General features: G+C 60.7%; 60 protein-coding genes (1 of these 60 cut by a window edge). 52 read left to right on the top strand and 8 right to left on the bottom strand.

Annotation, left to right across the window (positions count from 1 at the left end; genetic code table 11):
* Positions 1-164: 164 nt before the first annotated feature.
* The 12 genes from OSA81_02670 to OSA81_02615 all read left to right on the top strand — a co-directional run bounded on the left by OSA81_02670 (position 165) and on the right by OSA81_02615 (position 10,052).
* A complete protein-coding gene (locus OSA81_02670; protein ID MDE0897898.1) occupies positions 165-1,019 on the top strand; it encodes a sigma-70 family RNA polymerase sigma factor in 855 nt (284 codons plus the stop codon).
* Positions 1,020-1,205: 186 nt separating this feature from the next.
* Complete coding sequence (gene rplM / locus OSA81_02665; protein ID MDE0897897.1) at positions 1,206-1,634, top strand: 50S ribosomal protein L13; 429 nt, start codon at positions 1,206-1,208, stop codon at positions 1,632-1,634.
* 14 nt (positions 1,635-1,648) lie between these two features.
* Positions 1,649-2,047, top strand: coding sequence for a 30S ribosomal protein S9 (rpsI, locus tag OSA81_02660; protein MDE0897896.1), 399 nt, complete (start codon positions 1,649-1,651; stop codon positions 2,045-2,047).
* Between the two features lie 89 nt (positions 2,048-2,136).
* Positions 2,137-3,123, top strand: coding sequence for a 30S ribosomal protein S2 (gene rpsB, locus OSA81_02655; protein ID MDE0897895.1), 987 nt, complete (start codon positions 2,137-2,139; stop codon positions 3,121-3,123).
* Between the two features lie 158 nt (positions 3,124-3,281).
* Entirely contained in the window at positions 3,282-3,890 is a 609-nt protein-coding gene (tsf, locus tag OSA81_02650) for a translation elongation factor Ts (GenBank protein MDE0897894.1), read from the top strand.
* A 5-nt stretch (positions 3,891-3,895) separates the two neighbouring features.
* Complete coding sequence (gene pyrH / locus OSA81_02645) at positions 3,896-4,612, top strand: UMP kinase (GenBank protein MDE0897893.1); 717 nt, start codon at positions 3,896-3,898, stop codon at positions 4,610-4,612.
* 25 nt (positions 4,613-4,637) lie between these two features.
* Complete coding sequence (frr, locus tag OSA81_02640) at positions 4,638-5,189, top strand: ribosome recycling factor (protein ID MDE0897892.1); 552 nt, start codon at positions 4,638-4,640, stop codon at positions 5,187-5,189.
* 22 nt (positions 5,190-5,211) lie between these two features.
* Positions 5,212-5,955 carry an isoprenyl transferase gene (locus tag OSA81_02635; GenBank protein ID MDE0897891.1) on the top strand — a complete coding sequence of 248 codons (744 nt, stop codon included), beginning with the start codon at positions 5,212-5,214 and terminating at the stop codon, positions 5,953-5,955.
* A 9-nt stretch (positions 5,956-5,964) separates the two neighbouring features.
* On the top strand, positions 5,965-6,846 hold the full coding sequence (locus tag OSA81_02630; protein MDE0897890.1) for a phosphatidate cytidylyltransferase: 882 nt from the start codon (positions 5,965-5,967) through the stop codon (positions 6,844-6,846).
* Positions 6,847-6,883: 37 nt separating this feature from the next.
* On the top strand, positions 6,884-8,056 hold the full coding sequence (dxr, locus tag OSA81_02625; GenBank protein ID MDE0897889.1) for a 1-deoxy-D-xylulose-5-phosphate reductoisomerase: 1,173 nt from the start codon (positions 6,884-6,886) through the stop codon (positions 8,054-8,056).
* Positions 8,053-9,414: an RIP metalloprotease RseP gene (gene rseP, locus OSA81_02620; protein ID MDE0897888.1), complete on the top strand. Its 1,362-nt coding sequence runs from the start codon at positions 8,053-8,055 to the stop codon at positions 9,412-9,414. The genes dxr and rseP overlap by 4 nt, the downstream gene beginning before the upstream one ends.
* 5 nt (positions 9,415-9,419) lie before the next feature.
* Positions 9,420-10,052, top strand: a complete 633-nt coding sequence (locus tag OSA81_02615; GenBank protein ID MDE0897887.1) for a DUF922 domain-containing protein — start codon at positions 9,420-9,422, stop codon at positions 10,050-10,052.
* 35 nt (positions 10,053-10,087) lie between these two features.
* Here the strand turns inward: OSA81_02615 and OSA81_02610 are convergent, their stop codons facing one another.
* From OSA81_02610 to OSA81_02595, 4 genes are read right to left on the bottom strand one after another with little or no spacing between them, the layout of a single operon-like run.
* Complete coding sequence (locus tag OSA81_02610; GenBank protein ID MDE0897886.1) at positions 10,088-10,909, bottom strand: MBL fold metallo-hydrolase; 822 nt, start codon at positions 10,907-10,909, stop codon at positions 10,088-10,090.
* The gene (locus tag OSA81_02605; GenBank protein ID MDE0897885.1) at positions 10,906-12,123 is read right to left on the bottom strand and encodes a putative sugar nucleotidyl transferase; all 1,218 of its coding nucleotides are present in this window, start codon (positions 12,121-12,123) and stop codon (positions 10,906-10,908) included. Before OSA81_02605 ends, OSA81_02610 begins: the two co-directional genes overlap by 4 nt.
* Positions 12,120-13,193, bottom strand: coding sequence for a mannose-1-phosphate guanylyltransferase (locus OSA81_02600; GenBank protein ID MDE0897884.1), 1,074 nt, complete (start codon positions 13,191-13,193; stop codon positions 12,120-12,122). The genes OSA81_02605 and OSA81_02600 overlap by 4 nt, the downstream gene beginning before the upstream one ends.
* On the bottom strand, positions 13,159-13,416 hold the full coding sequence (locus OSA81_02595; GenBank protein ID MDE0897883.1) for a response regulator: 258 nt from the start codon (positions 13,414-13,416) through the stop codon (positions 13,159-13,161). The genes OSA81_02600 and OSA81_02595 overlap by 35 nt, the downstream gene beginning before the upstream one ends.
* A 329-nt stretch (positions 13,417-13,745) precedes the next feature.
* Here OSA81_02595 and OSA81_02590 point away from each other — a divergent pair, with 329 nt between their 5' ends.
* The 7 genes from OSA81_02590 to gatB are packed head-to-tail and all read left to right on the top strand — an operon-like array spanning position 13,746 to position 22,232.
* Positions 13,746-14,321 (top strand): hypothetical protein, encoded by a 576-nt coding sequence (locus OSA81_02590; protein ID MDE0897882.1) that lies wholly within the window; start codon positions 13,746-13,748, stop codon positions 14,319-14,321.
* Positions 14,322-14,339: 18 nt separating this feature from the next.
* Positions 14,340-15,620, top strand: coding sequence for a serine--tRNA ligase (serS, locus tag OSA81_02585; protein ID MDE0897881.1), 1,281 nt, complete (start codon positions 14,340-14,342; stop codon positions 15,618-15,620).
* A 15-nt stretch (positions 15,621-15,635) separates the two neighbouring features.
* On the top strand, positions 15,636-16,820 hold the full coding sequence (locus tag OSA81_02580) for an ATP-binding protein (protein ID MDE0897880.1): 1,185 nt from the start codon (positions 15,636-15,638) through the stop codon (positions 16,818-16,820).
* A complete protein-coding gene (locus tag OSA81_02575) occupies positions 16,813-19,083 on the top strand; it encodes a UvrD-helicase domain-containing protein (GenBank protein ID MDE0897879.1) in 2,271 nt (756 codons plus the stop codon). The genes OSA81_02580 and OSA81_02575 overlap by 8 nt, the downstream gene beginning before the upstream one ends.
* Entirely contained in the window at positions 19,080-19,424 is a 345-nt protein-coding gene (locus OSA81_02570) for an aspartyl/glutamyl-tRNA amidotransferase subunit C (protein MDE0897878.1), read from the top strand. Before OSA81_02575 ends, OSA81_02570 begins: the two co-directional genes overlap by 4 nt.
* Before the next feature lies 1 nt (position 19,425).
* Positions 19,426-20,793 (top strand): Asp-tRNA(Asn)/Glu-tRNA(Gln) amidotransferase subunit GatA, encoded by a 1,368-nt coding sequence (gatA, locus tag OSA81_02565; GenBank protein ID MDE0897877.1) that lies wholly within the window; start codon positions 19,426-19,428, stop codon positions 20,791-20,793.
* Positions 20,790-22,232, top strand: a complete 1,443-nt coding sequence (gene gatB / locus OSA81_02560; protein MDE0897876.1) for an Asp-tRNA(Asn)/Glu-tRNA(Gln) amidotransferase subunit GatB — start codon at positions 20,790-20,792, stop codon at positions 22,230-22,232. Before gatA ends, gatB begins: the two co-directional genes overlap by 4 nt.
* Here gatB and OSA81_02555 read toward each other — a convergent pair.
* Entirely contained in the window at positions 22,216-23,202 is a 987-nt protein-coding gene (locus OSA81_02555) for a zinc dependent phospholipase C family protein (protein MDE0897875.1), read from the bottom strand. The two genes, gatB and OSA81_02555, sit on opposite strands and share 17 nt — an antisense overlap.
* 22 nt (positions 23,203-23,224) lie before the next feature.
* Positions 23,225-23,833 carry a hypothetical protein gene (locus OSA81_02550; protein ID MDE0897874.1) on the bottom strand — a complete coding sequence of 203 codons (609 nt, stop codon included), beginning with the start codon at positions 23,831-23,833 and terminating at the stop codon, positions 23,225-23,227.
* Positions 23,834-24,068: 235 nt separating this feature from the next.
* Here OSA81_02550 and murA point away from each other — a divergent pair, with 235 nt between their 5' ends.
* The 27 genes from murA to guaA all read left to right on the top strand — a co-directional run bounded on the left by murA (position 24,069) and on the right by guaA (position 53,168).
* Positions 24,069-25,367, top strand: coding sequence for a UDP-N-acetylglucosamine 1-carboxyvinyltransferase (gene murA, locus OSA81_02545; GenBank protein MDE0897873.1), 1,299 nt, complete (start codon positions 24,069-24,071; stop codon positions 25,365-25,367).
* A 61-nt stretch (positions 25,368-25,428) separates the two neighbouring features.
* Positions 25,429-25,866 (top strand): hypothetical protein, encoded by a 438-nt coding sequence (locus OSA81_02540; protein MDE0897872.1) that lies wholly within the window; start codon positions 25,429-25,431, stop codon positions 25,864-25,866.
* Positions 25,867-26,069: 203 nt separating this feature from the next.
* Complete coding sequence (locus tag OSA81_02535) at positions 26,070-26,561, top strand: ribosome maturation factor RimP (GenBank protein MDE0897871.1); 492 nt, start codon at positions 26,070-26,072, stop codon at positions 26,559-26,561.
* 11 nt (positions 26,562-26,572) lie between these two features.
* Positions 26,573-27,991, top strand: coding sequence for a transcription termination factor NusA (nusA, locus tag OSA81_02530; protein ID MDE0897870.1), 1,419 nt, complete (start codon positions 26,573-26,575; stop codon positions 27,989-27,991).
* Position 27,992: 1 nt separating this feature from the next.
* On the top strand, positions 27,993-28,319 hold the full coding sequence (locus tag OSA81_02525; protein MDE0897869.1) for a ribosomal L7Ae/L30e/S12e/Gadd45 family protein: 327 nt from the start codon (positions 27,993-27,995) through the stop codon (positions 28,317-28,319).
* Positions 28,320-28,326: 7 nt separating this feature from the next.
* The gene (gene infB / locus OSA81_02520; protein ID MDE0897868.1) at positions 28,327-31,029 is read left to right on the top strand and encodes a translation initiation factor IF-2; all 2,703 of its coding nucleotides are present in this window, start codon (positions 28,327-28,329) and stop codon (positions 31,027-31,029) included.
* A 16-nt stretch (positions 31,030-31,045) separates the two neighbouring features.
* Positions 31,046-31,297, top strand: coding sequence for a DUF503 family protein (locus OSA81_02515; GenBank protein ID MDE0897867.1), 252 nt, complete (start codon positions 31,046-31,048; stop codon positions 31,295-31,297).
* A 1-nt stretch (position 31,298) separates the two neighbouring features.
* Positions 31,299-31,745 (top strand): 30S ribosome-binding factor RbfA, encoded by a 447-nt coding sequence (rbfA, locus tag OSA81_02510; GenBank protein ID MDE0897866.1) that lies wholly within the window; start codon positions 31,299-31,301, stop codon positions 31,743-31,745.
* Positions 31,742-32,629 carry a tRNA pseudouridine(55) synthase TruB gene (truB, locus tag OSA81_02505; protein ID MDE0897865.1) on the top strand — a complete coding sequence of 296 codons (888 nt, stop codon included), beginning with the start codon at positions 31,742-31,744 and terminating at the stop codon, positions 32,627-32,629. The genes rbfA and truB overlap by 4 nt, the downstream gene beginning before the upstream one ends.
* Positions 32,626-33,561, top strand: coding sequence for a bifunctional riboflavin kinase/FAD synthetase (locus OSA81_02500; protein ID MDE0897864.1), 936 nt, complete (start codon positions 32,626-32,628; stop codon positions 33,559-33,561). The genes truB and OSA81_02500 overlap by 4 nt, the downstream gene beginning before the upstream one ends.
* Positions 33,562-33,715: 154 nt before the next feature.
* Positions 33,716-33,976 (top strand): 30S ribosomal protein S15, encoded by a 261-nt coding sequence (rpsO, locus tag OSA81_02495; protein MDE0897863.1) that lies wholly within the window; start codon positions 33,716-33,718, stop codon positions 33,974-33,976.
* Between the two features lie 221 nt (positions 33,977-34,197).
* Complete coding sequence (gene pnp, locus OSA81_02490; protein ID MDE0897862.1) at positions 34,198-36,345, top strand: polyribonucleotide nucleotidyltransferase; 2,148 nt, start codon at positions 34,198-34,200, stop codon at positions 36,343-36,345.
* 34 nt (positions 36,346-36,379) lie between these two features.
* Positions 36,380-37,726 carry a pitrilysin family protein gene (locus OSA81_02485; GenBank protein ID MDE0897861.1) on the top strand — a complete coding sequence of 449 codons (1,347 nt, stop codon included), beginning with the start codon at positions 36,380-36,382 and terminating at the stop codon, positions 37,724-37,726.
* 30 nt (positions 37,727-37,756) lie between these two features.
* Positions 37,757-38,887 carry an alanine dehydrogenase gene (gene ald, locus OSA81_02480; protein ID MDE0897860.1) on the top strand — a complete coding sequence of 377 codons (1,131 nt, stop codon included), beginning with the start codon at positions 37,757-37,759 and terminating at the stop codon, positions 38,885-38,887.
* Positions 38,884-39,330 carry a dUTP diphosphatase gene (gene dut / locus OSA81_02475; GenBank protein ID MDE0897859.1) on the top strand — a complete coding sequence of 149 codons (447 nt, stop codon included), beginning with the start codon at positions 38,884-38,886 and terminating at the stop codon, positions 39,328-39,330. The genes ald and dut overlap by 4 nt, the downstream gene beginning before the upstream one ends.
* A 187-nt stretch (positions 39,331-39,517) precedes the next feature.
* Positions 39,518-40,522, top strand: a complete 1,005-nt coding sequence (locus tag OSA81_02470; GenBank protein ID MDE0897858.1) for a rod shape-determining protein — start codon at positions 39,518-39,520, stop codon at positions 40,520-40,522.
* Positions 40,523-40,531: 9 nt separating this feature from the next.
* Entirely contained in the window at positions 40,532-41,422 is an 891-nt protein-coding gene (locus tag OSA81_02465; protein ID MDE0897857.1) for a rod shape-determining protein MreC, read from the top strand.
* Positions 41,419-41,901 carry a rod shape-determining protein MreD gene (gene mreD, locus OSA81_02460; GenBank protein ID MDE0897856.1) on the top strand — a complete coding sequence of 161 codons (483 nt, stop codon included), beginning with the start codon at positions 41,419-41,421 and terminating at the stop codon, positions 41,899-41,901. Before OSA81_02465 ends, mreD begins: the two co-directional genes overlap by 4 nt.
* On the top strand, positions 41,898-43,823 hold the full coding sequence (mrdA, locus tag OSA81_02455; GenBank protein ID MDE0897855.1) for a penicillin-binding protein 2: 1,926 nt from the start codon (positions 41,898-41,900) through the stop codon (positions 43,821-43,823). The genes mreD and mrdA overlap by 4 nt, the downstream gene beginning before the upstream one ends.
* Positions 43,820-45,064 carry an FtsW/RodA/SpoVE family cell cycle protein gene (locus tag OSA81_02450; GenBank protein MDE0897854.1) on the top strand — a complete coding sequence of 415 codons (1,245 nt, stop codon included), beginning with the start codon at positions 43,820-43,822 and terminating at the stop codon, positions 45,062-45,064. Before mrdA ends, OSA81_02450 begins: the two co-directional genes overlap by 4 nt.
* 77 nt (positions 45,065-45,141) lie before the next feature.
* The gene (gene accD / locus OSA81_02445) at positions 45,142-45,990 is read left to right on the top strand and encodes an acetyl-CoA carboxylase, carboxyltransferase subunit beta (protein ID MDE0897853.1); all 849 of its coding nucleotides are present in this window, start codon (positions 45,142-45,144) and stop codon (positions 45,988-45,990) included.
* The gene (locus OSA81_02440) at positions 45,978-47,315 is read left to right on the top strand and encodes a Mur ligase family protein (protein ID MDE0897852.1); all 1,338 of its coding nucleotides are present in this window, start codon (positions 45,978-45,980) and stop codon (positions 47,313-47,315) included. The genes accD and OSA81_02440 overlap by 13 nt, the downstream gene beginning before the upstream one ends.
* 17 nt (positions 47,316-47,332) lie before the next feature.
* A complete protein-coding gene (gene hisS, locus OSA81_02435; protein MDE0897851.1) occupies positions 47,333-48,616 on the top strand; it encodes a histidine--tRNA ligase in 1,284 nt (427 codons plus the stop codon).
* The gene (locus OSA81_02430; GenBank protein ID MDE0897850.1) at positions 48,613-48,927 is read left to right on the top strand and encodes a hypothetical protein; all 315 of its coding nucleotides are present in this window, start codon (positions 48,613-48,615) and stop codon (positions 48,925-48,927) included. Before hisS ends, OSA81_02430 begins: the two co-directional genes overlap by 4 nt.
* Positions 48,920-50,380, top strand: coding sequence for a proline--tRNA ligase (gene proS / locus OSA81_02425; GenBank protein MDE0897849.1), 1,461 nt, complete (start codon positions 48,920-48,922; stop codon positions 50,378-50,380). Before OSA81_02430 ends, proS begins: the two co-directional genes overlap by 8 nt.
* The gene (lysA, locus tag OSA81_02420; GenBank protein ID MDE0897848.1) at positions 50,362-51,621 is read left to right on the top strand and encodes a diaminopimelate decarboxylase; all 1,260 of its coding nucleotides are present in this window, start codon (positions 50,362-50,364) and stop codon (positions 51,619-51,621) included. The genes proS and lysA overlap by 19 nt, the downstream gene beginning before the upstream one ends.
* Positions 51,618-53,168, top strand: coding sequence for a glutamine-hydrolyzing GMP synthase (gene guaA, locus OSA81_02415; GenBank protein ID MDE0897847.1), 1,551 nt, complete (start codon positions 51,618-51,620; stop codon positions 53,166-53,168). The genes lysA and guaA overlap by 4 nt, the downstream gene beginning before the upstream one ends.
* 7 nt (positions 53,169-53,175) lie before the next feature.
* Here guaA and OSA81_02410 read toward each other — a convergent pair whose 3' ends face one another.
* Together OSA81_02410 and OSA81_02405 are read right to left on the bottom strand one after the other, a co-directional pair.
* Complete coding sequence (locus OSA81_02410; GenBank protein MDE0897846.1) at positions 53,176-53,565, bottom strand: RidA family protein; 390 nt, start codon at positions 53,563-53,565, stop codon at positions 53,176-53,178.
* Between the two features lie 318 nt (positions 53,566-53,883).
* The gene (locus tag OSA81_02405; protein ID MDE0897845.1) at positions 53,884-54,114 is read right to left on the bottom strand and encodes a hypothetical protein; all 231 of its coding nucleotides are present in this window, start codon (positions 54,112-54,114) and stop codon (positions 53,884-53,886) included.
* 248 nt (positions 54,115-54,362) lie between these two features.
* Here OSA81_02405 and OSA81_02400 point away from each other — a divergent pair, with 248 nt between their 5' ends.
* From OSA81_02400 to OSA81_02375, 6 genes are all read left to right on the top strand, one after another.
* On the top strand, positions 54,363-54,686 hold the full coding sequence (locus tag OSA81_02400; protein MDE0897844.1) for a hypothetical protein: 324 nt from the start codon (positions 54,363-54,365) through the stop codon (positions 54,684-54,686).
* A 9-nt stretch (positions 54,687-54,695) separates the two neighbouring features.
* Positions 54,696-55,058, top strand: a complete 363-nt coding sequence (locus tag OSA81_02395; protein MDE0897843.1) for a hypothetical protein — start codon at positions 54,696-54,698, stop codon at positions 55,056-55,058.
* A complete protein-coding gene (gene trxA, locus OSA81_02390; protein ID MDE0897842.1) occupies positions 55,048-55,380 on the top strand; it encodes a thioredoxin in 333 nt (110 codons plus the stop codon). Before OSA81_02395 ends, trxA begins: the two co-directional genes overlap by 11 nt.
* Before the next feature lie 85 nt (positions 55,381-55,465).
* On the top strand, positions 55,466-56,347 hold the full coding sequence (gene rsmI, locus OSA81_02385; protein ID MDE0897841.1) for a 16S rRNA (cytidine(1402)-2'-O)-methyltransferase: 882 nt from the start codon (positions 55,466-55,468) through the stop codon (positions 56,345-56,347).
* A complete protein-coding gene (locus tag OSA81_02380) occupies positions 56,344-57,012 on the top strand; it encodes a DUF4159 domain-containing protein (GenBank protein MDE0897840.1) in 669 nt (222 codons plus the stop codon). The genes rsmI and OSA81_02380 overlap by 4 nt, the downstream gene beginning before the upstream one ends.
* Positions 57,009-57,671 carry the beginning of a hypothetical protein gene (locus OSA81_02375; protein ID MDE0897839.1) on the top strand. 2,688 nt of this gene lie beyond the right edge of the window, so the window shows 663 of its 3,351 coding nt (coding positions 1-663); its start codon is at positions 57,009-57,011; the stop codon falls past the right edge of the window. The genes OSA81_02380 and OSA81_02375 overlap by 4 nt, the downstream gene beginning before the upstream one ends.

Here is a 57,671-nt window from a genome sequence, read left to right as displayed (position 1 = left end):
GGGAACGGTAATCCGTTGATCGCACCTTTCTGCCCCGCGGAATTCAACGCCGCGCGGGGCGCGGAGCCATTGCGCGATTCCCTGATCGTTAAGATTCTACGCAGGGCGTCGGATCCGCAGTGAGCCGACAAGGCCCGTACCGGCACTTCCCACCCGCGCGCTAGATGACCTTCTCATCCCGCAGAGATTCCTCCCGGGAAGGCTCGCTGGACCAATATCTGAAGGAAATCAGTCAGTACCCGCTCATCGACCGGGCAGAGGAAGCGCGCCTCGCGAAGCTCATCCGCCAGGATGATGAAGAAGCGCTCAATAAGCTGGTCCGTTCGAACCTCCGCTTCGTCGTTTCGGTGGCCAAGAAATATCAGAATCAGGGCGTGCCGCTCTCGGATCTGATCAACGAGGGAAACTTCGGACTCATTCGAGCTGCCCATAAGTTCGACGAGACCAAGGGCATCAAGTTCATCAGTTATGCCGTTTGGTGGATCCGACAGGCGGTCCTGCAGGCTCTCGCTGAGCAGAGCCGTATCGTTCGAGTCCCGCTGAATCGTGCCGGTGCCCTGTATCGTATCGGGCGGCGGACCTCGACGCTGCTGCAGGAATTGGGGCGCGAGCCGACGGTAGACGAGATCGCTGAGGACCTAGACGTGTCGAAGGCAGAGATCGAGCGGACGCTGGCGATCTCTCATACGCACCTGTCGCTCGATGCGCCGATGACCCCAGGTGGAGACAATCGCCTGCTCGACTATCTCCCCGATCAATATTCGCCCGGTCCGGAAGAAGAAGCGTTCGAACATGCGCTCAAGGCCACCATCGAGGATTCCCTCTCGTCTCTCAAAGAGCGCGAGGCGAAGATCCTCCGGTTGTATTTCGGCCTCGACGATCAGGACCCGATGACCCTGGAAGAGATTGGTGAAATCTTGGGGGTTACTCGGGAGCGCATTCGGCAGATCAAGGAAAAGGCGCTGGGTCGGCTGCGCCATGCGTCGCGATCGCGCTTCTTGGAGACCTTCCGGGAGTAGCCGGCGACTGAGGTGAAACCGGGCAGGAAAGCCATCACTTGTCCGGTCGCCGTCCTCCTACGCGCACAGCCCGCCAAGGCGCCTCGGAAACCCGCATGACACAAGGAGGTCTGGCCGTTGACGCTTTTTTGCTTCCCGTCTAACTTTGGAAGCTCTTTTCAGAAGCGCCCAATCGTAAGCCTTGGTATGAAAACGTATACACCGAAAGCCGCGGACATCGAGCACCATTGGTGGCTCGTAGACGCGACCGACAAGCCGCTCGGGCGGCTCGCGACAGAAGTCGCTTCCATCATTCGCGGCAAACGGAAGGCGATGTACACCCCGCATCTCGACACTGGGGACAACGTCGTCGTCGTGAACGCCGAGAAGATCCGCCTGACTGGTAAAAAGGCCGATCAAAAAACCTATTTCCGCCATTCCGGATATATGGGCCATGAAAAGCACATCCCATTCCGTCGAATGATCGAGACACACCCTGAGCGCGTTATCGAGCTGGCGGTAAAGGGCATGCTGCCCAAGAACACACTCGGTCGTGCCCTGCAGAAGAAGTTGAAGGTCTACGCAGGGACCGATCATCCCCATCAGGGCCAGCGGCCCGAGCCCCTGGACATCTGAGGAATACGACCGAAATGGCTGATGTGACGAACCAAATTCAGACCGTCGGACGCCGTAAGCGTTCGGTGGCCCGCGTGCTTCTACGTCCCGGAACCGGCAAATGGGTCGTGAACGGGCGCGAGATGCCCGACTACTTCCCGCGCCCCACGCACCAGATCCGTATTGAGGAGCCGTTCAAGGTCGCAGACCTTGAGGGCACCTTCGATGTCACGGTCCGTGTACACGGTGGTGGCCTGACTGGGCAGTCCGACGCTGTTCGCATGGGACTTTCCCGTGCGCTTGTCGCTCATGATGAAGAACTCCGGGGTGCACTTCGCGAGAAGGGCATGCTGACACGCGACGCACGCCAGGTCGAGCGTAAGAAGCCCGGCCGTCCCAAGGCGCGTAAGCGGTTCCAGTTCTCCAAGCGTTAAACATTCGCTAAACCCATTCGGCGCTGGCTTCGGCCGCGTCATATCCTGACCGGGGCGTATATCGGCCCCGAATAAGAGAAACGAACAACATGTCTGACGTACGTCTCGACCAACTTCTCGAGGCCGGAGTTCATTTCGGCCACCAGACCCGCCGTTGGAATCCGAAGATGAAGCCTTTCATCTTCGCGGAGCGCAACGGCATCCACATCATCGACCTCCGCAAGACGCTTGATCGTCTTGTCGTCGCCCAGCAGGCGATTCGCGAGGTGATACTCCGCGGTGACCGAGTCCTCTTCGTCTGCACCAAGAAGCAGCTCAAGGGTGTGGTTGAGCAGGAGGCTAAAGACTGTGGCTCCTTCTGGGTTACAGAGCGCTGGCTAGGTGGTATGCTCACGAATTTCCAGACAATTCGTCAGCAGATCCGGCGGCTGAAAGAGCTCGAGCGCGGAAGTGAGGAGAATTCTTGGGAGTTCTACACCAAGAAAGAGCGCCTCATGCTCGACCGCGAGCGTATCAAGCTCGATAAGTACTTGGTCGGGGTTAAGGACATGGGGCGACTCCCCGGAGCAATGTTCGTCGTGGATGCGCGCCGTGAGGGGATTGCAGTGAAGGAAGCTCAGAAACTGGGCATCCCGGTCATTGCGATTACGGATACGAATGCCGATCCAGACCCGATCAACTATCCGATCCCGGGCAACGATGACGCGATCCGTTCGGTCACACTGATCGCCAAGGCGATTACTGACACGATTACGGCGGCCCGTAAGGAAGTACCCGACGACGAGCGGCGCCGGACGGACGAGCTCGAGGCCACAACGTACTCGACCGAAACGGGTGAGACGACAGAGAAGGAAGCTCCGAAGCGTCGTCGTCCTCGCCGGAAGCGTCGTCCAAGCCCCCAAGTGATCGCGGGTCAGGTGAATTCGGATGGAGAAGAAGGTGAGGCCGGTGCGGAGGTAGCTGAGGGTTCAGAAACTTCAACTGCCGAAGCCCCAGCTGCCGAAGCTTCGGTCGCGGAGGGCGAAGCTGCACCTGAGGTGGCCACCGAGGAGATCAAGGCCAACGCCGACGAGTAACATGGGTCGTTCGCGACCCTGGCTCGCCGGCTCGCTGGCGAGGTGAGAGCCTTGGAAGGTCTGGGCTCGACAGAGGCGGCGCGGGTGCCAGAACCACGGCCCTGCCGCCTCTTTTCACGACCCGGAGAATGCCGGGCGTTGACAACGAAATGATGCCGATGAGTGATGCTACGATGATCAGCGCGAAAGACGTAAAAAAGCTCCGCGATATGACTGGCGCGGGCATGATGGACTGCAAGAAGGCTTTGACGGAAACCGAGGGCGACATTGAGAAGGCCGTCGATCTTCTCCGGGCCAAGGGTGCAGCCAAGGCAGCGAAGCGAGCCGAGAAGTCTGCGAAGGAGGGTGTGATCGGGAGTTACATCCACTTCGACAACAAGACTGCGGTGATCGTGGAGTTGAACTGCGAGACCGACTTCGTTGCAAACACCGATGATTTCCGTGCACTGGCTCGCGATATTGCGATGCACATCGCGTCGACCGCTCCGCTATCGGTCTCGCCGGACGAGATTGACGCCGAGGTGATCGAACGTGAGAAGGCCGTGTACCTCGAGCAGGCTCGCGAAGAGGGCAAGCCCGATGAGATTGCGGCGAAAATGGTTGCGGGGCGTCTGCAAAAGTTCTTCAAGGAGAGCACTCTGCTTGCGCAGCCGTTCGTAAAGGATCCGGACAAGACGGTTGAGCAACTCATCACCGAGGTGTCTTCCACCGTGGGTGAGAAGATCCAGATTTCCCGGTTTGCGCGCATGAAGGTTGGTGAGCGGTAACCCTGATGAGCGGCGACCTGCGATACAAACGAGTGCTCCTGAAGCTTTCCGGCGAGGCCCTCGCCGGAAAGCGGGGCTTCGGTATCGAACCCTCTGTCGTTGATCAACTGACGGATGAGATCCAGGCCCTCGTGGAGATGGGTGTTTCCCTGGGCATTGTCATTGGCGGCGGCAACATCGTGCGCGGAGCGATCGCGTCCAAAGAAGGCATGGATCGAGTTCAGGCCGACTACATGGGCATGTTGAGTACGGTGATCAACGCTCTGGCGGTCCAGGATCTTCTTGAGACAAAGGGTGTCGAAACTCGCGTCATGACTGCGATTCGCATGGAAGAGATCGCGGAGCCGTACATTCGCCGCCGGGCCATGCGCCACATGGAGAAGGGTCGAGTTGTACTTTTCGCCGGCGGCACAGGGAACCCGTACTTCTCGACCGACACTGCTGCGGTCTTGCGTGCCATCGAGATGGAGTCTGACGTCGTTATCAAGGCGACGAAGGTAGACGGGGTCTTTACTGCGGACCCAGTCACCGACCCGACGGCAGTGTTCATTCCCGAGATTTCGTTTCAGGAGGTGGTGACACGTGAATTGGCGGTCATGGACACCACCGCGGTGACGCTCTGCAAAGAGAACAATCTGCCGATCATCGTGCTCAATCCCAGCAATAGCGGCGCGGTCGCTGACGCAATTCGTGGAGAGCACGTAGGCACTTTAGTATCTTAGCCAACTAACTCATTCAGAGGTCTTCATGCCGACGGTCGAAAACGCCAAAGAACGGATGAATGCGGCGGTAGACGCCATGCGGCGTGAGTTCGCCACTGTACGAACGGGAAAGGCCACACCGGCTCTCCTTGATACGGTCCGCGTCGACGCCTACGGGTCGAAGATGCCCCTCAATCAGGTCGCCACGGTCAGTACGCCTGAGCCGAGCCTCCTCATGGTCCAGCCCTTCGACAAATCGATTCTGCCGGATGTGGAGCGGGCCATAATGACGGCAGACCTAGGCCTGAACCCGTCCAACGATGGGAACGTGATCCGGATTCCGATTCCTCCGCTTAACGAGGAGCGCCGGAAGGAATTTGTGAAGGTGCTCCACAAGATGGCTGAGGACGGACGGATCTCTGTCCGCCACGCCCGACGAATCGTGCGGGACGAGATCCACGGGTTGGTGAAGGAGCATGATCTCGGGGAGGATGAGGGCCGCCGACGTGAAGATGCTCTTGAGAAGGTTACTCACGAATTCGCTACCAAGATCGACGACATGCTGAAACACAAGGAAGCTGAGGTGATGGCGATCTAGTCCCGCCTCACGAATTGATCTAATGCCCAGTGACCGCCTCGATCGAATTCGCCTAGCCAATGATGTGCCCTCGCACGTAGCCGTGATAATGGACGGAAACGGCCGGTGGGCTTGCGATCGCGGACTCCCTCGGCACCTAGGCCATCGTGAGGGGATGAAATCCGTGAGAGAGGCGATCGAGGGAGCCGTCGACTCGGGCGTCAATATTCTCACTCTGTTCGCGTTCTCCACAGAAAACTGGAGCCGCCCCGCGCAGGAAGTTTCTGCGCTGATGGTTCTCCTGCAGCTGTACGCAAAAAAAGAAGGGACTGAGTTACGGCGCCAAGGCGTGGAGGTTCACGTCCTGGGGGACCTTGAGCGGATTGATGCCCCGACACGTTCGGCGGTCGACGCGATTGTCAGCAAGACCCGGGGCGGCACCGCCCTTCGACTGAACCTGATGATCTCCTACGGCGGAAGAGAGGAAATCCTGAGAGCGGCGCGTATCCTCGCGGATCGAGTCGCTCAGGGCTCACTTTCAGTGGAGGATATCGATGAAGATGAGCTGGCTGGAGCGCTTTTTACTCCGGGAGTCCCCGACCCTGATCTCCTGATCAGGACCTCGGGAGAATACCGCATTAGCAATTTCATGCTGTGGCAGCTTGCGTACACTGAGCTGTATATCACTGATGTGCTGTGGCCGGACTTCGATCGTGAACACCTTTTTGACGCGATCCTCAACTTTCAGCGGCGCGAGCGACGGTTTGGACGAGTCGCGTCGGAGTGAGCACAAACCGTGGGTGAACTGGGGAAACGCTTCGCAGTGGCAGGGGCCGGAATTCCGATGTTTCTGGGGCTGTCCTACCTTGGGGGTTGGTTTCTGGCACTCCCTCTTTCGGCTTTCGCGGGGTGGGCGACGCACGAGATTTATCGCCTGGCGCATCGGCAAAATATCGAACCGATCGAATGGGTAGGTGTGCCTGCGGCCGCAGTCCTGGTCCTTCTCGGCGGCTGGCTGCCGTCCTTCACCGCCTACGCGCCTTGGGCACTCGCGGTCATTGGCGCGACGACCCTGATTGCACTCGTTGCGTCCATGCTGACCAGGGGACCAGGTGGAAACCCGCTGGCCGCCAGCGGAATCACCGTGGTCGCAACGGTCTACGTGGGTCTGGCTCTCGCATGCGCCCCGCTCTTGCACGCGCTCCCTGCTGCAGCGGGATGGGTAGCTCCCGAGGGCGCAGCACTGGGTGGACTGGCCGCTGTGGCGCTGCCACTCTTTGCCACATGGATTGGCGATGCCGCTGCCTTGTTCGCTGGGACGGCGTGGGGGAAGCGCAAGCTCGCCCCGACCATCAGCCCGAATAAGAGCTGGGTTGGATTCTGGGGAGATGTGATTGGCGCGGCCTTCGGCGGGGTGCTCTGGTTCGTTGTCCTTGGTCCCAAGCTCCCGAACGCTCCACTCGGGGGCATGTGGGTCTTGGCCGCGCTCGGTGCTTTGCTGGGTGCGACCGCCGTACTGGGCGATCTGATCGAGTCTCTGCTGAAGCGGGAAGCAGGGGTCAAGGACTCCGGAACGTTCTTCCCGGGCCACGGTGGGGTCATGGACCGAGTCGACTCGCTTCTTTTTACGTTTCCCGCCGCGTACTGCCTGCTGCTGATCTTGGGGTGGCTGTCGTGATCACGCGCCCCATCGCACCGGCGGGGTCGCGCTCACCGTGATTCGGATCGCACTACTTGGATCGACCGGTTCGATCGGACGGAGTGCGCTCCAGGTAGTGTCCCGCCATCCGGACCGCTTGAAGGTCGTCGCACTTACGGCTAATCGGCGAAGTGCGGAGCTCGAAGCCCAGGTCAGCATCTTTGAGCCTGACACCGCGGTCTTGAGTGACCCGACCGTAGCGCTGCCCCAGTCCACGAGTCAGACACGTTGGCGATCGGGGCGTGAGGCTCTGATCGAGGTCGCAGCCCGGGACGACGTCGACGTGGTACTCAACGCCTGTGTAGGCGCGGCGGGCCTTGGGCCGACCCTCGCCGCCTTGAGGTCGGGTCACCGCGTCGCATTAGCCAATAAAGAGTCTCTGGTCGTGGGAGGGCCGCTAGTTCTCAATGCCGCGCATGCTGGTGGCGGTGAGATTATTCCCATCGACTCGGAACACAGCGCGATTCTCCAATGCCTCGAAGGCAGTCAAATCGAGGATGTCCAGCGGATCATCCTTACGGCCTCCGGCGGCCCATTCCGTGGCCGCACGGCTCAGGATCTTTGTGACGTCTCAGCGGCGCAGGCCCTGAAGCATCCTACCTGGGATATGGGCGCCAAGATCACCATCGATTCTGCGACGCTGGCGAACAAGGCTCTCGAAGTGATTGAGGCTCACTACCTCTACGGGCTCGAATACGACCAGATCGGAGCGGTGATTCACCCGCAGTCGATCATCCATTCGTTCGTGGAGTTGGTGGACGGGTCTGTCCTTGCACAGCTGGGCTTCCCGACGATGGAGATCCCGATTCTCTATGCGCTGGTGTACCCCGAGCGAGTGGCCGATAGCGCTCTGCGCTCATACGACCCTGTACAGTCACCGCCTTTGACGTTCGAAGACATCGACCATTTGGCGTTCCCGATGTTCGCCCTTGGTGTCGACGCCGGTCGACGGAGCGGATGCACCCCGTTGGTGTACAACGCCGCAAATGAAGTCGCCGTACAGGCCTTTCTGGAAGATCGGATCAGTTTCCCCGAGATTGCCGACGTGGTCGCGGAAGCGATGGATCGCACCGGGACTTCAGACCTTCGTGACATGGATGACGTGATCGCCGTTGATACGGCGGCCCGGGAAGTGGCGGTGGATGTCACCGTACGGCTCGGCGAAGCGAGAATGGGAACCAACTCATGACAATATTGGCGACCGTAGTCGTACTTGGTGTACTGATTTTTGTGCACGAACTCGGCCATTTTTGGGCTGCAAAGGCCGTGGGCATCGAAGTCCAGCGCTTTTCGATCGGGCTCGGACCACGAATCTTCGGCTTCACGCGAGGGGAGACGGAGTACGTCATCAGCGCGATACCTCTCGGCGGCTATGTCAAAATGGGCGGCATGGACGACGAGGTCATGGAGAAGCTCGAGGGTGGCGAAGTCCCTGTTGAGGGACGCGTGCCGAGTGACAGGGATTTCGATGCGAAGCCGATTTGGGCGCGGACGCTCGTAATCTCCGCCGGCGTGATCATGAACATGCTGTTCGCCTTTGGCACATACACCTTCCTGGCTGCACGGTATGGCATCCAGGAACTCGACACCACGAGGATCGGATTCGTCGAATTGGGGGCGCTGCCTCCTGGCACTGAGGCGCTGGGAACTGTCGAGCCTGGGAGTCGCATCATCCGCATGGGCGACGTCACCACCGAGGATTGGGGCGACGTCCAGGATGGGTTATTCCGTAGTGCGCCGGGCCCTCTCCGTATCGACATGGTTGAGCCTACGCGAACGGTAGAAATCCGTATCCCAGTCACAGAGGGTGAGCGACGGAGGCTGACCCTCGCCGTAGAAGTGTGGAGAGAAGCTGGAGTCGGATTTGCGACGCCGGGTTCGCCGGCCTCGGATGCAGGGATGGAAGAAGGCGATCGCGTTGTGGAGGTGGACGGGAACGCGACCTTGAATTGGTCGTTCTTCGTCCAGCAAATTGAGGCTCGACCTGGCGAGCGCGTGGCTCTCACGTTGGTCCGTGACGGGAGTGAAATATCACGCAACGTCACGCTGGATGTTGAAAAACTGGAGCGGCCGGACGGATCGATGACGGAAGTCGGGCGTATCGGCATCAGCCCACCGCTGATCGCCACCACGTACACGCGGGTTTCGATCGGGCAAGCCTTCGAGGCGGGTTACCGAGAGACTGCCGCTGTCACAGCGCTCATCCTTGGGTTCCTGCGTGATCTGGTCACGTTGAACATCTCTCCACGTTCCGTCGGCAGCATCGTGACCATCGGGGAGGCGTCCGGACAGGCAGCAGCGGCGGGCATCGATGTGTTTCTGCGTTTCATGGCACTGTTCAGCATCAACCTCGCTGTTCTGAACATGCTCCCCATTCCGGTCCTCGACGGTGGTCACTTGGTGTTCCTGGGGATCGAGGCCATCCGTGGGGGTCGGGCTCTCAGCCTGGAGCAGCGGCTGAAGTGGAGCAATGTCGGCTTCTTCATGATCGTCGGGATTATGATCTGGGCGCTCGGAAATGATTTCCTAAGGTTGCTTGGGCTCTAGTGCCGATGGCGTGGTATCGCGTTCTGGCCGTTGCGCTCTTGGTCCTGGCCGGTCCGTTGGTGGTCTCGGCGCAACTGTTGCCACCGGAAGAGCGTGGGAGAGCACTTTCTTCGGCGGAAGCGGGCCCGCCCTCGATACCGGGTGTACATGTCCGGTCCGTGGAGGAGTTCTACGAACTCGACGAACCCACACTCACGCAGGTCGTGGAGCGCCTGAACCACACACACCTCGAAGGGCCCGAAGCCCCTCGATCTCAGGGGCTGACCCGCTTCGACATTCGCCCTGAATGGAACGCCGTCGCGAGAGGCGGTCGGTGCCGGGTACGAGAGGTCGAGGTCTTCGTCCAGATTACGGTCACTCTGCCGAGGTGGTCACCAATCGCCGGCCAACTGGCGGCGGAGCAGGGTGGATGGAGCAACATCGAACAGGCGATCCAGCAGCATGAGTATCGGCACCGGGATCTTGTGATCCTAGCTGCAGCGGACTTGCTAGAGTCGATTGGAGACCTTGAGGCCCAGGGGTGCACGACGCTGCGTCAGGTCGTTGCCAGTACGCTGTCTGTCGCGGACAGCCGTCTTACCGCGGCGCACGCCGAACTGGATCGTACCGCGCCATACCGACTAGCCGTCGAGGACTGAGACGGACGGTTTGGTCCGAGCGGGGCTCGAGCGAGTTAGAGCAGTGTGAGTTGGTTCGAGTCTGAGCGATACCGGAGGCTTTCCACGTCCAGTAGGTCGGTCGGCTGGTTCTGAGAGGCCACCTCCAGATGCCCGACCCATCCCGCCTTTTTGAGAGCGTTTCCGACCACTTCGAGCGCGAGTGACTCCGTGTTAGCCTGCTTCGACAGATGGGCGAGGATGACGGCCGCCAGTCGGGGATGCATCAGCTCTGTTGCGAGCCGAGCGGAAGCCTCGTTGGACAAGTGGCCGTGGCTCGAGGAGATGCGTCGTTTCACTGAGGCTGGATAGCTGCTCATGTGAAGCATCACCTCATCGTGGTTGGCCTCGAGGACCAGCACGTCGCAGCCTTCCAGGGCGTGTCGAATCTGGGTCGTCGGCCGACCTAGGTCGGTCGCAACCCCCAGCTTGAGGCCTGTGCATTGATCGACGATGGCCACGCCGACCGGATCCGCCGCGTCGTGGACGGTCAGGAATGGCTCAATCAGTGCGTCTCCAACAGTGAAGGCTCGGCTTGGTGAGTAGTCGATGACTCGCTCCGTGCCGCAGAACAGCTTGGCGCACGCATCTCGGGTGCGGTCGGTCATGTAGATTCGGGTGCCGTACCTTCTGGCGAAGATGCCGACACCACTGGTGTGGTCGGAGTGCTCATGGGTGACCACGATTGCGTTGATCGACTCGGGCTCGATGTCCAGCACGGCTAACCGCTCCACCACCGATTTTCCACTGAACCCGGCATCAACCAGAATCCGGGTATTCCCGGCCTGAACGAAGACGGAATTGCCTCCACTCCCGCTTCCGAGTACAGAGAGTTTCACTCCGCTCGCCTGCCCGCGGTTGCCCTCCACGCTGTGCACAACACGGCGAGGACTCCAGGCGTCAAGAGTTGATCTCGGCGAGCCATCGCACGCTCGGCGGTCTCAAGGAACTTGTCCAGCCTGTGATCCCGTCGGTCGGCGCCTGCCCCCCAACTGAACGGGGCCACCACTGTCGGCGGCATTGTGCCTCCGAACACATTCGTTCCGGCTCCCAAAATCGAACCTGTATTGAGGACAGTGCCGATGCCGGTCTTTACGTGGTCGCCAAGAAAGCATCCGACCTTCATCAACCCGGTGTCGAGCTCACCGTCCGGCGTCCACACACGAACGTCGCGGTAGTTGTTCTTGAGGTCGGAGTTGGTGGTGAACGCACCGAGATTTACCCACCGGCCCAGAATCGCGTGTCCGATGTGTCCATCGTGCGCCTTGTTCACGAATCCGAGAAAGACGGAATGGGCGACCTCTCCGCGTACCAGGCAGACCGGACCGATCGAAGACGTTCCGACGGATCCGCCAAAGATTGTGGACCCCGGGCCTACGAAGAGCGGCCCCGTGAGTCGTGCGGGTCCTTCGACGCGAGCATTCTCGGAAAGTCTGATCGGCCCTTGGCGGACGTCAACGTGGACGCCGGGTTCGATTATCGCACCCTCAGCCAGGGAGATTGCATGATCACCGATCCGGATCACTCCCACCGGGTCGGAGTCGGTTGGCCATAGTTCGCTAATATCGCTCGTGATCCGATCGTCGTTCTCCGCGATCAGGTCCCATGGGCGCCCGAGGAGTTCTCCTATGAGGTCGAGACGCCCAGCCGAGTCCGGTGCGGCCGATGGGTCACGAAGCCACAGTTCGTGTGGCGGTGGTGCGCCCTCAGGCAGCACCCATCCGACGGCCTCACCCCGGACGAAGATACGCGCGGGCCCTGTGGGCAGAATGACGTCCTGTGTCTCAAGCACGACTCGGCTCGAAAGCAGGACAGACGGAACGTCCGAGGGCAGATCGTCGAGGGCGATCGCCGGAGCTGCTCCCGGTTCGTCAAAGCCGATCAGAGCTGTACGGCTGAGGTGTGCCGCGCAGGTTAGTCCGATGGCTCGTTCCGATCGCTCGCGAATCGTGAAACAACCAAAGAGCATCTCTCCGACGGGGCGGGTAAGAGAAAACGGGGCCCAACGGCGCGCTAGGCGGTCGTCGAAGAGGTAGAGGCGAGGTTCGCTCAAGGCTTCTGGCCCTCCATTCGCGCGAGGAGATCCTTCATTTCGCCGGCCCGTGATCGCGGCAGCACCATCGTCGTGCCTCCACTCTGTACGACGATCAGATCATCGACTCCGAGAACGACCACCGACGCGTTCCCATCTGCGTAGATCACATTGCCTGTCGCATCCACCGCGTGGCCAGGCCCAAGGATGATATTCTCACTGCTGTCGGCGGAGCGTGTCCGTGCCAGCGCTTCCCAGCTCCCGACGTCGTCCCACGTAAAACGCGCAGTGACAGTGCCTACCCGTTCACTCCGCTCCATCACCGCCCGATCGATCACGCTGACCGGAACCGCGTCGAAGAAGGCGGTGTCGCTTTCCTCGATCCGCGGGAGATGCTCTGCGACTTCTGGGGCGTATTGTTCAATTTCCGCCAACAGCGTTGAGGCCTTCCAGACGAAGATTCCCGTGTTCCAGAGATAGCCATCGTCGACATATCGTTGAGCGGTTTCGGCGTCCGGCTTTTCATGAAACGCGCGGACTCGATACGCGGCGGCTTCACCCTCGCTCTCGATCACCTCTCCCGGCTCGATATGCCCATACCCGGGTTCCACCCGCTGCGGAGGCACGCCAATGCTGAGCAGGAGGTCGTCACGGGTAGCAATCTCGACGGCACTCGCGACTGTTTCCACGAACCCTGAGATCGGTTCGATCAGGTGGTCCGCGTGAAGGGACACCATGACCGCGTCGGGATCTAGTTTGTGGAGCTTCCAGGCGGCCCATGCCAGAACAGGCGCGGTCCCCCGTGCTCTGGGCTCGATCCAGTAGCTAGAGTCAGGCAGGGAGTCGACTACCCCCTGGAACGGTGCCGCGAGGTGGTCGCCAGCAAGGATTCTGATGCGTTCGTCCGGGACCAGTGCTCTCGCCCGGTCGACGGTGTCGACGATGAGCGGGCGTTCACTGGCCAGAGGAAGAAGCTGCTTGGGGCGCTGCGGCCTGCTGGCGGGCCAGAAACGGGACCCGATCCCGCCCGCGAGGACGGTAACCCAGACTCGGGGACTAATCGCGGCCGAGGATCTCTTCGGTTCGGGCAATGAGTTTCTTGGGGCTGAAGGACTTGGTAAGGAAGTCGTTGGCGCCACTGGCCAGCGCAGCTTCCCGGTCCGCATCCTGTCCCTTCTCAGTCAGAATGATGACCGGAGTATCGGCTCGCCGGGGGTCCTCACGAATTTTGGAGAGAATCTCGAGTCCATTGGTGTCTGGCATCATGAGGTCGCGAATCACCAGATCGACGTCTTCGGTTCCCAGTTCGCCCAAGCCTTGATTCCCACTGGAGGCCACTATGCCCACCCGCGGTTACCGAGCATCGCGCTGAGCACGCGTCGAATGTGAGGCTCGTCGTCAACCACGAGGATGCGGACATTTTCCTGAACAGTCGAAACCTCAGGCACCGCATCACCTCTCACGAAGGAACCTCGACCGACTGTAGGCGACAGGCGGTGCCATCTACCACAGGACGGTCGTTGAACCTACCGGGCAAATGGGGTAAAGTCAAGTAACTACGCGCGTTTTCGGGGTTGACCGTTGTGCCTTGCCCGGACAACTTCCCCACCTCCTTCGGTACCTGTTCGAGGCTCTGTCTTCTGATGTCTGCTCAACCCCGTCATCGATGGCCTAGCGTTGTCGCGCTCTGTGCCGCCCTCCTCATGGGCGTCGTGGCGTGTGGTGATGATCCCTTCGCTTTCGACTGGACCGACGATCCCGATACTGTGCTGCTCTATTCGCTCGCCCGGCCGGAGTTGAATCTCGTTTCTGCGTTCAGCTTTTTCAAAGGAATTCCGGTCCAGGTAGAGGCCGCTGGCGTTACCGGAAGTTGGGATCTCGCGGTTGATACAAGGGTGAACAAACTGGTGCTCTTGCCTCCCGGGGCCCTCAATGTGATCGGTAAGGCGGCGATCAGTACGCTGGAGAACATGACCCTCGCGGATGTGACCGAGGCGCCGGCCGACACGCTCGACTATGTCGATGACCAGCCCGTGCCGGTGACTATGGGTACGGTGTATGTCGTGAAGACCAACCGGGCGACGGGCTCATTTGGGGAAAGCTGTGTCTACTATGCGAAGTTGACTCCGGTGATCATCGACGTGCCTGGTGGGACCCTCACTCTCGAGTACGTGACCAATCCGGTTTGTAACAGCCAGGATCTGGTTCCCCCCAACTGACCCCGGGGTACCCCGACCATGCTGGACATCCGAAGGCTTCGAGCCGAACCCGATGAGGTGAAGGCCGCCCTCGCAAAACGTGACCCGAGCTTGATCGCCGCGATCGACCGGATATTGTCTCTAGACGAGGAGCGGCGCGAAGGGCTTGGCGTCGCCAACGACCTGAAGGCTGAGAGAAATGCAGCCTCGAAAAAGGTCGGAGAGCTGAAGCGGACTGGAGGGGACGCCGCCGAACTCATCGCGCGCACGAGAGAGCTCGGCGATAGGATCGCCGAGCTCGATGAAAGCGTGCGTACGGTGGATGCAGAGATTCGCGAGTCGCTCCTCGCGACCCCCAACACGCCGCTTGAACGGGTCCCGGCGGGTGGAGAGGAAAACAATCAAATCCTGTCTACCTGGGGCGAGCCAGCCTCGTTCACTTTCGAGCCTAAGGCCCACTGGGACCTGGGTGAGGACCTCGGCATTCTCGACATGCCGCGTGGGGCGAAGATCACGGGTTCAGCGTTCCCGGTATTGAAAGGCCCGGGTGCGAAGTTGCAGCGAGGACTCATCAACTATTTTCTCGATGTGCACACCACCGAACATGGATACGACGAGGTGCGTGTTCCGTACTTGGTAAACCGGGACTCGATGATAGGCACAGGTCAATTGCCCAAGTTCCATGATGAGGCATACCACACCGAACGGGACGAATTGTACCTGATCCCTACGGCCGAGGTGCCTGTCACGAATCTACACCGCGACGAGCTGCTCTCGATCGAGGAAATGCCGATCCTCTACACGGCCTATTCCCCGTGTTTCCGCCGAGAGGCCGGCGCTGCGGGGAAGGACACCCGGGGCCTGCTCCGTGTCCATCAGTTCGATAAGGTCGAACTGGTTCGCTACGAAGTACCTGAGCGAAGCCTCGAAGCATTGGAAGAGCTGACTCGTCAAGCCGAGGTGCTCCTCGAGAGACTGGGCCTCCACTATCGCCGCCTGCTGCTCGCGGCGGGCGATGTTGGTCAAAGTGGGGGAATGACCTACGACCTGGAGGTGTGGGCTCCGGGTGTTGGCTCGTGGCTCGAGGTTTCCAGCTGCACGACATTTACCGATTATCAGGCGCGCCGCGCGAATCTTCGCTTCCGGCGGTCGCAGAGCGAGAAGCCGGAATTCTTACACACGCTGAATGGGTCGGCACTCGCGCTGCCGAGGGTCGTCGCGGCGCTCCTCGAGACGTATCAGGAAGCCGACGGCTCCGTCTCGCTTCCCGAGGTGTTGCACCCATACGTTGGGAGCGCTCGGCTTACTGCGACGCGCTGAGGACCGGAACAACCGATGATACGCATCAAGTGGCCCGTCGCACTCGCGACGCTGTTCGTGATGCTTCTGGGTTGGTATCTGGTTTATACCGAGCAGATTTTCCGCACGGTTCAGGAAAATTCAGAACTCCTGTCGCTGATCTACACCGAGGTGCTCGAGGGACTCGGCTCACAGGACCCACTCCGAGAGACTCAGGCTCTTTTCGAACTGCAGCGGATCGTGACGCAGTCCGGAGTGCCGATGGTCGTTATGGGTCCAGGCGATACCGTGCTCAGCCACGTGAATCTTCCGTTTACGGTGAACGACGCGACCCCGGAGGGGCAGGATCGGATACGTGCGTACGTGCGTATGCTCGACGAGGTCCACGATCCGGTCGGAGACCCTACCAGTCCCCAGCACATCCATTTCGGAGATTCAGAGGAAGTTGGGAGTCTCCGCCGGGTGCCATTTCTACAGGCCGCGGGCCTTCTGCTCACCACGGTCATCGGATTTCTCGTCTTCCGATATCAACGCCGTGCTGAGAGCGAGAAGGCCTGGACAGCGATAGCACGGGAGCTGGCGCACCAGTTGGGGACACCCCTGTCATCGCTTGCCGGTTGGCTGGAGGTTCTCCGATTGAGCCCGGCCGAAAGGCCGGGTGACCTGGACGACTTCGAAATCGCCTCGTCGATCGGCGAGGACCTCGAACGGCTCGAACGCATTAGTCATCGCTTTGAATTGATTGGCACGGAGCCTGAGCTGCTGAGCCTCTCGGTGCGCCAAGTCGTTGAAGACCTCGAGGGGTACCTCGCTGCGCGAATTCCGAGAATCGCGCGCAAGGGAGTAGACCTCGTCGTCGATATCCCTTCCGGGCTGCCGAGAGTGAAGGGCAACGAGGTATTGCTCATCTGGGCGCTCGAGAACGTCGTAAAGAACGCGCTCGATGCACTTGCGGGCCGTGGCGGAAAAATCACCATATACGCGCGCGATATCGGAGGCGACTGGGTGAGCCTTCGTATCCGTGATACCGGACCGGGCGTCGACCCCGAGATCCGGGATAAGATATTTGAGCCTGGCGTTTCCTCGAAATCTGGAGGGTGGGGGGTTGGACTCGCGCTTTCCCGTCGGATTGTCGAAGGCGTTCACAAAGGCAAAATCGAGCTCCTCGAGACGGTCGAGGGCACCACATTCCAGATTCGACTACCGGCGGCTGATGCCTGACACTTCCTTGGCGCCACACCTCACAGGGCTCAATCCTGAGCAACTTGAGGCGGCCGCTCATTTTGAAGGCCCCATTCTCGTACTCGCCGGAGCTGGCTCCGGAAAAACCCGCGTGCTAACTGCCCGTGTGTGCAACCTGATCCACCACCATGGCGTGCCTGCGAATCGTGTCCTTGCAGTCACGTTTACGAACAAGGCAGCCGGCGAAATGCGTTCGCGTATTACCCGACTGCTCGACGTCGAACCGAGCGGCATGTGGGTGGGCACCTTCCACGCGATCGGTGCGCGGCTCCTGCGCAGGCATGCGGACCGTCTGGGTTGGGATCGCACGTTCAGCATCTTCGACGCGGATCAGGCCCTCCGACTCGTGAAGTCTGTTCAGGAGTCGGTCGGTCTTGATCCGAAGCGGTGGAACCCGAAGGGGATCCGCGCCGAGATCAGCAGCGCGAAGAACCAGTTGATTGATGCAGAGACCTTCGCGAGAGACAACGAAGGGTCGTTCGATCTCTTCGTGCGAAACGTCGCCAAGGTGTTTCCAGAGTATCAGAAGGCCTTGAAGCAACAGAATGCCATGGACTTTGACGACCTGCTCATGAAGCCAGTCCAGCTTCTCGAGGCCAATCCCGAACTCCTGGAGAGCTATCAGGAGCGCTTCGCGTTTGTGCTCGTCGACGAGTACCAGGACACGAATCGTGCCCAGTTTCGCTTCGTTGAACTCGTTGCAGGGGAACACGCAAACCTGATGGTCGTGGGGGATGACGACCAGTCGATTTATGGATGGCGCGGCGCGGATATCCGGAACATTCTCGACTTCGAGGATTCGTTTCCAAAAGCGCGCACCGTCCGGTTGGAGCGCAACTATCGCTCTACGCGACGTATCCTCGACGCAGCCAATCATGTGATTGCGGAGAACGTGAATCGGAAAGGAAAGACACTCCGGACGGAGCGTGAAGGTGGGGATGCGATCACGGTGCTCGAGTCGTTTGACGAAAACGACGAGGCTCGCTGGATCGTCGAGGAGATTGAGACGCGCATGCGCGAAACGCCGGGGATGCCCTACTCGTCCTCGGCCGTTTTGTACCGAACGAATGCGCAGGCTCGTGCTCTGGAAGATGGCTTTCGTCGCGAAGGGGTCCCGTATCAGGTGGTTGGTAGCGTTCGGTTCTATGAGCGTCGCGAGATCCAGGACGTCTTGGCCTACCTCCGTCTGATCTCCAATCCGAGGAATGCGATCGCCTTCGCCCGAGTGGTGAACTATCCGCGGCGCGGGGTGGGCCTCACCACCCAGGAGCACCTAAAGAAGTGGGCTGCGGATCAGAGGATTTCTCTGCTTGACGCTGCCCTTCGCGCGCACGAGATCCCCGGAATTCGGGTCGCTGGTGCGAGTGGCTTGGCACGCTTTGCGACCTTGATCCAGCGGTTCAGCGTCCGCGCTACACAGGCTCGGGTTGGCGATCTACTCGAAGAGCTCGTCGAAGAGCTCGACCTCGTCCGGCATCTGATTGAGGAGGGGCCAGAGGGAGAAGACCGGTCCCGAAACGTGACTGAGCTGATCGCCGGGGCGGTCGACTTCGATGCGTCACTCGTGCAAAGTGTTGCCGAAGAGGATGTCGACACATTTACCGAGTTGGACCTCTTCCTTCAGCAGGTCGCTCTGGTCGCGGATGTCGATCGGCTCGATCCCAATGCCGACACCGTGACGCTGATGACGCTCCACAATGCGAAAGGACTCGAGTTCCCGCTGGTCTTTATCGCGGGGGTAGAGGAGGGACTGTTTCCTCTGGGTCGGTCGTACGACGACCCAGCCTCGCTGGAGGAAGAGCGCCGACTCTTCTATGTCGGGATCACCCGCGCCGAGGACAAGCTCTCAATTTCTTGGGCAAGGCAGCGAAGAAGAGCTGGAGATTTCACACAAAACACCCTTTCCTCGTTTGTGGATGCGATACCTGACGAACTGATTGAGGGGCGGAAATCGAAGAGGCTGAGTCTGGTCCATCAGTCCACACCGCATCAAAGACGGCCGAGGGCGTATGAGTCTTCATCGTCGTGGGAGAGCGACGAACCTGATATCGAGGCGGGAATGAATCAGGACACGCCGCGTTTCGTGAAAGGCGAACGGGTGGTTCATCCCACGTTTGGATCAGGTTCCGTTCTTGAAATCTCTGGATTCGGTCGGGACCTCAAGGTCACCGTCGAATTCGATGAGGAAGGAAGAAAGAAGCTTTTGCTCCGCTACGCATCCCTGGAGACGGACTGGCCATGAGCGTCGATCGGTCGGAGGTGGAACGCATCGCGGGCCTCGCGCACCTCAAGCTCAGTCAAGCTGAGGCCGACCAGATGTCTCAGGAAATGACGAGAATCCTCGAGCACGCTGAGGCGCTTCGGGCGCACACTTGGGCCGATGGCACTGGCCCGTCGTCAGATGACGCTGGGCCGCCATCGGCAGTATTCCACTTCACGGAACCGGTGCGCTCGTCTGAATGTGACATTGACCCGAGCCGGACAGATGAGGCAGGAAACACGAGCAGTGCAGCGCTGATGGCGGAGGGGTTCTTCGTCGTGCCACGGCCACCCGGAATGACGGATCCTGATCGGTCCGAATGACTTGGAGTCACTGACCTCCGCACTTTCTCGTATCCGCGAGAGGGAGTCGGGCCCGGCTGGGCTCAACGCCTTTCTCGCGTTTGCGGAGCCTGCGGGCGAAAAGTCAGCGGCCTTGACGGAAAAGTTGGCACCGCTGGTGTCCCGGTTTGTGGCAGTGAAGGACAACATCGTCACGCGGCACATGCCCACGACATGTGCTTCTGCCATGCTCGCGGAGTATCAATCGCCCTTTGATGCGACGGTTGTCCGACGCCTTCAGGAGGCGGGCGCCGAGGTCGTAGGCAAGACGAATCTGGATGAATTTGGCATGGGCTCGTCCACCGAGAATTCCGCCTGGGGGCCGACGCTCAATCCACATGACCGGACAAGGGTGCCGGGCGGTAGTTCTGGGGGATCCGCTGCGGCCGTCGCCGCGGGTTATGTGTCTCTGGCGCTCGGTTCGGATACGGGGGGCTCCGTCCGGCAACCAGCCGCATTTTGTGGGGTCACGGGTATCAAGCCGACGTACGGGCGAGTCAGTCGATACGGACTCGTGGCGTTCGCCTCTTCGCTCGAGCAGATAGGGACCTTCGGTCGCACGGTTTCCGATGCGGCGACGCTGCTCGACGTGGTCTCCGGGTACGACCCAAGGGACAGCACTTCCGTGGACAGGGAGGTTCACAGCGCAGCTTTGTCCGCCGACTCGGGTGTCGAAGGAAGAACGATCGGAGTGCCGGTCGAGTTCTTCCCCGACACGCTCGATCCCGCGGTGCGCGCGGTTCTTGAATCGGCTCTCGCCGGACTCGAGGCTGCTGGCGCGTCACTGCGGGAGGTATCCCTCCCTTCGACGACCCTCGCCATCCCTTGTTACTACGTAATTGCGACCGCCGAGGCGTCGAGTAACCTGGCACGATTCGACGGAGTGCGATTCGGCCAGCGAATGGATGCCGGTGACGTTGGCGAGATGATTCGGCGAAGCCGGACCGATGGCTTTGGAGAGGAGGTGCGGCGTAGGATTATGCTGGGGACGTACGTGCTTTCATCTGGGTACTACGACCAATATTACGGCGCGGCTCAGCGCGCACGCAGAGCTGTAGTACAGGACTTCCGATCTGTTTTTGCATCGGGGGTGGACGCTCTGTTCACTCCGACGACCCCGGCACCTGCTTTTGACCTCGGCGAGAGGATGACTGACCCACTGCAGATGTATAAGTCCGACGTATTCACCGTCACTGCAAACCTTGCCGGTGTGCCGGCCATGTCTGTTCCCATTGGCACCGTACGCGGACTTCCGTTTGGCGGTCAGGTGATCGGGCCGTGGTGGGGCGAAACGTCGATGGTGGCGATCGGAGGTGTCCTCGAGGCGCAGTCAGGAGGACGGGCCGAGTGATCCGTCGGTGGGAGACTGTCATCGGAGTCGAGGTCCACGTTCAGCTTCGGACCAGGCATAAGCTTTTCTGCCGTGATGTCGCCCGGTTCGGCGACGCTCCAAACACCAACGTGTGCCCAGTCTGTATGGGCTTGCCGGGCGCACTTCCTGTCCTGAACACCGAGGCAGTAACGCTCGCGCTTCAGGCGGCGGTCGCCCTCGCGTGCGATGTGCACGCGTACAGTGTCTGGGAACGAAAGAGCTACTTCTATCCTGACTTGCCGAAGGGCTACCAGATCACCCAGTTCGAGCAACCAATCGCGACTGGCGGCGTGCTCCGGTTCGACTCCGAAGGGGAGCATCGGGAAGTCAGGATTCGTCGTGTTCATATGGAAGAAGACTCCGGAAAATTGATTCATGACCGTATTCCTGGAGCCACCGCCGTCGATCTTAATCGGGCCGGTACCCCCCTGGTGGAGGTCGTCACTGAGCCCGACCTGCGCACCCCGGCAGAGGTTCGGGCCTTCCTGTCGACCCTCAAGCAGGTGCTCGAATACTCAGAAGTGAGTGACTGTAACATGGAGGAGGGCAGCCTGAGAGCAGATGCCAACATCTCTCTCCGCGAGGTCGGCGCATCCGCCCTCGGCACGAAGACCGAGATCAAGAATGTGAATTCCTTTTCAGGAGTGGAAAAGGCGCTTCATCTAGAGATCGAGCGCCAGACAGAAGTGCTCGAATCAGGGGGACAGGTGCGATCGGAGAGTCTGCTGTGGAACGACCATGAGGAAACACTTCGGTCAATGCGGTCGAAGGGAGACAGCGAAGACTACCGGTACTTTCCTGACCCGGACCTAACACCGCTCGTTCTCGCACCCTCTTTGCTGACCTGGGCAAACATTGCTGTGCCGGAGCTCCCTCGTGACCGTCGCGCCCGATTCGAAGGCTCGTATCGGCTCACTGCGTATGAGTCGGGTGTGCTTACGCAGACACGCGAGGGGGCTGATTTCTTCGAGGACGTGGTTGGGCAGACGGGCGATGCCGGCACCATTGCAAAGTGGATTATGGGTCCGGTGCAGGCATTGATGAAGGCTCGTTCCGAGACACCCAGGTCATTCGCCCTCCGGCCTGAGGCCTTGGGGCAACTGATCGGTCTTGTGGCGGACGGCACGATTTCGGATGTGGTGGCCAGGGGTCTGCTCGAGACTATGGCCGCGTCGGGCCGGTCGGCTGTGGATGTGGTCGAAGCGTCGGGACTTCAACAGATAAGAGACGATTCGGTCGTAACTGGGTGGGTCGAGGGAGTGATGACCTCGTTCCCGATCGAAGTGCAGCGCTTTCGAAAAGGGGAAGTGCGCCTCCTGGGATTCCTAGTTGGCCAAGTGATGAAGTCGTCGCAAGGCAAGGCCGATCCTCGACAGGTGAATGAGGTGTTACAGTTCCGGCTCAACGGTTCGGACTGATCTGGGCCGGTTCCGAGGGACAGGGAATGATCGTCCGCCCGGCTGTGGTTTTGGAGCTGATCCCCGAGGCGAACTCGGCGTTTTCGATCTGAGGCCAGTACCGGAGCGGTGCAGTGGGCATCGCAAAGAATCCGTCAGCCATTTGGGCCAGCACCTCCGTGTGGTTGGCCGTGTGGTCGGACATCGCGCGACGGCGAACCTTCTTTGCCAGCTTGAGATTCAGATCTCCAACCGGGTCCATCTGGCCGGCGGGGGAGGTCGCCCGGTCGCGCATGTATCCTACGATGTGTTCGAATGCGAGCTCGAAGTACTGATCCACAACCGGGTTGGGCAGGTCAAAACGAGAGTTGGCGAGGACCTGCCCAAAGACCTGCGGCCACCGCTCGTGACCCTGGAATCGGATCATCCCGCGAAACAGTCGTTTGTTCGTGCCGAAGCTGAAGACAGTGCAACTTAGAACGTCATCAAGGAGCTCGTCGACCTCTCCGTGGTCATGATCCACGACTACATGCCGAGCAAGGGAGAGGAACTCCTCACCGACATGCATGTCCATTCGGTGCTCCCAGTACGCGTGGCCCAGAGCTTGGGTAGTACTCGTAAAAAGGAGCTGCCGTGGTACGAAGAAGTTGTGGGCGATTGTGTCGGCCGCTAAATGGGCCAGATATCCGTAGCCAGCTGCCTTCAAGCGATCGGATTGTGCGCCAGCGAGAATCTCTTCGCCCACGTGCCAGTTGTGGCAATGACGACCCTCCGGGACGTACTTTTTCGCGAAGGAAATGTCTGCTGCAACCGAGCCATAGAGGAAGTGCACGGGGTACCGCTCAATGATCGCCCGGATCGCGGGTGGGATCAGGTAGAGTGAGCTGAGAACCGCCTCTCCGAGTGCGACGTGTGTTGCGGGCCCCCATGCCGCCACTGGCTCCGGCACCAGCGCGAGCCAAGCGAGCGCGGTTGTAAGCCCGAGTGCCATCGTCACAACGAACTGCCTGATGTCAGGCCTCGCCGAGGAGATCGCCTGCCGAATCGGCCGCGGTAGGTGCGTGCGTTGTGTCTTTTGGATGATCGGGCCCTTGTCCCGTGCCTGTGTCCGCATCGTGTTGGGCGACGTCGTTGGGGCAAGGCGAAGGTGACGGCGTGCGAGTTGCCGCCCCTTCAGAGATCACCCGAGCGCCTTCCCGCACACCCCGGACCGTAGAGGCGGTATCGAGGAATACTCCCTCAGCTTCGCCCTGCACGACTTCCATCAAGGCATTGAAGTCTTCGACTCGATCCTCCATTTGCTCGGAGGCGAGGTGCAGTCGTCCAGAGAGCGCCGTTACGGAGGAGCTGAGCTGCTCTACGTCGGATCTGAGCGACTGGGTTATAAAATCCACGTTGTCCGAAATGGAACGGGCACGGTCCGAAACGGGCCCTAGGCTCTGATGCGCGGCCCTTCTCACTTCACTGATGATCGAGTTCACCCTGTAAAACGTGATCGTGCTTAGTATCGCGAGGGTGAGGATAGCCCCTGCAATCACGACCTCGGCAACCTGCGCTGCTGTGGAGATCGCGAGTGGGCCGGTGGGCACTTGAATCAGCCCGAGAATTGTCAGCTGGAGCATGTCTAAAATATAACTGACGATTACACGGCACGCATCGTGTAGAACGGTTCTTAGCACTGCCGGACTGGGCAAACGGCCCACCGGCGGCGGGCTGTTCGCAAGGTGGATGGGAGTGATGACGGGTCAGTTGGCAGTGCGTTGCAGGCATGGGTATGTTGGGCTTCCCTAGACCGGGGCCGTGGGTAGTGCTCGCAGCTTCCGGTCCACGCTCTTTTCACCCCGATTCACGGATACCATGGGGACCTTTCTAGTCGAGGGAGGGCGACGGCTTTCTGGCCGCATTCGCCCCGCAGGGAACAAGAACGCGGCGCTTCCATGCCTTGCAGCCACCGTGCTCGCAAGCGAGCCCGTCACGTTGGACAACGTCCCACGGATCCGCGATGTGGAGACGTTTCTTCAGATCATCGAGTCACTCGGGGCCGTCGTCAGCTGGACCGGTGCGAATCAAGTGACCGTCGACGCGTCAGGCATCCGCGATAATCCGGTGGACGTCGACCTCGCTCGCAAGATCCGGGCATCAGTGTTGCTGGCCGGCCCGTTACTCGCGCGTTTCGGGCATGTCGAGCTGCCCCCGCCCGGCGGGGATGTGATTGGTCGGAGGCGTATGGACACACACTTCCTGGCCTTTGAAGCGCTAGGAGCGACAGTGTCCCTGAACGGAGGCTTCTCCATTCAGGTGGAAAAACTTGTGGGAACGGATTTCTTTCTTGATGAGCCGTCTGTTACCGGATCTGAAAACGCCGTCATGGCGGCGGTGCTCGCCGAGGGCGTCTCCACGATTCGGAATGCCGCAGCGGAGCCTCATGTTCAGGACCTGTGTAATCTACTGAACCTCATGGGCGCTCGAATTTCCGGAATCGGAACGCATCGTCTGACCATTGAAGGGGTGAGTGAGCTCAACGGAGCCCATTTCCGTGTTGGAGCGGATCATATTGAGACCGGGTCGTTCATAGGCCTCGCTGCGGTAACGGGTAGTGATATCACGATTGAAGGGGCGCCGGTCGAGCATCTGGACTCGACCTTGATAGGTTTCCGCCGACTGGGAATCGACTGCGAGATCGACGGAGAAGACTTACATGTCTATGGATCGCGCGAGCATCGTGTACAGCAGGATGCGTTCGGTGCGGTCCCAAAGATCGACGACGGGCCGTGGCCGGCTTTCCCGGCTGACCTGACGTCGATCGCGCTCGTGGCGGCGACCCAATGCCAGGGTACGGTGCTGATTCACGAGAAGATGTTCGAATCTCGCATGTACTTTACTGACAAGCTCGTAGGTCTCGGCGCTTCAATTATTTTGTGCGATCCGCACAGGGCTGTGGTCGTCGGCCCCAGTCCCCTGAAGGGCGGGGTTGTCGAAAGCCCTGATATTCGGGCCGGGATGGCTTTGCTTATCGCGGCGCTTGGTGCCGAGGGCTCCAGTACGATCCACAACATTCGGCAGATCGAACGTGGCTATGAGCGCATTGATGAGCGGCTCATCGGGATCGGGGCATCGATCACCCGGAGCGAGGACCAGCACACTGACCCCTCCTGAATCTGCCGCTGACCGGCGGATGTAGGGACCCCGGTAGAACCACCAACCAGAGGACGGCCCAATGACCGAGGAGCAGAAGAGCGACTCTGACGAGTCCGCGAGTAAGGAAGGCTCGGACGAAGGGAAGGACGACGGCGCGGGTAGTGGTCGCATGGGCGACGGGATACGGCAGGGTATCGGAGTCCTCAACGCGTTCAAGGACACCCTCGAAGAGACGATCAAGGAAGCGCGTGGACGCGGGGATCTCTCTACGGATCGGGCCAAAGAGGTCTTGAAAGAGACGCTCGAAAAGGCTCAAACTGCTGCGGGGGAAGCTAAAGAGAAGCTCGATTTCGCCAATCAGGCAGAAGTCGAGGCTGTGCGGGGTGCGATGGACAGTATTCGGGACCGTGTCAGCGTTCTGGAAAGGAGCGTGTTTGGCGCTGCAACCGACGAGGGTGCGAAGGACTCGTCCGTGGACGCTGCTGCGACTGAATCGGAGGGCAACCCCGCTCCCTGACCACCCAGATGCCCTGAAGTAGAGGTCCGCAACGCTGAGGCTTGAGCGCGTTCCGGGCCTCCTCTATATTCCGCGTTCGCTTTGGCCGCTGTTCCGCGGCGGTTTATCGAAGTGGGGGAGTTGGTCGCCCCCGCTTTTTTGTTCGCTGTAGACTGGGGTTCGTCGCATCCGTGACGTGCCCCTGCTTGTTGATAGGAGGTCGAGTGCGGGCCGTTTCGGGGATCGATCGAGAGTTGGATCTGAGAGTTGAAGAGCTCGGATACGAGCTCGTCGAGGTCCGGTGGGGTGGCAGTGGACAGCGTCCGATGCTGAAGCTCCGTATCGACCGACTGGATTCGGTTCCAGGTGAAGGAGTCTCGGTCGACGAATGTGCGAAGGTGAGCCGAGCCCTCGAATCATGGTTGGATGAGCACAGGGATCTGTCGGAACGGTACGTTCTGGAAGTGTCCTCACCGGGGGTCGATCGACCGCTGGTGCGGGCAAGGGACTTCGAACGGTTCCGGGGGGAGAAGGTCGCAGTCATGGGAAAACAGGCCCTGCTCGGTCGCAGCAATCGTCTCGAGGGGGAATTGATGGGGTTGGAAGACGCCGGCACCGATACCGAATCGGTTCGGCTCCGACTCTCCGATGGTGAAGAGGTCAGTGTTCCGCGATCAGAGATCCGGAAGGCCCACCTCGTGTTCACGTGGAAGTGAGGAGACAAAAAATGGCGAACGCGGCTCAGATTGTTGCGGCTTTCCAGGACATCGCATCAACCAAGAGTCTCTCCGAAGAGGAGATGACAGATCTGGTGAAGGACGGCATGCTTGCCGGCCTCGCGCGGATGTATGGTGCGACCGTTCAGGCTGAAATCGATATCAATGAAGAGACGGGCGACTTCGACATGGTCGTGTTGCGTCGGGTTGTTGAAGAAGTTGAAGACCCTGCGATCGAGATCTCACTCGAAGAGGCGCGTTGGGGCGACGAAGGGTTCGAGGTCGGTGATGTCATGGAAGTCTCCGTAGTATTCGCGGACTTCGGACGTAACGCCGTCATGGCCGTGAAGCAGCGCATAATTCAACGTGTTCGTGAGAACGAGCGCGAGCGGATCCGCGACGAGTTCGCCGATCAGATCGGTCACCTCCTCTCCGGTGAGCTGCAGCAGATCGAGCGCGGCAAGCTGGTTGTAATGCTGAACCGGGCTCGTGATGCAGACGCGATCATCCCGTGGAAGGATCAAAATCCCCGAGAGCGCTTCCGCCAGGGCGATCCAATTCGCGCAGTTTTGAAGAAAGTCGAGGAGACGCCCAAAGGGCCTCGCCTCATTTTGTCGCGCGCCGATCCTCTCTTTGTTACCGCGCTCTTTCACTTGGAAGTCCCGGAGATCCACCAAGGTATCGTCGAGATCCGTGAGATCTCACGGGAAGTCGGTGGGCGGACGAAAATTGCGGTGTACAGTCGCGATGAATCGATCGATCCTGTGGGTGCGTGCGTTGGCCTTAAGGGCTCACGTGTTCAGGCCGTGGTCAACGAACTCGGCGGGGAGCGGATTGATATTGTCCCGTGGCATCCTGAAACTGAGGTGTTTGCGCGGCGGGCACTGGCCCCGGCCCGTGTGTCCAAGGTTTTCAGTGACAACGAGCGACGGGTTATCACAGCGATCGTGGACGAGGATCAGTTGTCCCTTGCAATCGGCCGCAATGGACAGAACGTACGGTTGGCCTCGCAGCTCATTGGTTGGCAGATCGATCTGTATGGATCCCGCGAGTGGTTGGAGCGGGGCGAAGACCTTACTGCCTTCGTCGATGAGTCGTTGGACGACAACGAATATGAGACCGCTGATTTCCCTCTATCAGAGCTCGATCTCATGCCCGCCGTGCTGGCGGCTCTTTCTGAGGTCGGATATCATACTTTTCTTCAGATCATCGACCTGGAACGCCGAGATTTCCTTGTAATCAAGGGACTTGGCGAGGAAGATGCGGACCGCCTCCTTCAACTCATTGATGAGTTGACGGTCGTGGAAGAACCAGAGGCAGAGGTTGCCGCTGCGGCTGACGAAGAAGCTGAGGTGGCGGAGCCTTATGCCGCTGCAGGGAACGAAGGGGCAGGGAAAGGCCCTGACGGCGATGGCGAGTCGGACGACTAGCGTGTTCCGGCTCTTGGGCTTGGCTCGCCGGGCCGGCGCAGTTGCTCCAGGTACGGATGCAGTGCGCCGGGCAATCCGCGAGGGCGAGGCCCGATTGATTTTGATGGCAGGGGACGCATCGAGCGTCCAGTTGGACAAGATACGGACGACGTTGCATGACCGAACGATCCCCCAGGCTGTTCTGGGTGATCGAAACACTTTGGGTGCGGCGGTTGGTCTCGCTCCGCTTTCAGCGGTGGCTGTGACTAATCGCTCACTGGCAGACAAACTCGTTGCGGAACTCAAGAGTTCCGGAGACGAGAGCAGCACCGACGCGGTGGAGGCGTAACGACAGCATGCAGGTATTTGAACTAGCGGACGACCTGAACGTCGGACCAGACGCGCTGATCGCGCTCCTGCGGCATATGGGGATTCCCGTTGCCGACGAGGATGCGCCGATCACGGACGGTCAGGTCTCGAAGGTCCTCGCGAAAATGGAGCGGGAACGCCGGGCGGGTCATAAAGATCCGTCCGATGCGATTCGCTCGGCCATGGAAGATGCTGCGCCTACCCAGAAGACGCGCCGTCGTCGCCGTGAGCCGGAGCCTGCGCCCGAGGTCGATGAGCCCACTGAGCCGGTTGCCGTCGACGAGGCCGTTGCTGCCGAGGCCGTCGACGATGCGGACGAGGTTGCGGACGACGAAGCGACCGAGGCTGCAGGGCGGGAAGCTGTGGCAAGCGCCGAGGCGGGAGGCGATGCTGCGGGAGACAACGTCGAGGTCGCTGCCGAAGCTGAGCCGGTCGAGGTGATCCATGAGGCGCCCCCGGTTGAGGCCGCGCGCGAAGCGGTCGAGCCGGAGACAGATCCTCTAGCCGGGTCGGACACAGGAGCGCCTACGGAGACTGAGGTTGAGCCGGGCGCGGAAGCTACTGAGGGGGAGTCCGCCGAGGACAAAGCCGGACTCGCGCCGGCCCGTGGCGGGCAGTTCAATAGTCCGGTGCGGACGATTCGTCGTCCGGCCCCTGCGCCAGCGGCGACTGCCGGTCCCGCAGGTCAGGTTCGTATTCAGGCCCAAGGCTACAGCGCTGACGGGCAGCGAGAGCGGAACGACAAAAAGAAGGGGAAGGGGCGGCAGCGCGTCGATCAGGCCTCTGTACAGTCCAACATCCAGCGCGTTATGGCCGAGCTCAAGAGCGGCGGCAGCAAGAAGCGCAAGAAGAAAGGACGACTGAGCGTCGAGGAGCGTGCGGCTCAGGAGCAGGAGCAGGAGCAGGAGCAGGAGAGAGAACGGCGCACGGTTCGGGTCAATGAATTCCTAACCGTGGCCGAGCTGTCCGAACTGGTCGATGTTACTTCGACAGAGATCATCGGCTCCGCGTTCAAGAATCTTGGCTTGATGGTGACGATCAATCAGCGCCTCGACTTCGACCAGATTGAACTCCTGCTCGAGGAGTTCAATTTTACAGTCGTCAAAGAAGAAGAGTACGTTGCCGAGGCGGAGATAGAGGAAGACACCGACGATCCGGCCGACCTTAAGCCGCGCCGCCCCGTCGTTACTGTGATGGGTCATGTCGATCACGGTAAGACGTTGCTGCTGGACAACATCCGCGCTACTAACGTGGTCGCGGGAGAGGCAGGTGGTATCACGCAGCACATCGGTGCGTACCACGTTGATCTGCCGAACGACCGCAGCATCACCTTCCTGGATACCCCGGGTCACGCGGCGTTTACCGCGATGCGAGCCCGTGGTGCAGACGTCACAGACATTGTCATTCTGCTCGTCGCGGCCGATGACTCGGTCATGCCCCAGACGATCGAGGCCATCAGTCACGCCAAGAGCGCGGGCGTGCCGATGATCGTGGCGATCAACAAGTGTGACCTCCCAGCTGCTGATCCCATGCGGGTGAAGCAGGAGCTCTTGCAACACAGCGTCAACGTCGAGGACTTCGGAGGAGACGTGCTCGTTTCGGAGGTCTCAGCAAAGACGGGAGCGGGAATCGACGACCTTCTCGAAAAGGTGCTGCTGCAGGCTGATCTCCTCGAGCTCACGGCGAACCCAGATCGCCACGCTTACGGAACTGTCATCGAAGCTCGGCTCGACCAAGGGAAGGGTGCTGTTGCCACCATCATGGTGCAGAAGGGAACGCTGCGGGTCGGAGACTCGTTCATCTGCGGCATGTTCGACGGCCGGGTCCGGTCCCTGCTCGACGAGCGTGGACAGCCCATCAAGGAAGTTGGACCGGCGACACCGGTGCAGGTGCTCGGTGCGGGCGGCGTCCCGCAAGCGGGAGACACGTTCCAGGCGATGAGCCCGACGGCAGCATCAGAGATCGCGGAGACGCGCCAGCGGCTCGACCGAGAGAAGCAACTCCGTATCCGTGAACGTGGCGTTAAGCTTGGGGACTTCGGCGCGCTCGTCGCTGCCGGACAGGTTTCGAGCCTGCCACTGGTCATCAAGGGTGATGTTGACGGCTCCGTGCAGGCCCTTTCCGATTCGCTCGAGCAACTGGGAACCAGCGAAGTACGGGTGGAAATTCTTCACCGTGGTGTCGGAGCGATCAACGAGTCCGATATCCTGCTCGCCCAGACGGGTGGCGCTGTGATCCTGGGCTTCCGGGTTCGGCCTCAGACGGCTGCTCGCCAGGCTGCTGAGCGAGAAGACATCGAGATCAATGTCTACGACGTCATCTACGAAGCGGTGGACGACATCACCGCCGCCCTGGAAGGTCTGCTCACGCCTGAGCGTCGAGAGACGGTCGAGGGAGCTGCCGAGGTCCGCGAGACATTCCGCGTCTCCAAGGTTGGTACCATCGCGGGTTGCTACGTCATCGATGGTAGAATCGATAGGAAGGCGCACGGTCGCCTCATTCGAGACGGCGTGGTGGTCTACGACGGAGCCATCTCTTCCCTTAAGCGTTTCAAGGACGATGTCAAGGAAGTCCGTGAAAGCTTCGAGTGCGGTATCGGGATCGCAAACTTCAACGACATCAAGGTCGGCGACGTCATCGAGGCCTACTCCGTGGAGGAGGTCGCCCGGACGCTCGCCAGCTCTACCTGATCGAGCCGAGCGACCGATGGTCGTGGCTTCGCAGTCGCGGGAGTTGTCGCTTTCCGGATGTCAGTCGCCCGGGGATCGTCTCCAGGCGAAGTTCAAGGTGTCGGTAGCTGAAACGGGCTTTCAGGATATCGCCACCCGAGTTGAGTTATCTCTCGCCCTCGTGGCGGGCGATGACCGGATCGCGGAGTCGACGCTGTCCAAGGTGGATGGCTTCGTTGAAGTCCATGGTGGTGCCATCATCGTCCGCGTTCGGCGCGAGGTGTATTGAGATGAGCAAACGAATCGCGAGACTCAATGAGCAGCTGAAGCGTGAGCTGTCAGAGTTGATCCGCACCCAGGTACGTGACCCTCGGGTCGGAATTGTCACGATCACCGGGGTCGAGGTGGCTCGCGACCTAGGGTCCGCGCGAATCTTCGTGCGGGACATGGGTGGTGATGCCGCCGTGGTCGAAACCCTCAAAGGCCTTGAAGCTGCCGCACCCTTCCTGCGGTCTGTCCTTGGCCGACTGCTCCACGTTCGAAAGGTGCCGGAGCTTCGATTCCGTGAAGATCGGTCCTACGAGGGTGCGATGCGGATCGATCAGGTCCTGTTGGAGGTTTTGCCTGAGGCGAGCAATGTGACGGAAGCCGGCTCGGAGTCGGACGAAACGGACACCCGTGAAGCCGCAGTTGACTCGGTCGACCAGGACGCTGTGGCCGAGGCCGGGAACGCGTGAACTTAGCTGCCGGCGATTTCGTCCTGCCGGTCGACAAACCGGTCGGTCCCACCTCTCACGACGTCGTAGCGGCGGCGCGCCGCGCGCTGGGCACACGGCGTGTCGGCCACACGGGTACACTGGACCCGTTTGCGTCCGGTCTGCTCTTGCTTTGCATTGGGAGGGCGACCCGCCTCGCGGAATATCTCTCTGGGATGTCCAAGACCTATCACGCTACGGCTCGTCTGGGCGTGACGACGGACACGCTTGATCGTGACGGGTCCCTGATGGTTGAACGAGACGCGTCCTCCGTCGATGAGGCCGCGATTCGACAGGTCCTGGCCGAGCTTGTTGGTGCCATTCAGCAAGTGCCACCTCAGTTTTCGGCCAAGAAAGTGGACGGCGAGGCGATGTATAGCCGAGCGAGGAAAGGAGAGCACGTCGAGCTGCCTCCGGTGGACGTGACCATTCACGAAGCGGACCTCGTCTCCTGTGATGGGTCGGACGTAGATTTCAGTGTTCGATGCTCAAGTGGGACGTACATCCGCGCGATCGCGCGGGACCTTGGCGAGGCGCTCGGTGTCGGCGCTCATCTGACCGAACTCCGGAGGACCTCGGTAGGCCAGTATCGTATCGAGGACGCGGTCTCGATGGATGAACTCGCCGACGAAACTGTCGTTGCGAGAGCTCGTGTGGCCCCGATTGCGGCGATGGCCCATCTCGAAGGCATCACGCTCAAAGACGAACATGCCGCGCGCCTGCTCCAGGGCCAGCGGATCCGGATCGCAGGAGAAGGCGAGGGGAGATCGGCTGACCGAGTCGCGATTTCTTTTGGAGAGGACCTTCTCGCGATCGCGGAACTTGACGACGGGGTGATTCGGCCTCGCAAGGTATTCCCGGCATGACACCAATCCAGTGGACTTATCCACCTGGCGTCCCGTCGGATCGCGGCACTGTTGTCACGGTGGGGAATCTGGATGGCGTCCACCTGGGACACTGGGCGGTACTCCAGGAGATTCGCCGCCGAGCTGAGGCGACGAACCGCAGGAGCGTTCTCGTCACCTTCGATCCACACCCACTCCGGATCGTGCGCCCCGAGCACGCGCCCCCACTGCTCACTACGGCGATGGAGAAGAAGGAAATCCTGGCGGAAAGTGGTTTGGATTATGCGGTTTTCATCTCCTTCACCGAGGCGTTGTCGAAGTACACGCCGAGGCGCTTCGTCGAAGAGATCCTGGTAGGCCGTCTCGGCGTGAAGGAGCTCGTGATCGGATACGATCATGGTTTCGGCCGGGATCGTAAGGGTGGCCCGGACGCACTTCGTGACATCGGCAGAGAGCTCGACTTCGATGTAGACGTGGTCGAGCCAATCCTGGCGGAGGGCGAGGCCGTCTCGTCGTCTAGGATCCGCAGTCTGATCAATAACTGCGACATGGTGGGCGCGTCCGCGTGTCTTGGCCGGCCCTATTCTCTGCGAGGGGTCGTGGTCCGTGGCGAAGGGCGGGGCAAGGGTCTCGGTTTCGCCACTGCAAATCTTCAGACTTCCGGTGGCGACAAACTGATTCCGCCAGAGGGCATTTACGCCGTGCGGGGTGTGCTCCGCTCAGGCACATGGTCGGGGGCGCTACACCTTGGTCCAAGGCCCACTTTCCAGGGTTCGCCGCCAAGTGTGGAACTTCACCTCCTCGACTTCGACCGCGACATCTACGGAGAGGAGGTGCGCGTCGACTTCGTGAAGCACCTGAGGCCGATCGAACCCTTTTCGAGCGTCAAGGCCCTTGTCGCCCAGATTCGGTGTGACGTCGATCAGACGCGGAAGATCCTCGCGAATCACTGATCATGCTCTAGTTATCGCAGTTGCTGCACCGGTAGACGACCACTTCAGGTTTGCCTAGCTTTTTGGACTGAACTACGAAAGACCATCCGGATCGACCGGGTGTACAGCTTTCGCTTCCCTTGCAGCATCGGACTCTCGAGGAGGCACGACGCCCATGGCGATCGTCAAAGAAGACGTGATTAAGAAGTACCAGCTCCACGAAAATGATCGTGGCAGCGCTCCGGTCCAGGTCGCAATCATCACCGCGCGGATCGACGACCTCAGGACGCACTTCGACACGCATAAGAAAGACCATCACTCCCGTCAGGGATTGTTGAAGATGGTCGGTCGTCGTCGACGACTCCTTGAGTACGTCAAGAAGGGCGACGTCGAGCAGTACCGCAGCCTTATCAAGGATCTAGGCCTGCGTCACTAGAAGTACCCGGCGCGGTCGCACTCTGCGACCGGAGTCGGTATTCAGCCGAAGGCACGGAGCCTCGGGTGAGAGACGGCCTACAACATTCGCTGCAATAACGGGCTCGTGCGTTGCATGCCCCCCTTGCGGCGGTCGCTCTCTTTTCCGGATCCCCTGCGCACTTCGGCGTTCAATCCAAGGGCGGGGCAAGACCTCGTCCGATACGAAGTGAGTAGAGCAACATGATTCACAAAATGGAGCGTCAGTTCCATGGGCGCACACTCTCGCTCGAGACGGGCCGCATGGCCAAGCTCGCGCAGGGTTCGTGCCTGGTTCAGTATGGCGACACCGTCGTGCTATGCGCTGTAACAGTGCAGGATCGTCCCACGCATCTCCCCTTCTTCCCGTTGACGATCGAGTACCGCGAGAAGTCCTACGCGGCCGGTAAGATCCCGGGCGGATTCTTCAAGCGTGAGGGTCGCCCCGGCGAGAAGGAGATCCTCTCCGCTCGCCAGATCGATCGGCCGATTCGGCCCTTGTTCCCGAACGGATTCCAGCACGAGACCCAGGTCACGTGCTTCATCCTTTCGGCTGATCAGGAAAATGACGCAGACACGTTGGCGCTTCTTGGCGCCTCTGCCGCGCTGAACATGTCACCGGCGCCATTCCATACGCCGGTCGCCTCTGTCCGCGTTGGGCGAATTCAGGGCAACTGGGTCGTGAACCCGACCTTCCAGCAGCTTGAGTACTCGGACATTGACCTCGTTGTTGCCGGGTCCGCCGACGCCATTACGATGGTCGAAGGCGGGGCGCTCGAGATCCCTGAGTCAGAGATTCTTGAAGGTCTCACGCTCGCGCATGAGGCCGTGAAAGAGATCTGCGCGATGCAGGCTGATTTCATCGAAGGTCGCTGCGCGCCGGAGATGGAGTGGTCCGCCATTCTGCCCGACGAAGATCTCAAGGCCAAGGTCGAGGGACTCGCTGCCGCACCGGTCGTGGAGGCCCTCAAGATTGCCGACAAGCACGAGCGCGGCGCAGCCATGAAGGTCGTGAAGTCCGACGTTATCAAAACGCTGACGGCTGAGGATGAGGCGTACGCCGATCAAGCCAAGATGATCGGCGAGGTCGTGTACGGACTTGAGAAGAGCACGATGCGTCGCAACATCTTGGACAACGGTGTTCGCGCCGATGGTCGTGGGGTGAACGACATCCGGCCCATCAACTCTGAAGTCAGCATTCTTCCGCGGACGCATGGTTCGGCGCTGTTCACGCGTGGACAGACGCAGGCACTCGCAGTCATTACGCTCGGCACATCGCGTGACGAACAGCGGATCGACTCGATCGATTCTCGTGAAGAGATCAAGAAGTCGTTCATGCTCCATTACAACTTTCCGCCGTTCTGCGTCGGCGAGGCGCGTCCGTTCCGCGGCACGTCTCGTCGCGAGATCGGTCACGGGAACCTGGCGGAGCGGGCGATCCAGCCATTACTGCCGGAGTATGATGACTTCCCTTACACGATCCGTATCGTCTCGGACGTGCTCGAGTCGAACGGTTCGTCTTCGATGGCGTCGGTTTGTGGGGCCTCGCTGGCGCTGATGGACGCAGGTGTGCCGATTAAGGCGCCGTGTGCCGGTGTCGCCATGGGGCTGATCAAGGAGGGCGATGAAGTCGCTATCCTGACCGATATCCTCGGTATTGAGGATGCTCTCGGCGACATGGACTTCAAGGTTGCCGGAACGACTGAGGGCGTGACGTCCATCCAGATGGATATCAAGATCGAAGGCCTCACGGTTGAGGTCCTCTCTGAGGCACTGACCCGGGCCAACAAGGGCCGGATGCACATCCTCGGCGAGATGGCCAAGGCGCTCGACACGCACCGTGACGAGATGTCCGACTATGCACCAAGGATCGTTGCAATCCAGATCAACCCGTCGAAAATTGGTGAGATCATCGGACCGAAGGGCAAGACGATTCGGGCCATTCAGGAAGAGTCTGGCGCATCGATCGACATCGATGACTCTGGCATCATCAAGATCGCCGCCGTCTCCAGTGAGGCCGGTACACGGGCTCGCGAGATGATCGAGGCGATCGTGAAGGATCCCGAGGTCGGCCGCATTTACGAAGGTCCGGTCAAGAACACGACCACCTTCGGCGCCTTCATCGAGATCATGCCTGGTACGGAGGGGCTCTGCCACATCTCTGAGCTGGCCGATGACCGGGTCGAGAACACCGAGGACGTCGTCAAGAAGGGTGACATCGTTCGCGTGAAGCTCCTCTCGATCGATGAGAAGGGCCGTCTCCGTCTGTCGCGGAAGGTTGCGATGGCCGAAGACGCTGCTGCCGAAGCCGGTGGCGGTGCGGCGGACAGTGAGGACGGTGCTGAAGGCTGACGCCCTCGGCTCAGCAGATGCACCCGAGGCACCGATGAATCACGTGATTGGGATGGAAGGGTCGAGAGGGCACGGGCACAGGCCCGTGCCCTCTCTGGCGTCTGCGCCAGTGGAACAGGCCGCCCCAGACGATGCGATGCGGGAATCCCGACTGGACAACGGCGTCCGTGTCCTCAGCGAGCACATTCCTGGAATGCGCTCTGCGGCGATCGGCGTCTGGGTTCGGCAGGGAGCGGCTCACGAGGTCGTGGAGCAAACCGGTGTAAGTCACCTCCTTGAGCACATGGTTTTCAAGGGAACCGAAAAACGATCGGCTCTCGAGTTGGCGGACTCTCTCGAGGTGCTCGGAGGTTCGCTCGACGCTTACACGAGCAGGGAGCACACTTCCTACCAGGCACGGGTCTTGGACCAGCACCTCCCGATCGCGCTCGATGTGCTATCGGACCTGGTTCTGGCGCCGAAGCTTGAGGCTGAGGATCTCCGGCTGGAGCGCGAAGTGGTACTCGAAGAGATTGCTCAGGTAGAAGACACGCCCGATGATTTGGTCTTCGAGCTGCATTCGGAAGAACTTTGGAACGGACATCCCTACGGGCGTTCCATCCTTGGGACCAATGAGTCCGTTACTGGGATGTCAGCTGAGACACTTCGCGAGCTCCACGGCACGCGCTACGTAGGCGAGAATTTGGTCGTCGCCGCTGTCGGCAACGTCGAGCACCAGGGTTTCGTTGAGCGGGTAGCCTCTCACTTCGATGGAGTGCCGCAAGGTACGCGGACGGAAGAGGTGACTGGATCGGGGAGTACGAATGCCGGCGTCCGCAACGTCGAGCGAGCGTCTGCGCAGACACACATCGTCTTCGGCAAAGAAGGGCCGGGGCACGCTGATGAAGATCGGTTTCCCGTGGTCCTGCTGTCCGCGGCGCTGGGCGGCGGCATGAGCTCGCGACTGTTCCAGAAGGTTCGCGAAGAGCTGGGCCTGTGCTACTCGGTCTTCACCTACCAGAGCTTCTATGGCGCGTCCGGTGTGGTCGGCGTATACGTCGGGACGCGTCCGGCCAATGCCGATGCCGCTGCTGACGCCGTTCGCTCAGAGCTCGACCGCGTCGTCTCTGAAGGGCTCGGCGCGACGGATCTGGCTCGAATCAAGCAGCAGGTCAGTGGACAGGTGATGCTCTCCCTCGAATCGACCGGAGCCAGACTCCACCGACTGGCATCATTCGCTTTGCACGAAGAGCCGTTCCGCACGCTGGATGATGTCCTTGCGCGGATCGAAGCGGTAACGGAGGATGATATCGTCCGTGTCGCGCAGCGGCACTACGACCCAGCTGGGCACCTCGAATTGAGACTCGGACCCGCCGCCGTCGTCGAAGTCCTGACCAATTGAAATCACCAAACCACAACGCGCGAGAGCGAGATGTTGATTGGCGTACCGAAAGAGATCAAGCCCGACGAATACCGGGTCGCACTGACCCCCGCGGGCGCGGAGATGCTCACGAATGCCGGCCACGAACTGGTGATCGAACAGGGCGCTGGCTTCGGTAGCGGCTTCACCGACGACTATTATGAGCGCGCGGGTGCTACGATCCTGACGACCGCCGATGAAGTCTGGGCGAAGGCCGAGATGATCATGAAGGTCAAGGAGCCAATCTCTTCCGAGTGGCCTCGCATGCGCAGCGGTCAGGTGATCTTCACGTACTTCCATTTCGCAGCGGATGAGGACCTCACCCGCGCGGTCATCGCGTCAGGTGCGATCGCCATCGCGTACGAAACCGTCGAGCTGCCGTCTCGCGAGCTCCCGCTTCTTACGCCGATGAGCGAAGTGGCGGGGCGCATGGCTGTCCAGGAGGGCGCGAAGTATCTGGAGAAGCCGCAGGGTGGTCTCGGCGTGCTGCTCGGCGGTGTCCCGGGAGTTCGTTCTGGAAAGGTCGTGATCCTCGGTGGCGGTGTTGTTGGCACCAACGCGGCAAAGATGGCGGCCGGCCTCGGTGCGCGTGTTTCGATCATGGATATCAACCTTGATCGGCTCAGGTACCTCGATGACGTGATGCCCGCCAACGTTGAGACGCTGTTCTCGACACGATATGCGATCCGCAAGCAGGTCGAGGACGCGGACCTCATCATCGGTGCGGTTCTGATTCCGGGTGCAAAGGCTCCGAACTTGATCACTCGGGAGGACCTCGGCCTCATGCGGGACGGCACTGTGATTTGTGACGTGGCCATCGACCAGGGAGGCTGCGTAGAGACCATGAAGCCGACCACCCATCATGACCCAGTGTATACGGTCGACGGGGTGATCCACTACGCGGTCGCGAACATGCCCGGTGGCGTTCCCCGTACGAGTACACTAGCCCTGACTAACGCGACGCTTCCCTATGCGGTTGCTCTCTCAGGAAAGGGTTGGCAGAAGGCGTGCCGCGACGACGCGGCGCTCAAACTCGGCGTCAATGTCGTGCACGGGAAGGTCGCATACCGCGCCGTAGCCGATGCTTTCGGCATGGAGTACCACGACGTCGACAGCTTCCTGCTCCCGGCAGCGCCGGCATGACATTTCAGGTGTCGTTTCGTAGGCTGGCTTCGAATCCGGACTTGGTGTTACCCGCACGAGCTACGGATCAGGCCGTGGGATATGACGTCCGGTCTGCCGAAGAATCCGTGACACTGGCCCCCGGCGATATCCGCCTGGTGTCCACCGGGCTCGTAATGGAATTGCCACAGGGTTTAGAGTGTCAGGTCCGGCCGCGGTCGGGCCTCGCGCTCAAGCACGGCATCACGCTTCCCAACAGCCCTGGCACCATCGATCCCGACTATCGGGGCGAGCTACGGGTCATCATGCAGAATACAGGACAGGCTCCCGTCACATTGGAGCGAGGTGAGCGAATCGCTCAACTGGTATTCGCCCGTTTCGAGACGCCGGTCGTCCGGGAAGTGGACGAGGTCACCGATACCGAACGTGGCGCGGGCGGATTCGGAAGTACAGGGACCGCTTGACCCCGATGACATTGGACGGAATGGGCCCATTGGTGGGCCACGAAAAACCAAGACTGGCATCACGCTTTTTGTAAACGTATGTTCATCAGGCATCCTCGATGCGCCAAGATGCCACGCCTGAACACCTTACGCTGGTTATCTCACGTTGCTAACTGAACTCACCAACTGGCTCAACTCCGGTAGCCTGATTCCCGTGAACGACATCGCTGTCGATCTGGGGACCGCGAACACACTCGTGTACGTGAAGGGTGAGGGCATCGTACTGAATGAGCCGTCTGTCGTTGCGATGGAAAAGGGCAGCCGGCGCATCTTGGGAATCGGCCTTGAGGCCAAGCGTATGCTCGGCCGCACGCCCGATGGAATCGAAGCGATTCGCCCCCTTAAGGATGGCGTCATCGCGGATGTCGACGTGACCGAGCTGATGCTCCGGCATTTTCTGAAGCAGGTCACGTCGAAGCGCATCTTCAGGATCAAACCGCGCGTGGTTGTCGGGGTGCCCTCGGGTATCACCGAGCTGGAGCGTCGTGCCGTGCGATCGTCCGCTATGTCAGCAGGCGCGAAAGTCGTCTATATGGTGGATGAGCCGATGGCAGCCGCGATCGGAGTTGGTCTTCCAGTTGAGACTCCGACCGGGAACATGGTGATCGACATCGGTGGTGGCACGACCGAGATCGCCGTCATCGCCCTGTCGGGTATCGTTTCGGACACCTCGATCCGCGTGGGCGGGGATGAGTTGGACCGCGCAATCGTGACCTTCCTGCGCAAGAACTACAATCTCCTCATCGGCGAACCTACTGCGGAGGCGATCAAGATCCAGATCGGTTCCGCGTTCGATTACGGCGAAGAGCGAGAGATGGATGTGAAGGGAAGGGATCTGGTTTCGGGTATACCGAAGACTGTGGTCGTGCACTCACAGGAAATTCGCGAGTGTATCCAGGAGCCGATCCAGGCGATTGTAGATGCGGTGCGCCGCGCACTTGAGATCACGCCTCCAGAGCTCTCGTCCGACATCGTCGACAAGGGCATCATGATGACGGGTGGTGGTGCGCTCATTCGCGGTCTGGACAAGCTGATCCATCATGAGACGAACTTGCCTATTCACGTCGATGAGGAACCGCTTACCTGCGTCGTGCGCGGTGCCGGTCGGATTCTTGACGACCTGACGAAATACCGAACGGTTCTCGTTCAGTAGGAGGCACGGGTGCCGCCCTACGCACCAGAACCGGAGTCCAACGGACGGCAGCGTGAACTGTTCGTTGCGGGCGTCGTGCTCGTGCTCGCTTTCTCGGCGATGTTCCTTTCAGGGGGAAGCCAGCAGCAGATAGCTGGAGTGTTCCAGACCTCGTTCTTGAGGCCCTTTACCGAGGTGCAGCTGCGTCGCGAAGTCGCGAGACTTCGGGGCGTCGCGGTGGAGGATATGCGATCCTTGGTGGATTCACTCACACTCATGCTGATTACGCATGCCGCCGTCGTTGATGAAAACGAGACCCTGCGTGAACTCCTGGTGCTCGGGGAGCGAGCCGGTGCCCAGTATCGACCCGCCACGGTCCTTCGTCCCGGAACCCCAGGGTCGGAGAGCATGTTTCTCGTGGACGTCGGAGCTGAGGACGGACTACGCCAGGGTTCTGCGGTGGTTGGACCCGCCGGCTTGATCGGCGTGATCCGTGAGGTGCGTTCACGACAGGCCGTGGGTATGGACTGGACGCATCCAGATTTCCGCGTGGGCGCAATGATCGAAGATGGGTCCGCCTACGGACTCGTTGAAAGATGGGAGGGAGAGTTCCGTGAAGCGGATCGCCTCGTGCTCAACGGAATCGCGTTCAACCAGTCCGTTGCGCGATCCTCTAGGGTCGTCACGAGTGGCGCAGGGGGGATCTTCCCTCGTGGGATTCCGATCGGCCGCACCCAAGAGGTGTTCGACACTGAGGGAAGCTGGAGGAAGAGTTATTGGCTCGACCCGTTCGTCGACCCCGCGTCTACAACTCACGTGCTGGTCCTGACCCGAGACGTCGACCTCGATGCCACTCGGATCTGGCCGGGCGACTCGATTGCGGCGGCTGACAGGGCGTCCGTGAGCGGGGGGGCTTCATGAGTAGTTCGGTCAGCGCCAGGGTGTGGTTGGTCGTGGCCTTGCTCGCCACGCTTCACCTGCTTCTGCATGTGAGCTTCTCGATGGATGGTGGAGCTCCAGATCTCCTCACACTGGGTCTCCTCTTGGCTTCCCGTGAGATCGGCACCGGCAGGGCCGCGTCGCTTGGACTCTTTTGGGGTCTTTTGGAGGATGCGCTTAGCGTGCTCTCTTTCGGCGCGAATAGCGTCGCTATGACCATCCTTGGCATTGGTGGGGCGCTCACCCGCGACCTCTTTGTGGGTGATTCCCGCTTCTTCCTCGTGTCGTATGTTTTTATTGGAAAATGGACGCGCGATCTTTTTCACTGGATCGCTGTAGACTCTGGGCAGAGGCAACCGTTCGTGGAAGAGGTCTTGGTTGATGGTGGCATCGCGAGTCTTTATCTGGTCCCGGTTGGCGTGCTCGTGGCTATGGTCACAGGCCTTGGGAGAGATAAGTGAACATCCACCATCCGCATGCACTGAGGCGTAGAGCCCTAGGAGCTTATGCGGGGCTCGCTGCCCTGGTGGGCATCCTCCTGGTCGGCTTTTTCCGCATTCAGGTACTGAGCGGTGAAGAGGCGATGCTCAAGGCTGTGTCTAATCGGATTCGCACGCTTCCTGTCCCGGCGCCACGGGGTACGATCTACGACCGGCACGGCGAGATCATAGCAGACAACGTGCCGGGTTATCAGGTCACGATCCTGCCCGGGCCGGCCGATTCTGTACGCGCGACACTCGGTCGTATGGCGGAGTACATGCACCTCTCGGATGCTCGTATCGAGACAGTGATGCGGACGCTGCAGGCGTACGGACGTGAGGTCGTGGTCGACACCGACGCGAGCTTCGAGGCCGTCGCAGCTCTCGAGGAACGTCGTACGGAGTTTTCCGGTGTCTACGTGGAAATGCGTCCGCGCAGGCGATATCAACTGGGCGGCTCAGCGGGCCACCTGACGGGCTACATCGGTGAAATCACACGTGAAGAACTGGACTCAGAAGCCTTTTCGGAAGATGTCTACGAAGCGGGCATGATCGTTGGAAAGGTCGGAATCGAACGACAGTACGAAGCGTCGCTCCAGGGCGTGCAGGGTGTTCGTACGGTGGAATTTGATGCTCGGGGCCGGATCGTCGGCAACTTTGGTGGAGCAGTGTCTCGTGCTGCTAAGCCGGGTCAGGACCTGCACCTGAACCTAGACAAGGGGCTGCAGGATTGGGTGCGACAGATCTTTCCAGATTCGATGTCCGGCGCGGTCGTCGCGCTGGATCCAGCTGACGGTGGCGTTCTCGCGCTTTATTCGGCGCCCGGCTACGACCCGAATCTGTTTATCGGGGGCATCGACGAGATCACGTGGGCAGCGCTTAACGCCGACGAACAGAAGCCCCTCTTTGATCGGTCCGTCCTCGGGCTCTACGCGCCCGCTTCGACCTGGAAACTGGCGTCGGCGGGGATTGCGCTGGACCTCGGCGTCGTCACTCCCGACGATTTGATGCCGGAGCCGTGCACCGGAGCATACTTCTTTGGCGATCGTTTTTTCCATTGCTGGCAGCGCCAGGGACACGGGTACAACACGCTGGCCGAGGCGATCGGAAACTCGTGCGACATTTATTTCTATCAGCTGGGTGAGCGGATCGGCCTTTCACGGCTCCTCGTACGCTCGAACGAAATCGGCTTCGCGAGCCGGTGCGGGATCGACTTGCCCCAGGAGAGTCGTGGCGTATTCCCAGCCAGTCCCCAATGGTGGGTCGACAACTGGGGGTATCGGCCGCGTGAAGGAGAGACGTTGAATCTGGCGATCGGGCAGGGTCCCAACTCCCAGACGCCACTCAAGATGGCTCAGTTCTACCTCGCGCTCGCGCGGGACGGATCTGCGCCCGCACCTCGAATCGCTAAGAATGCCAACTTGGGAGTTGGCTGGGAGCTGAACCTCGAGCCCGAGCACATCGCGGCGCTCCAAGAGGGACTGCGCCGAGTGACGGCGGTCGGAGGCACCGCACACTTACGAACAGCTCTCGAGTATTGGGACCTGGTCGGCAAGACAGGCACGGGCCAGAATCCTCTTTCTGTGCGTGGCCTCGCAGAGGACCATGCTTGGTTCGCGGGGCTGGCTGGCCCTCCAGGGGAGCCCCCGGAGATCGTCGTCGTAGCGATCGTGGAATATGGGGCAAGTGGCGGCCAAGTGGCGGCACCGCTCGTTTCGAAAACGGCCGACTTCTATCTCAGGCGTAAATACGGGATCCCGGTGGACACCGTACAGACGTACTGGGATCACATTAGCACAGGTCCGATTCCACAGTGGTATCGTGAGCGCTTCCCCGAGGCGTTCCTGACCCGACCGGCCGCATCGTCGCAGGGGGCTACCCCCGGGCCAGGGGACACGAGGTGATTCGCCTCTTTGGCTACTGGGCAATCGACCGCCAGCTCGTGGGGGGCATCATCGGGCTGTCGATCTTCGGCATCGCGATGATCTATTCGGCGGGGCAGGTGCATGTGCCCGACGTCGTGACGGAACGAGCCTGGGTCAGACAGATTCAGTGGTTCACGATCGCCTTGGTGGCATTTTCCGTGTTGTCCCGGGTCCCCTTACGCTGGATCGAGTGGGCGGCAATTCCGTCCTATGCAGTCTCCATACTCCTCCTGGCAGTGACACTCGTCATTGGAGAGGGGCGTGGCACTGCATCCGGCGTGAAGAGCTGGATCGACCTGGGACTGTTGAGCTTTCAGCCGGCAGAGGTGGCCAAGCTCGCAACGATCCTCGCCCTTGCTCAACTCTTGGCAAAGAGGGAGGCAGGCCTGAATTCACTTCAGGAGCTTTTGGCTCCGGGACTGATGGTCGCCGTCCCTCTCATGCTTGTGCTCAGGCAGCCGGATCTGGGCACGGCGCTGGCCTTCGTCGGAATCCTATTTGCCATGCTCTACTGGGCGGCGACCCCGGTGTGGCTCCTGCTTCTGTGTGCGAGCCCCGTCCTGGGGCTGTTCCTTTCGTACGCCACAGGCATCTGGTCGATCTACATCCTGTTCGTCATTGGGTGTCTCTTTCTTATGCGCTACCGACTCTCTCTCTTAGAGTCGAGCGCGGTCATCTTAGCCAATTTTGCCACAGCAACGATTTCCAGGCCGTTATGGGACTCGCTCGCCGCATACCAGCAGAATCGCATTTTGGTGTACCTTGATCCCCAAGTAGATCCGCGTGGCGCCGGGTATCAGGTCATCCAGTCCAAGCTGGCGATCGGAAGTGGCGAGTTCGGAGGGCAGGGCTTCACCGCCGGTGCTCAAAAACGATTCGACTTTCTTCCCGAGCAGCACACCGATTTCATTTTCGCGGTCGTGGGAGAAGAATTCGGATTTGTCGGGGTCGCACTCGCCCTGCTTGCCTTCGCTTTCGTTCTCTCTCGCCTGGTGCGAATGGCGTCCCATCTCGGTGAGTCCCAAGTCTTTGCCGGCCTCGTACTGCTCGGTATCTTCGGTGCTTGGTTGGTCCATGTTTTTGTCAATATCGGCATGACCATTGGGGTGGTGCCGATCACCGGGATTCCGCTGCCGTTTGTGAGCTACGGCGGGACTTTTTTGTTCATGTCGTGGGTGGCAGTGGCGATCGCAGTTCGGGTGACACACGAACGCCTCTGAAGCTGCCGGCCTTCGGGCTGGGCAGAGCGTTCTCATTGTCTCAGTGCATTTTATCCCGCGGTAGACACAGGAGTTTGATGGCCTGGTTCCGGAAGAACAAAAAGCCCCTTAAGGCTCAGGATAGGCGCGACGTCCCCACGGACGTTTTCGATAAGTGCAAAGGCTGTAGCGAGATTCTTTACAGTGAGCGTCTCGCGCAGAACCTTCACGTCTGCCCGACCTGCGGATACCACCTGCGGATCGGGGCTGACGCGTATGTGAGTCTACTGATCGACAGCGGGACGTTCCGGGAACTCGACACCGGGCTCCGCGCTTCCGACCCGCTCACCTTCACCGACCTGAAGCCCTATCTCGATCGGATCGTGGCAGCAGAGGCGAAAGGCAAGGAAGAGGCGGTGATCTCCGGGACCGGTGAACTGAGCGGGATTCCGTTGGCGCTGGCGGTCATGGATTTCGATTTTATCGGTGGCTCAATGGGCTCGGTCGTGGGTGAGAAAATCGCCCGCGCCGGACATGCAGCCTTGAAGGATAAGACCCCGCTCATCATCGTGAGCGCATCGGGCGGAGCCCGGATGCAGGAAGGGATCTATTCGCTCATGCAGATGGCCAAGACCTCCACGGTGCTGGCGCGACTCCATGAGGCGCGCCTCCCGTTTGTCTCGATCCTCACGCACCCGACCACCGGCGGAGTCACGGCGTCGTACGCGATGCTCGGTGACGTAAATATTGCTGAGCCGGGCGCACTCATCGGGTTTGCCGGCCCCCGGGTCATCGAGGAAACCATCAAGCAGGAGCTTCCCGCTGGCTTTCAGCGTTCCGAGTTCCTCTGCGAGCATGGCATGGTAGACCGGGTCGTCGATCGCCGAGAACTCAAAGGGATGGTGGCGAAGATTCTGCGCCACCAGTACGCGGGGTGGAAAGACTGACCGAGGGGAACACGCAGGCTCCGGACCGACTCGACCTTCCGTTTTCGGATCCACTCGTCGCTCGTCTCTTCCCTCCGCTCGCAACGGGGGTGCACTGGGGGCTCGATCGGACAACCCGAGCACTGGCCGCGCTGGGTAACCCACATCTTTCCTATCGGACTTTGCACATTGGCGGCACGAACGGAAAGGGCTCCGTCACCTCGATGGTCGGCTCCGCCCTTCGTGCGAATGGCACGCGGACGGCTTGTTACACAAGTCCTCACCTGTGCTCGTTTCGCGAGCGGCTATTGATTGATGGCCAGCCGCTCCCGGAGGAGGGCGTCGTTCGCTACGCCGAGGAGATCCTCGATCCAGTCCTGGAGCTCGGTCTCACGTTCTTTGAGGCGATCACTGTGCTCGCCATGCATGCATTCGCTCGGGAAGGGGCGGAGGTTGCGGTAATGGAGGTCGGGCTCGGGGGGCGACTCGACGCGACCAATGTCGTGCAACCCGAAGTCACAGCCGTTACCAACGTTGCCTTGGACCACGCGGAATACCTAGGTGAGTCGCTTCTGGAGATCGCTGGCGAGAAGGCGGGCATCATGAAGGCGGGTGTTCCGTTCGTGACCGCGGAGATCTCTCCGATCATCCTAGACCTCTTCCAGGAGATGGCCGGGGAGATCGGGGCTCCGATGATCCATGTCGATCCGCGTGCCCTCGCCGACGTCGAGGTGACGGCAAGCGCGACGTCGATGCGCATCGAGACGGAGCGCTGGGGAAGTGTCGCGCTGAGTACGCCACTCGTCGGCTTCCACCAGGCGGCGAATGCGGCGCTGGCCGTAGGGGTTCTGGAGCAGCTCGACGATTCGATGCGGCCCACGCGCGAGGCGCTTCTGGGAGGTATCGCGACGGTGGTGCACCCGGGGCGCGATGAGATCCGGGAAATCGACGGTTGTACGTGGATTTTTGACGTCGCGCACAACACGGCGGGAATTCGGTCGCTGGTAGATACGCTCGATCGACTCGATCTGCCCCAGCCTCACGTTGGATTGATCGGTGTGCAGGGGGACAAGGATTGGCCGAACATGCTGCCGGAGCTTCTGGCTCGTACCGACGCGGCGATCCTCACCCAGCCTCCCTCGGTTCCCGAGGAGCGACGTTGGGATCCGGGTGCGGCGGCTCACCGCGTAGGTGCTGCAGGCGAAGTGCAGGTCGTGCAGGATTTTGTCCAAGCGATGCAGACGGCGAAGGAACGAGCACACGGGGGGACCGTCGTGGTAACAGGGTCGGTCCACACGGTGGGTTCCGCGATGAGCGTACTAGGGCTGGACCCACTCCGAAGCTGAGGTAGATTCCGCGCCATATGGCTAACTCGGACTTCGCGAGGCTTCCCGGATTCAGGGACTTTCCCCCGGAAGACTTCGCACTACGCGCACACATCCAGGAAGCGTGGCGACGGGTGGCCGGTCGTTACGGTTTTTCCGAGTATGACGGCCCCGTGCTCGAGCCGCTCAATCTCTACGTGGAGAAGAGCGGTGAGGAGATCGTCGGTCAGCTCTTCAATTTCACGGATAAGGGCGACCGTACCGTCACGATGCGGCCAGAAATGACGCCGTCGCTCGCGAGAATTCTGGGAGACCGAAGCAGAGGCATGAGCAAGCCGATCCGCTGGTTTTCGATGCCACAGCTCTACCGGTATGAACGAATGCAGCGTGGCCGTCTCCGCGAGCACTTCCAGTGGAATGTCGACGTTGTGGGTGAGGGCGGGGTGCCGGCTGACGCGGAGGTGTTGGCGGTCGCCATCGATGGGCTCCGGGAACTTGGCCTGACGTCGGAAGACTTCGTGGCTCGGGTCTCCGATCGTCGCCTCCTGAGTGCACTTCTTCAGGCGCTGGGCGTGACGGAGGCCCGGCTGCCAGCGGCCTTTGGAATCATCGACAAGATCGAGCGAATGCCGGAGGACACTGCTGACGGGTTGCTGCAGACAAAGGCAGGCTTGGACGAAGGCCAGATTGCGACGCTCCGCGGGCTCTTGGGCGCGACGGGAGTCGAGGCACTCACGGAGAGCTTTGGCGGACATCCCGACGTGGCTCCTGAGCTGGAACGACTCAGAGAGTATGTGGCCACGCTCGACGCGATGGGCCTGGGTGACTTCGTGTCGATAGACCTTAGGATCGTGCGCGGGCTCGCGTACTACACGGGCATCGTCTTCGAACTGTTCGACCGAAAGGGCGAACTCCGAGCCATTTGCGGGGGAGGGCGTTACGACGGCCTCCTCGAACTCGTGGGGGGTGAACCGCTGCCTGCGGTCGGCTTTGGAATGGGCGATGTCGTGCTCGAAGACCTTCTTCGAGAGCGCGGGCTCCTCCCGGAGTACGAGCGGACGCTCGACTACTTCTTGGTGCCGGTGACTTCTGAACAGCGGGCTGAATCGCTGAGGATCGGGCACGTGCTGCGGGATCGCGGCCACAGCGTCGCATACGCTCTAAAGGAACAGGGCGTGGGGAAGCAGATGAAGGTCGCCTCCAAGGAAGGAGCTAAGACCGTTTTCGTGCTTGGCCCCGAGGAGCTTGAGCGCGGGTGTGTGGTCGCTCGCGACATGTCTTCCGGCGAGGAGCGTGAAATCCAGCTGTCGGAGCTGGTGTGATCCCCGGGCCGGGGCCGGGCGACCGGGAGGCCGCAGCGCGCGCGCGCATTGTCACGCGGCGAGCCATTAAGCGGTTGGATCTGCTCGAGCTGTTCATTATCTCTGGCGGCGTTGGGCTCTCCATGGTGGGCGGGGTGGTCCTCGCATGGGCCCTGAACGGAATCACCCCGTGGGACTTCCGCTCGACGTGGATCGGTGCGTCCTTGTTTCTCTTCGTCCTGTCGGGCTCCCTGGCAATCGCCAAGATCCGGAATGACGCCCGTGTGGACGCAGAACTAATCGCTGCAAAACGGAATAACGACGATGGCTGATGGCAAGAAGTTTACCCCGCGTGACGAGGACTTCGCGGCTTGGTACAACGAGGTGGTACTGAAGGCGGAACTGGCGGACTATTCGCCCGTTCGGGGTAGCATGGTCATCCGTCCGTGGGGCTATGGCATCTGGGAGAATATGCAGCGCCAGCTCGACCAGATGTTCAAAGACACCGGGCACGAGAACGCTTACTTCCCGCTGCTGATCCCGATGAGCTTCATCGAGAAGGAGAAGGCGCACATCGAGGGGTTCGCCCCGGAACTTGCGGTCGTCACCCAGGCTGGTGGCAAGGAGCTCGAGGAGCCCTATGTCATTCGTCCGACGTCCGAGACGATCATCTATTCGATGTACGCCAAGTGGGTTCAGAGCTATCGGGATCTTCCGGTTCTCATGAACCAGTGGGCGAACGTTATGCGGTGGGAGATGCGCACGCGGCTCTTCCTGCGCACGTCTGAGTTCCTGTGGCAGGAAGGACACACGGCCCACGCGACCGCGGAGGAAGCAGAGGAGGAGACCCTGCTCATTCTCGGGGTCTATCGGAAGTTCATGGAGGACTGGATCGGCATGCCGCCGATTACAGGCCTGAAGTCGGAGTCCGAGAAGTTTGCCGGCTCTGTCCGAAGCTATTCCTGTGAAGCGCTCATGCAGGACAACAAGGCGCTGCAGGCGGGCACGTCTCACTTCCTGGGCCAGAACTTCGCGAAGCAGTTCGATCTGAAATTCCAGTCCGAAGCGGGGCAGGAGGAGTACGCCTGGAATACCTCGTGGGGGGTTTCGACAAGGTTGATCGGCGGACTCGTCATGACCCACGGAGACGACAGCGGTGTCGTGGTTCCGCCGCGGCTGGCGCCGGTTCAGGCTGTGATCGTTCCGATTCTTCGCGGTGACGACACCGGACCGGTTCTCGACAAGGTTCACGAGGTCGCAGGCCGTCTCAAGGAGGCGGGAGTCCGCGTGAAGGTCGACGCGCGGGAGCACCTGTCACCGGGTGCGAAGTTCTACGAATGGGAACGAAAAGGCGTCCCATTCCGGATCGAAATCGGGCCGAGGGACCTGGAGCAGAGGCAGATCGCCGTCGCGCGTCGGATCACGCCTGAGGGTGAGAAGCGGAAGCTCTTTCTCTCGGAAGATCAGGCGATCGCGGATTTCCCGGCTCAGCTCGAGGCGTTCCAGTTCGAATTGCGCGATGCCGCGGCTGCACGCCGTGACGCAAACACGGTGCGAGGTGTGTCCTCACTCGACGAGATGCAGGAAGCGTTCGATGGGGGTGCCGGCTTCGTCTATTCGGGGTGGAGCGGGGACCAGGCAGTTGAAGAGACCGCCAAAGACCGTATGAAGGCGACGATTCGCGTGCTCCCGAGTGAGGAGTTCCGGTCGGCCGACACGCCGTCGAAGTGCGTCTCTGGGAACGGCGACTCCGCCGTGGAGGTGGCTTGGGCCAGAGCGTACTGACGGATCCGTTCCAGCGTGTGGAGGGCGCGCTCTACTGTGGCGATACAGCTGCGGTGGAGCTCGCTGAGCGCTACGGGACCCCGCTGTACGTCTACGACCTGGCCTGGATCCGCAGACAGGTAGGGATCTTCCAGGGCGCGTTCGCCGATGTGGATCATCTGCTGGCCTATTCCCTAAAGGCGAATGGCAACCTGGCGCTCCTTCAGGAGTTGAGTGCGCTGGGGTGTGGTGCCGACATCACGAGCGGTGGCGAACTGTACCGCGCCCTGCGCGCGGGTATCCCAGCTGAACGGATCGTCTTCGCTGGTGTGGGAAAGACCGAGGTGGAGATCGGAGAAGCGCTCGACGCGGGTATTCTGGCGTTCAACGTGGAGAGTCGCTCAGAGCTTGAGCGCATCGACGCGGTCGCGAGTGCCAAGGGTGCCCCGGCGCGCTTCGCGATCCGAGTGAATCCCGACGTCCTCGCCATCACGCCCCATGAGTACACCGCCACCGGACATCTCGAGACGAAGTTCGGCGTGCCCTGGGATGAGACTCGAGCGCTCTATGCGTGGGCGCACGATCGGCCATTCCTACAGGCTGTTGGAATCGACGTGCATATCGGCTCACAGATCACCGATCCCAAGCCGTACGAAATCGCGCTCGACCGAGTTCTGACCCTAGTTGAGGAGTTGCGCTCGAGTGGGGTCACGCTCGACTATCTCGACATCGGAGGCGGCTACGGCATCAGTTACGACGGGGAACCGGGACTGGACGTTTCCGAACTTGCGAGGCGGATCGGACCCCGTGTCTCGGCGGCAGGCCTGCGGCTCGTGCTCGAACCCGGTCGGGCCCTCGTTGGTGAGGCCGGAGTCATGCTGACCCGCGTCCAGTACGTGAAGCGGGGCAATAAGACGTTTCTGATCGTGGACGGGGGAATGAGTGAGCTGATTCGCCCCAGCCACTATGGAGGGTACCATCAGATTGAACCGGTCGGGCCCGTCGATGAACTTGCCACAGGCACCGTCGACGTGGTGGGCCCGATCTGCGAGACGGGTGACTTCCTTGCCCTCGATCGGGAGATGCCCGTGCCGGCCGAGGGTGCTCTATTGGCGGTGCGAACGTCGGGGGCCTATGGCTTTTCCATGTCGTCGAACTACAACGGACGCCCGCGCCCTGCAGAGGTGCTCGTGGACGGCCCAGATGTGCGTCTGATTCGGCGCCGAGAGAATTACGAAGACCTAATCCGTGGGGAAGAATGAGTCACGAGCACGATCGAGTCCTGATTCTGGATTTCGGCTCGCAGTTCACACAACTCATCGCGCGCCGTATCCGTGAAGAGAGCGTCTACTGCGAGATTCACCCGCCCACCCGCTCACTGGACTGGATTAAGGAGTGGGCGCCCGCCGCCGTGGTTCTCTCCGGTGGCCCGAACTCCGTGTATGACGAGGACGTTCCTAAGACGGATCCCGGGTTGCTCCAAAGCGGCATCCCCGTGCTCGGTATCTGCTACGGAATGCAGCTGATCGCTCAGATGGAGGGCGCCAACGTGGTGCACGGTCACCGGGAGTACGGCCGGGCCGAGCTGACAATCGAGCGGGGCGAAGGGCTGTTCGCCGGCTTCGAGGACGGGTCAGCATCGACCGTGTGGTGTTCTCACGGAGACCACGTCGACGACCCGCCGGACGGATACGTTCGCATCGCCTCCACGGAGACGCTCCCGACCGCGGGCTTCCGTGCGACGGATCGCAAGATATGGGGTGTGCAGTTCCACCCGGAGGTCGCGCACACGACTCGCGGCGACGAGATCATTTCGAATTTCCTCTTTGAGGTCGCGGGGTGTCGACCGACCTGGACGCCGGGTGCGTTCATCGAGAACACGGTTCAGAAGATCCGTGACCAGATCGGGGACGCGACGGCGATCTGCGGTCTTTCCGGCGGTGTGGACTCCTCCGTTGCAGCGCTGCTCGTGCACCGCGCCATTGGAGACCGACTGACGTGCATCTTCGTCGACCATGGCCTCCTGCGGAAAAATGAGCGTCCGGAGGTCGAGACGATGTTCCGATCCCACTACGACATGAAGCTGATCGTTGAGGATTCAGAGGATCTGTTCCTAGGAGATCTTGCCGGAGTCACCGACCCGGAAGCGAAGAGGAAGGCGATCGGAAAGCGCTTCATCGAAGTCTTCGACGCCACGGGACAGAGAGAAGGGACGGGGGCGACTTTCTTGGTGCAGGGCACCCTGTACCCAGACGTGATCGAGTCCGTCTCGGCAGGTGGTCCCTCTGTCATGATCAAGTCTCACCACAACGTTGGCGGCCTCCCGGAAGACATGCCCTTCGATCTCGTGGAACCGCTCCGGGAGCTGTTCAAGGATGAGGTGCGTGCCGTAGGACGGGAACTTGGCCTCCCTCATTCGTTCGTTGGACGACATCCGTTCCCAGGTCCGGGACTCGCGATCCGTGTGCTGGGCGAGATCACGAAGGAACGCCTCGACACCCTCAGAGAGGCCGACGCGATCTATCTCGATGAGATCCGTGCAGCAGGGTTGTACGACGAAATCTGGCAAGCCTTTGCGGTTTTGCTTCCTGTGCAGTCCGTTGGTGTGATGGGAGATGCCCGGACCTACGAGAACGTTCTCGCACTTCGAGCGGTCACGTCACGGGACGGAATGACAGCCGACTGGTTCCCGTTCCCTCATGATGTGCTGGGGCGCATTTCGACCCGAATCATCAATGAGGTGAAGGGAGTGAATCGAGTTACGTATGACGTGAGCTCCAAACCACCGGCGACGATCGAATGGGAGTAGCCTGACGTCACTTCTCGACGACTGCGTCCGCCTCGATTTCAATGAGCATTTCGGGATCGATGAGTCGACGGACCTCGACCATCGTGGTGGTGCAGGGATGGTCTCGGAAGACCTCGCCGTGGGCGCGCCCGTATTCTTCCCAGCGCTCGATGTCTGTGACGAACATCCGAGTGCGAGTCACGTGCTCGAAGCCAGCACCCAGGCCTTCGAGTGCATCGCGCATGATCTCCAGGCAGCGCACGGTCTGCGCGTAGGCGTCACCCGGGGAGGCTACTTGTCCGTCCGAATCGACCGGTGCCGTACCCGTCACGAAGATCCGATCGTCCGCCCGAAGGGCCCGGCAGTAGCCGACTTCTTTCTCCCAGCGGGCACCACTGAATACGCGTTGGAACGACACTTGCTGCCCCTCGGATGAGATGGATGTGTTCGAGAATATCATAAACCCATTGGGGGACTCCAGTGGGCCGCAATCCGATTGTCGCAGCTCTCTCAGCTTTTGTCGTCTTCTGCGCCGCTCCAGCGGCGGGCACCTGACATTGGACGTCTCTAATGTCGATACGTGGGCGGCTCGTTCGACCTCGGGCTCGACGTGGTGCTTACTTCAGGATGGATGGTGCGGTTTGGTGATTCGGTTTGGGGCCGTGATGCGCTCGCGCTGGGGGTGAATCTTCCGACCTGAGCCACAGCGGAGTCCGAATCGGAGCCCGAATCGGAGTCAGTTCGCTTCAGCTTCGCGATCCAGTCGGATCTCCACTTCGTTCCATACGTTGCGCATGAATTCCAGGTCCTCGGCATGTGTCTCAGCGAAGTAGGATAGCTCGGCCGCAGAGACACCGTGTCGAGTGAGTATCTCTTCACGCTCTGAGTCGCCCAGCCGAAGACTGTCCGTCTCTGAAGCTGTGATTCTCAGATCGACATAGGTCGCTACGAACAGTTCGCGATCCATCGAATCGTCACGGGGACCCCCGCCGCACGCGGTACTACCCAGCAGCAACGTGCCCAAGAGGACACCACGGGAGTGGCTAGTCAGGCGGAAGCGATGTCGAAAGGCCACAGTGGTGCCGACGCAGAGGGTTGAGGAGACGCATATGGTATCCCTTTCCACGCTCGAGGATCCTCAGCCTTCGGAGATACTTTGATATAGTGGTGGGGTTCTGAGAGTAGCAATGATGACAGCTCAGCGAGGCGAATCCCATGAAGGTCCGTGCGGTAATCTTCGGAGCACTCGCCTTGGTCGTAGTGGCCTGTGCGGTAAACCCGGCGACGGGTCGACGAGAATTCATGTTGGTGGCCGAGTCCCAAGAGATCCAGATGGGTCTGGACGCCGATCCTCAGATCTCGACCTCATACGGCGTCGTCGAAAATCAGGGTAGTTGGACCCGGTCAGTCGTTGTACTGAATCAGTTCTACGAGGACGCCCCCGGTACTCTCTGGATGCAGAAATGCGACCATGTGACCGTTCGCTCCCATGCGGGGGGTGCGGTCGACCAGACGAGTGCCGGCAGCTTCGAGGCGTGATAATTCAGCGTGAATGTCGTTGGTCCGATAAGCTATGTGGTGAAGGCCCGGGCCCCGTCGCTCAAGGAAGCGACCTACGGTAGTTTCCGGGCTGAGTGGTTCGAGGAGTTCCAGGGTTCCAATGAAGGCGACGCGGACACCCTGCGACTCCAGAGTTTGGGTTGGGGAACAGGTTTCCCCGGATATGAGTTCAAAGACGGTGGAACTGTCTTCGATGGAGTGAACGGCGATCGCCACGTGGTCCAGTGGTCGATCCGCCGCTGTGGAATACGTCATGAACGACCTGTGCAGAGCGTGCGGGTCAACTGTGCGGGTGGCACGATCGTACTGTCCGCTCTGGAACGCTACAAGGAGAGCCCAAATGGCCAGTGAAGCGATCAGCGAAATTACGGATCAAAACTTTGCCGACGAAATTGAGACCGGCGAGGGACTGTATATGGTGGATTTCTGGGCCGAATGGTGCGGGCCGTGCCGCATGATCGCGCCCACGGTGGATGCACTTGCAGATGAGTATCAGGAGAAGGGGCTCAAGGTCGGCAAGTTGAATGTCGACATGAACCCGCAGACGTCCGTGCGCTTCGGCGTCCGCTCGATTCCGGCAGTGCTGTTCTTCAAGGACGGAGAGCTGATCGACCAGGTGGTTGGCGCCGGTCCGCGGAAGACTTACGAGGACAAGGTTACCGAGCACCTTTAGGCGCTTGAATTCGTCCCTCCTCCGGGGGGCGTCACGGCGGGCCGGTCGGGGATTTCCTGCTCGGCCCGTCGTCGTATCTTTCCAGGTGGCCACACTTTATCTCGTCAGTACCCCGATCGGTAACCTTGGAGATCTCTCGGCCCGCGCGGCCGAGACCCTCCGGGGCGTCTCGCGTATCCTTGCGGAGGATACGCGCCGTACGCGGGTGCTTGCTGACCACGTAGACGCAGCAGCACCTCTCGTGTCGGTTCACGCCCACAACGAGCGTGAGCGAATCGACCGTATTCTGGGTTGGCTCGACGCTGGAGAGGACCTAGCGCTGGTGTCGGATGCCGGCACACCGCTCGTGTCCGACCCGGGCAGTCGAGTGGTGACCGCGGTGGTAGAGCGTGGGCACACGGTGGTTCCTATCCCGGGCGCGAGTGCCTCCTTGTCGGCGCTAGTCGCTTCCGGGCTGCCAACGGAGCGATTCACCTTCCTAGGGTTCATTGCCAGGAAGGGCAGGGCGAGGGTCGCAGATATTTCGCGGGTTCACGCGGCGGAGGAGTCCACGATTCTGTTCGAGTCACCTCAGAGGCTAGTCGCAACCCTCGACGACCTGGCATACGTCTGTGGAGGGGAACGGGAGGTGTGCGTGGCGCGGGAGGTGACCAAGCTCCACGAAGAGTTCCGTCGCGGAACCCTTGAGGAAATCGCTAACTACTACCGGCAGCGATCCCCGAAAGGGGAAGTCACGATCGTCGTCGGGCCAGAGGTCTATTCACGCTCCGAAGAGGATGTCGAACGGGCGGCGCAGGAACTCGCCGTATCACTGCTGGGGGAGGGGATGAAGCCTTCGGCTGCTGCTCGAGAAGTCGCGAGACGCCTCGACCTGGCGCGAAATGAGGCGTACCGTATCGTGCACGATTCTCGAGATTCTTCGGTGGAAGCCAAGAATCTGACTGTGGAGATAGCGACCGACGAATGAAGTTTTTGATCGTGGCTCTCTTGGCCACGGGCCCCGGCTTGGCCGGGGGCCCGCAGTCGACCGATTCCATTACGGTTGCACGGCTCCAGTACGACGGTGGTGGCGACTGGTATGCGAACCCCTCGTCTCTTTCCAACCTGTTGGCTGCCGTTCGTGATAGGGCGGGGATTCCGGTAGCTCTTCGGGAGGCGGAGATCACCCCGCTCGACCCATCGCTCCGCGACTATCCCTATCTCTATATGACTGGGCACGGGAATGTCACGTTCACTCCCGCCGAACGCACAGCACTCCGTGAATATCTGCTCGCGGGAGGGTTCCTCCACGCCGACGACAACTATGGCCTCGACGAGTCGTTTCGAGTCGAGATGGCGGAGATCTTTCCAGACGCCGAACTCACTGAGATCCCTCCTGACCACCCTGTATTCCACACCTTCTATGACCTCGATGAGGGACTCCCGAAGGTCCACGAACACGATGGCGCACCGCCCCAGGCCTTCGGGATTTTCCTCGAAGGACGAATGCTCGTGTTCTACTCGTACGAGTCCGACCTCGGGGACGGGTGGGAGGACGAGGCGGTTCACGAAGATCCACCAGAGACGCGCGAGCAGGCGTTCCGCATGGGAGTGAATCTCTTTCTTTACGTGCTTGGACAGGCGGTGCTGTGAGTCCGGTCAGCAGCCAGCTTGAGGACCGAGTTAACTCGGTCCGTGAATATCTGATCCGAAGTGCTGGTGTCGGTGCTGTTGCCTGGTGTGCCGGCGGTGTGACGGTCTTGCTGATCGTAGCGTGGGCGCTCTCCGGCGGCGATGGATGGCGACAGGGTAGCAACGTCCCCGTCGTACTCGATGTCATCGCGCTCGCAGGACTGGCCGCGGCAGGATTTGCCTTCCGACGGCTCGCCTTACGATGGTTTGACGAGGTGCCGCTTTCAGTTGCGATGGAGCGATCCGCCGGGATCCGGCGGGGTGTCCTGCGAGGGGCGCTCGAGCTCGGACGAGAGCTCCCTGACGGGATGTCCGCAGCTTTGGCTATGCGAGCTGTTTCGGGCACCGTGAGAGATCTGGAGGGAAGACCAGAACCCGATCTCGCCGGGACATTGGGCGAATCGGTACAGCTGTGGTCGCGACGTGGGAGGGGGTTCGCCGGAGCACTCGCGTTTGCCTTCATCGTTCTGAGCCTGGCCGCCCCCGAGCGGACGACGCGCGCACTCGCGGGAGTCGCATCACCGATCGCGATGGCGAAGAATCTGGTCCTGCCGCCTCTGGTTGTCATTCCGGGTGACGTCGAGGTCCAGCGAGGGACAGACGTTGAGCTTCAGATTTCT

The organism is Longimicrobiales bacterium (assembly GCA_028823235.1).
GTDB lineage: Bacteria > Gemmatimonadota > Gemmatimonadetes > Longimicrobiales > Gaopeijiaceae > UBA2589.
This window is presented reverse-complemented; position numbering and strand designations above follow the sequence as displayed.

Bases quoted from the DNA above. Each gene is read 5' to 3' on its own strand.
- OSA81_02670 (MDE0897898.1), top strand. From the start codon at position 165: ATGACCTTCTCATCCCGCAGAGATTCCTCCCGGGAAGGCTCGCTGGAC.
- rplM (MDE0897897.1), top strand. From the start codon at position 1,206: ATGAAAACGTATACACCGAAAGCCGCGGACATCGAGCACCATTGGTGG.
- rpsI (MDE0897896.1), top strand. From the start codon at position 1,649: ATGGCTGATGTGACGAACCAAATTCAGACCGTCGGACGCCGTAAGCGT.
- rpsB (MDE0897895.1), top strand. From the start codon at position 2,137: ATGTCTGACGTACGTCTCGACCAACTTCTCGAGGCCGGAGTTCATTTC.
- tsf (MDE0897894.1), top strand. From the start codon at position 3,282: ATGAGTGATGCTACGATGATCAGCGCGAAAGACGTAAAAAAGCTCCGC.
- pyrH (MDE0897893.1), top strand. From the start codon at position 3,896: ATGAGCGGCGACCTGCGATACAAACGAGTGCTCCTGAAGCTTTCCGGC.
- frr (MDE0897892.1), top strand. From the start codon at position 4,638: ATGCCGACGGTCGAAAACGCCAAAGAACGGATGAATGCGGCGGTAGAC.
- OSA81_02635 (MDE0897891.1), top strand. From the start codon at position 5,212: ATGCCCAGTGACCGCCTCGATCGAATTCGCCTAGCCAATGATGTGCCC.
- rseP (MDE0897888.1), top strand. From the start codon at position 8,053: ATGACAATATTGGCGACCGTAGTCGTACTTGGTGTACTGATTTTTGTG.
- OSA81_02615 (MDE0897887.1), top strand. From the start codon at position 9,420: ATGGCGTGGTATCGCGTTCTGGCCGTTGCGCTCTTGGTCCTGGCCGGT.
- OSA81_02590 (MDE0897882.1), top strand. From the start codon at position 13,746: ATGTCTGCTCAACCCCGTCATCGATGGCCTAGCGTTGTCGCGCTCTGT.
- serS (MDE0897881.1), top strand. From the start codon at position 14,340: ATGCTGGACATCCGAAGGCTTCGAGCCGAACCCGATGAGGTGAAGGCC.
- OSA81_02580 (MDE0897880.1), top strand. From the start codon at position 15,636: ATGATACGCATCAAGTGGCCCGTCGCACTCGCGACGCTGTTCGTGATG.
- OSA81_02575 (MDE0897879.1), top strand. From the start codon at position 16,813: ATGCCTGACACTTCCTTGGCGCCACACCTCACAGGGCTCAATCCTGAG.
- OSA81_02570 (MDE0897878.1), top strand. From the start codon at position 19,080: ATGAGCGTCGATCGGTCGGAGGTGGAACGCATCGCGGGCCTCGCGCAC.
- OSA81_02555 (MDE0897875.1), bottom strand. From the start codon at position 23,202: ATGGCACTCGGGCTTACAACCGCGCTCGCTTGGCTCGCGCTGGTGCCG.
- OSA81_02550 (MDE0897874.1), bottom strand. From the start codon at position 23,833: ATGCTCCAGCTGACAATTCTCGGGCTGATTCAAGTGCCCACCGGCCCA.
- murA (MDE0897873.1), top strand. From the start codon at position 24,069: ATGGGGACCTTTCTAGTCGAGGGAGGGCGACGGCTTTCTGGCCGCATT.
- OSA81_02540 (MDE0897872.1), top strand. From the start codon at position 25,429: ATGACCGAGGAGCAGAAGAGCGACTCTGACGAGTCCGCGAGTAAGGAA.
- nusA (MDE0897870.1), top strand. From the start codon at position 26,573: ATGGCGAACGCGGCTCAGATTGTTGCGGCTTTCCAGGACATCGCATCA.
- infB (MDE0897868.1), top strand. From the start codon at position 28,327: ATGCAGGTATTTGAACTAGCGGACGACCTGAACGTCGGACCAGACGCG.
- OSA81_02515 (MDE0897867.1), top strand. From the start codon at position 31,046: ATGGTCGTGGCTTCGCAGTCGCGGGAGTTGTCGCTTTCCGGATGTCAG.
- rbfA (MDE0897866.1), top strand. From the start codon at position 31,299: ATGAGCAAACGAATCGCGAGACTCAATGAGCAGCTGAAGCGTGAGCTG.
- OSA81_02500 (MDE0897864.1), top strand. From the start codon at position 32,626: ATGACACCAATCCAGTGGACTTATCCACCTGGCGTCCCGTCGGATCGC.
- rpsO (MDE0897863.1), top strand. From the start codon at position 33,716: ATGGCGATCGTCAAAGAAGACGTGATTAAGAAGTACCAGCTCCACGAA.
- pnp (MDE0897862.1), top strand. From the start codon at position 34,198: ATGATTCACAAAATGGAGCGTCAGTTCCATGGGCGCACACTCTCGCTC.
- OSA81_02485 (MDE0897861.1), top strand. From the start codon at position 36,380: ATGAATCACGTGATTGGGATGGAAGGGTCGAGAGGGCACGGGCACAGG.
- ald (MDE0897860.1), top strand. From the start codon at position 37,757: ATGTTGATTGGCGTACCGAAAGAGATCAAGCCCGACGAATACCGGGTC.
- dut (MDE0897859.1), top strand. From the start codon at position 38,884: ATGACATTTCAGGTGTCGTTTCGTAGGCTGGCTTCGAATCCGGACTTG.
- mreD (MDE0897856.1), top strand. From the start codon at position 41,419: ATGAGTAGTTCGGTCAGCGCCAGGGTGTGGTTGGTCGTGGCCTTGCTC.
- accD (MDE0897853.1), top strand. From the start codon at position 45,142: ATGGCCTGGTTCCGGAAGAACAAAAAGCCCCTTAAGGCTCAGGATAGG.
- hisS (MDE0897851.1), top strand. From the start codon at position 47,333: ATGGCTAACTCGGACTTCGCGAGGCTTCCCGGATTCAGGGACTTTCCC.
- proS (MDE0897849.1), top strand. From the start codon at position 48,920: ATGGCTGATGGCAAGAAGTTTACCCCGCGTGACGAGGACTTCGCGGCT.
- guaA (MDE0897847.1), top strand. From the start codon at position 51,618: ATGAGTCACGAGCACGATCGAGTCCTGATTCTGGATTTCGGCTCGCAG.
- OSA81_02405 (MDE0897845.1), bottom strand. From the start codon at position 54,114: ATGGATCGCGAACTGTTCGTAGCGACCTATGTCGATCTGAGAATCACA.
- OSA81_02400 (MDE0897844.1), top strand. From the start codon at position 54,363: ATGAAGGTCCGTGCGGTAATCTTCGGAGCACTCGCCTTGGTCGTAGTG.
- trxA (MDE0897842.1), top strand. From the start codon at position 55,048: ATGGCCAGTGAAGCGATCAGCGAAATTACGGATCAAAACTTTGCCGAC.
- OSA81_02380 (MDE0897840.1), top strand. From the start codon at position 56,344: ATGAAGTTTTTGATCGTGGCTCTCTTGGCCACGGGCCCCGGCTTGGCC.